This is a genomic window from Corynebacterium glutamicum ATCC 13032, from assembly GCF_000011325.1.
Taxonomy (GTDB): domain Bacteria; phylum Actinomycetota; class Actinomycetes; order Mycobacteriales; family Mycobacteriaceae; genus Corynebacterium; species Corynebacterium glutamicum.
Genome location: NC_003450.3, coordinates 2,131,520 through 2,189,190 on the forward strand (window position 1 = coordinate 2,131,520; position 57,671 = coordinate 2,189,190).

Below are 57,671 nucleotides of genomic sequence, written 5' to 3' on the forward strand. Positions count from 1 at the left end.
ATCACCGCCCTTCTGGTCATCGGCCTGCTGATCCACCTGTTCGAGCCAAAGCTCTCCCAGGTTCGCACCATCACTTCCCGCAACAAGCCTGTCGGCCACGTCGAGCCAGACTGGACCTACGACCAGGCAACCCTCACCGGCACCTGGGGTAACCTCACTGACTCCCAGCTTCGCTCCGTCAACATCGAGCCAAGCCGTGTCGCTCACCTGCGTGCTGCAGATTCTGCGAAAGAACTAGACAACTAGTTTTTTAAAAAGAAAATGCGGGTGCTTCGAGATTTTCTCGAAGCACCCGCATTTTTCTATTTCACGTGAGTTTTCACCTTGTCGAAGATCTCCGGAAGATCCTTCTCCACCTTGCGAATACACACCTTAGCAACGCCGATGTACACAGCTACTGGGAGAATAATGGCCAGCACCTCCGCGAGGATGATCATCCACATCTGATCGGTAACCAGACCAAAGATACCCAATGCGATAGTAGGAATCGTCGGGATCCATCCCAGTAACAGTGCGGCAAATGCTCCCACGAACGCAGCACCGGAATAGCCACTTCGATCGCCCCAAGGACTCGTGCCTGGCTTAGAAGTCGGATACGGATTAAATGTGGTGACCAACAACGCTACAGCCGCACTGGAGATAAAGATCCCCAGGCCAATAAAACAGATCAGCACAGCGGTGGTCTTATTCTCCGCGAGCACAATGGTGATGATCATAAACACCACAATTGACACACTTCCCGGCAGCATTGATGCCCAGTGCCTGGGCATCAACAACGTTCGGGCTTTGACACCAGCAACGATATTTAGCCACAACGAAGGGCCGTCATAGCCAAAATCATTGGTAGCAACGGATCCTGCGAACACTGCCATCATGATCAACCCAACATAGATCATGAAAAACTCAACGGTGAAGCTCTGGAAAATAAACAGCACGCCAAGAAGCGGGAACACAATCATTGATCCCAACAACCTGGAGTCCCTGAACATATAACGCAGCGACCTCGAGAAAATGGCACCTCCAACTGACCAAGGAATACCTGGCAGAAAGAGAACCTTCTTGCCTTCACCGGCGCTGTCTTTAGCGCTTTGCCCTTGCCCACCTTGGTCCAGCGGCGCAGTGAGCGCGCGATTAATCAGCTGTGACCATAACCAGAAACCAGCAGCAACATAAACAAAAGCCAGCAATGTTAACAGGCCTGCCTCACCCCACAAACCAACAGCAAAAGCCTCAATAGCACCTGCACCCGCCCCAAATGGTGTCCACTTTGTATAAGCCCCAATGGCATCGATTCGACTCATTCCATCCGCGCCAATCAGCATGTTATAGCCAACAACAAACACCATGAAGACAACGGAAGTAAGAACTGTACGGCGATCATTACTCACCCTAGAAGAAGAACCCGAGGTCAACGCCCCAAGCAACTCACCCAAAAGCAACGTAGTAACCAGCGATACCGCCATCATGAACACGATCATCGGCCACGAACCAACAGGTAAAAACACCGCAGCAATAATGGATGTCGCCACCGTACAAATCACCGCAATAATCCCCCGTGACTGCAGGAGCGTACCGATAGCGAATCCAGGCAATAATTGCTTCGCCGATAGCGGCATGGTGGAAAATGCAGTCGGATCCAGCTGCCCCTCACCTGACGGCCACATAAACGCAGCAATGCAATAAGCCACCATGCCGACCGAGACAACACCAGCAAGGATGCCCATGTGGTCTTGCCCAAGCCCAAGAGCCAAAAAGATGCCGAAACCAAACAAACCCATCAAGGCGTAAAAAGATATCAGCGACATCATCACTATTGCCGCTTTATTTCCTTTAATAGTTCTTCCCCACAACGTCAGCTGTAGTTTCAGAAGTGTTTTAGTCATTTACTCAGCCCGATCCTCGTTCTGATTTTGGCCTTCGCTATGGCCTTCGGACGCACCCAACCAAGATAGTGACCCCTCTTGAAGAGCAGCGCCTCCAACCGCATCAACGAAGACATCCGTCAAAGATCTGCCCCGACGAACCTCATCCACATGTCCGGCAATCTCCACCACTCCCCTGTTGATGATGGCAACGTGATCGCACAACCCCTCAACCAATTCCATGACATGCGAACTCAAAACGACGGTTCCACCCGTTTGCGCAAAGTTCTTCAAAATCTGCTGAATCAAACGACCAGACACCGGATCAACCGCTTCCAAAGGTTCATCAAGGATGAGCACTTTCGGATTGTGAATGAGGGCCTGGGCCAAAAGAATCTTCTTCGTCATGCCGGCGGAATAGTCGACGACTCTCTTGCCCGCTGCTTCTTTAAGCCCGAGGGCCTCCAGCAATTCCTCACTACGTTGATCAACAATGCCTTCATCCAACTCACGCAATGCCCCGACATATGTGAGCAGTTCTTTGCCAGTCAAGCGATCAAAGATGGGCAAGCCATCTGCCAACAATCCCATGCTTCGTTTTGCATCGTTTGGCTCTTCCCACACATTGAAACCCGAAATCCACGCGGTGCCTTTATTCGGCCTCAGTAAACCCGTTGCCATGGACAGCATGGTGGTTTTACCTGCACCATTAGGTCCAACGATGCCGTAAATGGCTCCTTTGGGGATGTCCAGATTGATATTGTTCACTACTGTTGCATCACCATAGGACTTGGTTAAGCCCCGAACTGCTAATGCTTGCGTAGTCGGATCAGTCGGACAAATCTGTGGGGTTCCTTGCGAGTTTTCAGGATCAGTCATCGGAGATGAACTTCTTTCGATTCACGTGTCGGCGGCTATGTGCGTTAGTGCATTGCTATTAGTGAAAAGCACCAATAATACATGCGACGCTACCAGCTGAAGCACAGATGTTCAGGAGCACCTCACCAACGACAAAAGCCCGTTGTTTTCGCATTTTTGCAAAAACAACGGGCTTTTGAGCTTTGAGGGCTTAAGCAGATTCCTCCGCAGCAAGCTGTCCACAAGCCGCAGCGATTTCTTGTCCCTTGGTATCACGCACAGTGCATGGAACACCCTTGGCGATCACACGACGCACAAACTCATCCTGACGAGCCTTTGGTGCAGCATCCCACTTAGAACCAGGAGTTGGGTTCAATGGAATCAAGTTGACGTGCACACGGGAGCCCAAAGCCTTATGCAGCTTCTCGCCCAGCATATCTGCGCGCCAATCCTGGTCATTCACATCGCGAATGAGCGCATACTCGATGGAGACGCGACGGCCAGACTTATCTGCGTAGTAACGAGCAGCGTCCAGTACCTCAGCGACAGGCCAACGATTGTTGACTGGCACGAGAGTGTCACGCAACTCATCGTCTGGAGTGTGCAAGGAAACTGCCAAAGTTACGGACATCTCTTCGTCGGCAAGCTTCCTGATAGCTGGAGCGAGGCCCACGGTGGAGACAGTCACACTGCGCTGGGAAATGCCGAAGCCCGCAGGGCTTGGCTGCGTGATCTGACGAACAGCCGACACCACGCGCTTGTAGTTAGCGAGAGGCTCGCCCATTCCCATGAACACAATGTTGGACAGACGACCGCCCTCTGACTGCATCGTTGCAGCAGCATTACGAACCTGATCCACGATCTCACCGATTGAAAGGTTACGGTCCAAACCGCCCTGACCAGTTGCACAGAATGGGCACGCCATGCCGCAACCAGCCTGCGAAGAAATACACAGCGTGGAGCGATCTGAATAGCGCATGAGAACAGACTCAAGCAAAGTGCCATCATGGAGCTTCCATAACGTCTTCTGAGTTGTATCGTCATCGGTTTCGACGACGCGCAGAGGAGACATCAACGTTGGAAAAAGAGCATCCTTGACTTCTTGACGAGCACCTTCAGGCAGGTCCGTCATAGTGAGTGGGTCAGCCTCGAGGCGACCATAGTAGTGTCGAGCGATCTGATTGAGTCGGAATTTGGGCAAGCCGAGCTCTTTAAGAGCCTCAATGCGAGCCTCATCATTAAGATCCGCAAAGTGGGTTGGGGGCATGCCACGCTTAGGTGCGTTAAAAACCAGTGGTACAGGTGTAGCCATAATGTCCCTATTCTTTCAGATGTTATGTAATTGTTGAACTTATTGGGCTGATTTGGGTGGCGGAACGGTGATTCTACGAGTTCAATGGCTGTATGAGCAACAGACCTGTGGATCCATTTGAGACCAACCCAAACGACCTTCCCACCGGTTTAGACCCAGCATACGAAGGTAACAGTGAGTTAAACCCGCTTGGAGGAAAAAATATTCCCGACGAGCCTGAGGTGACTGCAAACACACCTGCAGTTCAAGAAGAACCTGCTTACTCGGAGCCAGAAACTGCCGTTGAGTCGAAGCGTCAGGCGAAGCAGAACACAAAGAAGTCCGAACCTGTTGTGGCTCCAAAACAAACACTTGCCGGTGGCACGTGGGTAGCTCTCATCGTAGGCGCACTTTTGCTAATCCTACTGTTGGTCTTCATCATGCAGAACCAAACCACCGTAGAGCTTAACCTTTTTGCGTGGACCTTCCAATTCCCAGCCGGAATCGGTTTCCTACTAGCAGCCATTACCGGTGCATTGATTATGGCGCTTGTTGGTGGCGTGCGCATGTTTGAGTACCGTCGCCAGTTAAGAAAAATCCGTAAAGCCCTTTAAACTTTGACAGCCAAAAAGGCGCTGAGGTGCACACGTTATGCACCTCAGCGCCTTTCAAGTTTTTTGAACTTAAAGCTGGCCCAAGCTTTACGACGGATACGAGCTGCTGATCACACTCAGGATCAACCACGTCACCATCGCGGCCGGGAGCATGCCATCCAAACGGTCCATCAATCCGCCGTGGCCTGGAAGAAGGTTCGACATATCCTTGATGCCCAAATCGCGTTTGAACTGCGACTCAACCAAGTCACCCAACGTGGCGCACACAACTAGGGCACAACCCAAGATCACACCCATCCACCAGTGGTGATCGAGCAGGAAGTGAACACTGAGTGCACCAGTGACCGATCCTAAGACAATGGAGCCGGCAAAGCCTTCCCAAGACTTCTTCGGACTCACCAACGGCGCCATTGGGTGCGATCCAAAGAACACACCCGCGATATACCCGCCCACATCCGATGCGATCACACACAGCATGAACGTCAAAATGAAATATGTACCCGGGATGGAATTGTTTTGCATCAGCGACAGCATCGCAGCGAAGCTTCCGAACAATGGAATCCAGGTGAGCACGAAGATGCCCACAGAGGTGTCCCTCAAATAGTTGCGGGCTTCTTTTTCCGTGCCATTGTAGAAAATTCGGAAATACATCAGCACCAACACAGTGGCCACAAAAGACGCCAAAATGCCCATCGTGCCAAATGGCCATGACAGCCAGATGATTGCCTGACCGCCGATGATCATAATCGGCAGTGGCAAATGATAGCCGCCTTCTTTAAGTCTGCTACCAACTTCCCATGTTGCTGCAGCCATAAAACCTGCAACGAGGATGTACCAACCCCATGGGCTTAGGACAATCCCCAAAAGAACCAGGACCCCCAGTCCGATCCCCACAGCAATGGCAGCTTTGAGATCTCGACCCGCATTATTTTTGGGTTTGGGCATCCTCATGGACCGGTGATGTTGCTCCGGTTCATTCATGGGTTCTCCTTGAAGTTTCTAACAATGTCACTGTTGATGGTGCCAGCATTTTCGAAAAAATTCTTCCAAACACTCTTGCAAGCAAAAGAAAGCGTCGTTTCCCCGCCCAATCGACGTTGAAACGACGTAATTCTTAAGCCATTGCGATAAAGGTCTTCTAGACCTCCATCAGTTCCTTTTCCTTGCGAGCAACGACTTCATCGACCTGCGCAACAAAACCAGCGGTGACTTTATCTAGTTCTTTTTCTGCTGCCTGTACTTCATCTTCGCCAGCGTCGCCATCTTTTTGCAGCTTCTTTAGCTGGTCCATGCCCTTGCGGCGGATGTTACGAATGGCAATCTTGCCGTCTTCGCCCTTACCCTTAGCAAGCTTGACCATGTCCTTACGACGCTCTTCAGTAAGCTGTGGGATGGTCACACGCAGCACCTGGCCATCGTTGGTGGGGTTAACACCAAGGTCAGAGTTACGGATAGCATTCTCAATGACCTGCATGGAAGACATCTCATAAGGCTTGATCAGCAGCATGCGAGGCTCTGGAACAGTGATGCCTGACATCTGAGTAATAGGAGTAGGCACGCCGTAGTATTCAGCCATGACACCGTTGAACATAGCCGGGTTTGCGCGACCGGTACGAATGGTGGTCAAGTCTTCGCGGGTGTGCTCGACCGTTGCGGTCATGCGCTCTTCCGCTTCGAACAGAATTTCATCAATCATTTATTCACTCCTGTGTTTTTCTAACAGCGTGGATTCTGATGGATCCTAGAATCGAACCTAGATAAGCCACGCTGTTTATAAGACTAAATGTATCAGGACTCGACCAGAGTACCGATACGTTCACCGCTGATGGCGCGAGCAATGTTGCCTTCAGTAAGCAGGTTAAACACCAAGATAGGCATCTTGTTGTCCATGCAGAGGCTGAATGCAGTTGCATCGGCAACCTTCAGGCCCTTCTCAATTACTTCCTTTGGAGTAATTTCGGTGAAGAGCTCAGCATCTGGGTTGGTACGAGGATCATCGCTGTACACACCGTCAACAGCCTTAGCCATCAGTAGGACGTCACAGCCGATTTCCAACGCACGCTGTGCAGCAGTGGTGTCCGTGGAAAAGTACGGCATACCCATGCCAGCACCGAAGATGACAACGCGGCCCTTTTCCAGGTGGCGTTCTGCGCGCAGTGGCAGATATGGTTCTGCGACCTGTGCCATGTTGATGGCGGTCTGGACACGGCATTCAACGCCATGCTGACCGAGGAAGTCCTGCAAGGCGAGGCAGTTCATGACTGTGCCGAGCATACCCATGTAATCGGACCGTGCGCGGTCCATGCCACGCTGCTGAAGCTCAGCTCCGCGGAAGAAGTTTCCGCCACCGATAACAACGGCAATCTCTGCTCCAGTTTTAGCAACTTCAGCGATCTGACGTGCAACATTGTCTACTACATCAGGATCGACGCCGACTTTGCCACCACCAAACATTTCACCTCCGAGCTTTAACATCACTCGCTTGTATCCTGTACGGGGTTGTTCACTCGAGGTGGTCACAGTGGTGTTCTCCTTCAGTAGGGGTTGTGCCAACCGCTTTTAACATCGGCCACGGGGTACGCCTTGAAAAAATCACAGCAACCAAGAAGCCACTGAGACCCAAATTCAGGGCACCCCTATTCCTGGGATTCGATCTTACATCGACCCTTGTATTCAATGCGGAAAGACTAGGGGTTTAGGTTAAGAAGTTATAGAAAAATAACTCCACGCAGAATGAAGCCCCACGCACCTGAATCGATGCGCGGGGCAACCTTCTAAAGTGTTTAAGTCTTTTTCAAAACTTAAAAAGGCGAGGTGGGGATCAACAGACACCCACCCACAACCTTCAAGTGGCCTTAAGCCTGGCCGACCTCGAAGCGAGCGAAGGAGGTGACGGTAACGCCAGCCTCGTCCAGAAGAGCCTTAACGGTCTTCTTGCTGTCAGCTACCGAGGACTGCTCAAGAAGTACGTTCTCCTTGTAGAAGCCATTCAAACGACCCTCAACGATCTTAGGGATAGCCTGCTCTGGCTTGCCCTCTTCGCGAGTGATCTGCTCAGCGATGGAGCGCTCCTTCTCGATGATCTCTGCAGGAACGTCCTCACGGGTGAGGTAAGAAGCCTTCAGAGCAGCAATCTGCATTGCAGCCTGACGTGCAGCTGCCTCAGCTGCTTCACCTTCACCGGTGAAAGCAACCAAAACGCCAACTGCTGGTGGCAGGTCAGCGGAACGCTGGTGGAGGTAAACAGCGGTCTTGTCGCCCTCGAGGGTTACTGCGCGACGAAGCTCAAGCTTCTCGCCGATCTTTGCGGAGAACTCCTGCAGAGCTGCGTCTGCGGTCTGTCCGTCCACGTCAACTGCTGCGAGCTCTTCCTGGGAGTTAGCCTTTGCAGCTGCTGCTGCGTCTGCAACCTTTGCAGCGAATTCCTTGAAGTCAGAGTTCTTTGCAACGAAGTCGGTCTCAGAGTTGACCTCGACCATGGTGTTGCCAGAAACTGCAACGAGACCTTCGGTAGCGTTACGCTCTGCACGCTTTCCGACGTCCTTTGCGCCCTTGACGCGCAGGATCTCAACAGCCTTGTCGAAGTCGCCAGCGGACTCCTCCAGAGCCTTCTTGCAATCGAGCATGCCGGAACCGGTGAGTTCGCGGAGCTTCTTAACATCCGCAGCGGTGTAGTTCGCCATTACGGGGCGATCCTCCTTATGTATGGATAATTAATGCTTTACAAGCTTAGGTTAGGGCACAGTAGCCCTACCCGCCCGTCTAAAAAGTGATCGTACAGGTATTCAGTCGATTACGTTGCGACACGGCGGGCTGGCTGCCCAAAAAGCCCCCACGGCGATGAAATTTTAAAAGTCAAAGTTCCATTGTCGTGGGGGCTTTAAATTGGTCAGCTAACTGCAGAAACTGCAGTTAAGGGCAGCTTACTCAGCTGCAGGTGCCTCTTCAGCCTCAGCTGCAGGTGCCTCTTCAGCCTCAGCTGCTGCTGGTGCTTCCTCTGCCTCAGGCTTTGCGTCGCCTGCTGCATCCTTAGCAGCTGCCAGCTGACGCTCCTCGCGTGCCTTCTTACCCTCTTCCACAGCGGTGGAGATAACGCGGGAAAGCAGTGCGGTGGAGCGGATTGCGTCGTCGTTACCAGGAACTGGGAAGTCAACAACGTCTGGGTCACAGTTGGTGTCCAGGATGGCAACAACTGGGATGTTCAGCTTGTGAGCCTCAGCGACAGCGATGTGCTCCTTGTTGGTGTCAATGATCCACAGTGCGGAAGGCACGCGGGTCATCTCTGCGATACCACCGAGGACGCGCTCCAGCTTGGTGCGCTCACGGGTCAGCATGAGAACTTCGCGCTTGGTGCGACCCTCGTAGCCGTTTTCTGCAGCATCCATTGCCTGCAGTTCCTTCATGCGGTTCAGACGCTTGGAAACGGTCTGGAAGTTGGTCAGCATGCCGCCGAGCCAACGGTGGTTCACGTAAGGCATACCAACGCGGTCTGCCTCAACCTGAACAGCTTCCTGAGCCTGCTTCTTGGTACCAACGAAAAGAACGGTGCCACCGTGAGCAACGGTTTCCTTGACGAACTCGAAAGCCTGATCGATGTAGGTCAGGGTCTGCTGAAGGTCAATGATGTAGATGCCGTTACGCTCGGTGAAGATGAAACGACGCATCTTTGGGTTCCAGCGGCGGGTCTGGTGGCCAAAGTGCACACCAGCATCGAGAAGCTCTCGCATGGTTACGACTGCCATGTTAAGCCCCTTTCTAAGTCTTAGGGTTTCGGTTTTGAAAATTTGTGCAGGTTTTTATCCTGCACCCTAGCGGTGGTTTCCCAGGTCAACACCCTAAAACTCGAATGAGCTGTTTGGGACCTCGTTGCTCCGGAGTTGAATGTGCATTCAACGCCACCGCGCGTAGTCAGTAGTTAAAATTACCCCTCACCATGCTTTCAGGCATGATGAAACACAATTCGGACACACTGCTGCCGACAAGTTTACATACTTTGACCTGCAATCCCAAACCCTCCCGCAGGTGCTGTGGATTGTTTCAGGACATGTCTTTTACTACTACCCCAATTGCCCCACTTTCCACAGGGGTCAGATTGTTTGATGGACGGAGCGCTTGAGTCCAGCAATGCTGAATTTCATGCCCTTTCGACTGATGTGGATTCTGGCCCTTACGTTCACCCTCACCCTGCTCACATCCCCAGCGTTGGCCCACCCTTACGTAAATCCTGCGACAGGCAGTGACCGTGCAGGCCCTATTCTTCGGGGCTTTGATAAGCCCGAGAAGAATTGGCTTCCAGGTCACCGCGGCGTGGATCTACCCCTAAACATTGGAGAAACAGTGTTGGCCAGTGGCTCGGGCACTGTCGCTTTTGCCGGCATCGTTGTTGGAACTCCGACCATTTCCATTGATCACGCCGATGGCGTTCGAACCACATACCAACCAGTTCACGCCCACGTGTCAGTTGGCGAACACGTGGAAGAAGGCGATGCCATAGGCATCCTTGGCCATCCAACCACTAAATTCCCTGGACTTCAGTGGGGCGCAAAAATAGGTGAAGAATATATCAATCCCCTATCGCTACTTCCCCGGCCAACCATTCGCCTTAAACCTCTTAACTAGGCACGTGGATGCGCTTTATTAAACGCTTCAAGCAGTCTCTTATTACTGACGTGGGTATAGATCTGCGTCGTTTGCATTGACGAGTGCCCTAATAGTTCTTGAACCTGGCGAAGGTCCGCCCCACCGTCCAGCAAGTGAGTTGCCGCAGTATGCCGCAGCGAGTGTGGTGACAAATGGTCAACGCCAGTGACTTTTGCCGCTCGATCAACAATCCTTCGAACTTGGCGCGCATTAATTCGCTGACCCCGCACCCCAACAAAGAGCGCTTTGGGATCTTCCGTCATCTCATCGCGCACATCTAGCCAATTTCTTAACGCCTTGTGTGCCGATTCCCCGAATGGGACAACGCGCTCTTTATTTCCTTTACCCAGCACTCGTACCATTTTGCGGTCGTAGTCAATGTCTGAAAGATCGATTCCACAGAGTTCAGCAACACGCATTCCCGTGGCATAAAGAAGCTCCAGAATCGCGGAATCACGCAGGAACTCTTCTTCATTTGTGGAAGCTGCGTTTTCCACAAAGTCTCCTGCCTGCTGTTCCCCGAGAATCTTAGGTAGATCCCTCGTGATCTTCGGTGAAATGAGTCGGGCTGCTTCATCAGCTTTGAGGTGGCCGTTTTTCTGAGCCCATGAAGAAAACGCCTTGACAGATGCAGTTCTTCTGGCGAGTGTTGCCCTGGACTTTCCCTCATCTACCGCTATACCAAGCCATTGGCGCAGAGTCGGCAGGGAGAAATTGTCGATATCTTCGATTGTGTCAGCCATGGCATAAAGGTCTGATCGATATCCGCGAATTGTTGCGGCTGAACGACCCACCACAAGGTCTAGATGCTCACAGAAATCGTCGATAAGCGTATGCAGCTTGGACGGCGCGTCGGCGCCGGAAATACCAGAAGGTGGCGCGTTCCGCCCGGAACGCGCCACCTTCTTTTTTGACTCACCCATAGTGCTAACCCTAGCGCGATGTCCCCCCACAGTTGTGGAGCCACATTGCGGAACCGTCTTCAAGGAACCAGCCCGAACCTTGAAGAAGTTTACTTAGGCTTGCCTCACACACACTATCTTTCGGTTGATGCGGATGCAACCTTTTTGTGAAGTTTTTTATATAACCCCCAGGTTTTATGGCATTTCCGCATTTCTCGACCAAGCAGTTCCGTCGCGTTTCACGATTCCGCGCTTGTTCAATGCAATGAGAAGGAAAATTGTTAACTGCAAGGTCAACCCGGCTTCGGTAGCGATACTCGCCGCTTCCCTCCCCTCTCCTCGGTCGTCTAACGCATCAAAAACTCGCAGCTCATTTCTGGTTAAACCCTGTACTGGAGTGGCCGCGAAGTTTAATTCATACTGAGTTTGGCTATCCATTGCACCCACTGCACCCAGAAGTGACCGAACGTCATCCGCACTGGTGACCATTTGTGCGCTGCCGTTTCGAATCCTTTCGTGGCACCCAAGTGATCCAGCAGTATTTACCGGCCCAGGGACCGCCATAGCAATCCTGCCTAAACCAGCACACCAGCTCAAAGTGTTTAGCGCGCCTGACCTCCAGGCTGCCTCCACCACGACAGTTCCTTGAGATAGAGCAGCAACGAGACGATTGCGAGTGAGAAAGCGGTGGCGTTGAGGTGGAGTTCCCGGTGGATATTCACTCACCAACGCCCCCTTTCCGGATTTGGCAATCTGGTTGAACAGATCTCGATTGTGGCTGGGGTACGAGCGATCCAATCCGCATGCTGCGATCGCGATGGTGGAGCCTTGTGCACGTACGGCTTCACTATGGGCGACGCTATCAACTCCCAAGGCACCACCTGAGATGATTGTCCACTGATGAGACACAAGGTTTTGGGTGAATTCCCGAGTTACTTCCGTGCCATATTGGCTTATTGCCCTGGTGCCCACGAGTGTGACGGACTGTGCACTGAGTGTTCTGAGATTTCCTCCCCTAATCCACAACGCATGCGGTGGCAGCGCATCATCTTGATAGGTACGCACATGATCACTCATGCCAGAAGCGGCAAATCCAAAAGCATGGTCTAATTCTTCCATCGGCCATTCGTCGTCTTCAGGTGTGATGAGCCGCCCACCGAGTTTGGCGATAGTTTCCAGATCAGTTTGCGCGGTATCAATCGAGTACCGGGAATCGGTGTTTTTCAGCAGACCTTCGCCAATCCACTCTTCGCGGTGTTTAATACCAAATGCGATCCGCTCTACATCATGACCTTCTTTCAGGAGCTTTTGCAGGTGTGCATTGGGACCCTCCACCACTTTTGAGAGATACGCCCATGCCAGCAAGCGGGAGTCAATCATGCTGCTACCTCACTGTATGTAGTGCCCCGAAGCTCCATGGCTCGCGCAATATGGTCAAGATTGGGCTGCTGTTCCCCATCCAAATCGCACAAGGTCCAACCCAGTTTTATGGCCCGATCGCAGCCACGTTGGGAGATTGTTCCTTCCGCCAGGAACGCGCCGAGGTACACCATGGCGTCTTCTGTTGCGGCAAAATTCCTCCGCAAGAAGTGTGGATCTACGTGTGCATTAACAAGATTTCCCAGTCCAGAACGGCGCCATCGGAAAGCTGCCCTCTCACGAGCTTGTGCCACCCGATCAGCAATGGGAGCAGATGCCTCAACGTCATCACTACGCAGCACTGCACCTTTAGAGTGGGTGGCAACAACCATGTCCAAGCGATCCCTCAACGGACCCGAAAGATTATTAAGGTACGTCGCGCGAGCTGAGCCAGAACAGACACATTCTTGAGGCTGTTCTGCACCGCATCTACACGGATTGGCCGCGAGGATGAGCTGGAACTGTGCGGGGAAGGTGACATCATGGCGGGATCTGATGATGCGGATCGAGCCGTATTCCAATGGAGTCCTCAAAGAATCAAGGATTGACGCTGGAATCTCACTAACCTCATCCAGGAACAACACACCATGATGCGCCAGGCTGATAGCACCCGGAAGAGGAGATCCCGAGCCACCTCCGAGCAGAGCAGCCTTGCTGACATTGTGGTGTGGGGAAATAAACGGAGCCCTCGACACCGGCCCTGAAAAGGTTCGCCCCACAACGGAATGCACTGCCGTCGCCTCGATCATTTGTTGGGGCGACAGTTCGGGAAGCAAGCTGGGAATCCGCTCGGCGATCATGGATTTTCCAGAACCGGGAGGGCCAATCATCAGCATGTGGTGACCACCGGCAGCAGCTACTTCTGCAGCAAACCTAGCTTCTGGTTGTCCCACCACATCACGCATATCAGGCAGTTTGAGGCTATTTTCATCATTGAATAGTCCAGGCTGAGGCAACGCCTCTTCCCCATCAAGCCATCGCAAGACCTGGTCGATGGAATGTGCCAAAAAGACTGAAGGATCCTCAACCAGTCCTGCTTCTTGGGCATTTCCCTCCGGGATCACAATCTTGCCAATACCTTCCTCCTTCGCGGCCAACAGCGCTGGAAGAACTCCAGTAACAGGGAGCAAGGTTCCATCAAGCGCCACCTCACCCAGAAATAACGTGTTCTGCGCATGAAACTTCGCTTTGGGGTTAGAGCCATGGGCAACGAGAACTGCAACGGTCATCGCGAGATCACACTGCGAACCTTGTTTACGCATGGAAGCCGGCGAGAGGTTAATGATCACTTTGGTCTTTGGCCACATCAAGCCACTGTTTTGCACCGCAGTTTTAATACGATCCCGAGATTCTGAAATGGCAGTATCTGCTAATCCAACAATGTAGGTACCAGGCAATCCTGGGCCAACATTAGCCTCCACACGAACGATTTTTGCCTGCACACCTAATTGCGCAGTGGATATAGTTCTACCGAGCGCCATGTTCCACATCCTCATAAACAGTGATCTCTGGGCGCCCCGTGTGCGGATCCAAAACGATTGCCACCACATCAAAACGAATCGGAGTATAAGGTTTACCCTCCAGCCACAGTGCAGCTGCACGCCTCATCCGCAACATTTTCTGATTGTTCACAGCCGCTGCTGAATCAAAAGCCGACCCCCGCCGAGTCTTCACTTCTACAAAAACAACAACTCCGCTTGCCGAGCGAACAATGAGGTCAAGTTCGCCACATGAATAGCGAACATTTCGATCTAGCAGCGTTGCTTGATCATCTAAATATTGTTGTAGCGCAACATCTTCCCCGAACGCGCCCAGATATTGTTTTTGTGTTTTCATCTGTCCCCCACGATTGTTTAAAAGTCTGATTAAGCTGTGCTTTCAGATTCAACGTGGTTTTATCGCGGGCTTCAAACATCTCCAGTCCTCACCTGTGGATAACCAGTCCCCATCCAGGGTTGTCCACAGGCTGAGCCCACTAAGGGTTGACAAAAGACGCATTCGATCAATCTCGAATACGTCTTTTCAATAAGCAATCCCGCCCAATCAAAGCAAGATCAAAGCAAGATTGAGACGGGATTAATGTGGGATTCCCTAGTGCATAAGCTCGAGCCAAACAATTGAATATCCCATTGTCCAGCGATTTTAAACCTAAGAACTACTCAGGCATGATGATGTCAGGCTTATCTAATTCTTCGATGTTGACGTCCTTGTAGGTGATCACTCGGACGTAGCGAACGAAGCGTGCTGAGCGGTACATGTCCCATACCCAGGCGTCAGACATGCGGACTTCGTAGTAGACATCGTTTCCGCTGTTGTGTGGAATAAGCTGCACTGCATTTGCTAAGTAGAAGCGACGTTCAGTTTCTACAACATAGGAAAACTGGCTGACTACGTCGCGGTATTCGCGGTAAAGAGAGAGTTCAACCTCTGCTTCGTAGTTGTCGAGTTCTTCAGCGCTCATGCTCCACCTTCCGTCGTGTCATTATCTGCAGCGTGTAGCCATTCTTGGTGTGCCTTGGCCACATTTGCATAACTATATCTGTGCTCGGGACTTGCGCCGTGGTGGCGCACCGCATCCATGTGGATCTTCGTACTGTAGCCTTTGTGAATTTCGAGACCGTAGTGCGGGTAGTCGTTGGCCATGTCGGTCATGATGTCGTCGCGGGTTTGTTTGGCTAATACACTTGCGGCGGCGATGCATCGGGCGGAGGCGTCTCCGCCGATGATGGGTAGGTATGGGACTGTGAAGCCGGGGACTTTCATGGCGTCGGTAAGTACGTAGCCGGGTTGGGTGCCTAGGGCGGCTACGGCTCGTCGCATGCCGGAGATGTTTGCGTGTTGGATGCCAAATCGGTCGATGTCTTGGGCGGAGATCACGATGACTGACCAAGCGAGTGCGTGTTTTTTGATCAGTGGCATGAGTTTTTCGCGGGTGCTGGCACTGAGCTTTTTGGAGTCTGTCAGTGCGGCTAGCTCCTGGATGGGTTTGTCCGGGAGTATGCATGCGGCAATTGAAATGGGTCCGCAGCAGGCACCGCGTCCAGCTTCGTCTACTCCTGCAACGGGCCCTAGCCCGTTGCGTGACAAGGTGACCTCAAAGGTCCGTAGATGCTTTAAGCGTCGCATTGAGGGGGGCGTCGAAAAGCGAATTACTAGCCTTTGATGGCAGGGTCGTCGACGCCACCGATTCGGCTAAATGGCAGGATAATTGCTTGAACTTTGCCCTTGATGTTTTCCTCAGGGATGGTTCCTTGGTACTGATCGCCCAGGTGGTAGCGGGAATCCATGGAGTTGGTGCGGTTGTCACCCATCATGAAGTAGTTGCCGCCAGGCACGGTGATGGGGCCGAAATAGTTGCCGCCGCATTCGGTGGAACCGGAGGTCTCATCGATGGGGAATTGCGCAGGTTGCAGCGTGTAGCTGTCATCGACTTCCTTGCCGTCAACCATGATTCCAGGATCACCGGCTTGGCACGAAACAGTCTGACCGCCGGTGGCGATAATGCGCTTGACCAGGTCATTTTCATCAGGTGCGACAAGACCCACGTAAGAACCCAGGTTCTGCAGGCCGCGGATCACCGAATTATCGGAACGCTGCGTAGTGAATCCAACGTTCCAGGAATCAGTACCCTTGAACACCACAACATCGCCCGGCTCTGGATCCGTGAAGTAGTAAGAAACCTTCTCCACCAGGATGCGGTCACCCGTGCAGCCCTCACATCCGTGCAAAGTAGGTTCCATCGAACCACTCGGAATCATGTACATGCGTCCGACAAACGTCTGGAGCACGAAAATCAGCGCGAGGGTCAAAACCACAACCACTGGAATTTCGATGTACCACGGAGTTGGCTTCGATTCCTTCTTAGACTTTCCAGCACGTCGACCAGGACGACCGTCCTGCGTGGAATCGTCAGCATTTGAAGCACTAGAAAAATCAGTCACGGGAGTTCACTCTAGCAGCATTACATTAAGGCTGACCTGAATCACACGTGTGCCGAAAAATACTTCTTCGCCCAAAGCTGCACCTCGGCGCCATGCGCCTTCCAAAAAGGCATTGCTTTTCGACGTCCCCCTACGCTTCGATTTTGCAAAATTATTTAGGCAAGGCTACCTTTTGCCTATGCATATGAAGATTAGCCGGCGCGCATTCCTCGGCACACTGCTCGGCGCCACCACCCTTGCTGTAACTGCCTGCGCGCAATCCTCTCAAAACCAAAACTCCTCCGCTTCCTCATCTTCTTCATCCTCAGCGGAATCAAGCACCTCTTCATCCTCCTCCGATGAACAGCGCATCGTCGCCCTCAACACCGGTCAGTTGGACAACCTCCTCCTTCTCGGCATCACCCCAGTGGGCGTCGCCGCTGCAAAAAACTCTGACCTGATCCCACAGTTCCTCAAGGATCGCTTCGGTGCAGACATGGACTTGGACAGCATCGCCGACTGCGGTCTCCGCCAATCTCCAGACATCGAAGCCATCGCGAACCTCAACCCCACCCTGATCTGCGCAAACTCCCGCGCCGACGAAGAGGTCCTCAACAAACTCCGCACGATCGCCCCCGTGGTCACCGGCGAAGGTGGCGGTGAAAACTGGAAGCAAGACCTCCTCACCATCGCAGAGGCAGCAGGCCAGAAGGAAAAGGCTGAAACCCTCCTGAAATCATACGAGGACTCAGCAGCCGAAATCGCCGCAAACCAGCCTGCGAACCCACCAACCGTTTCCTTCCTGCGCACCAAAGATCAGGAATTCCAGATGTACGGCGCACAATCCATGGCCGGAACGGTTGCTGCCGATTGCGGTTACGCCCGCCCAGAAAACCAGCAGTTCACCGACACGGCAGGTCAAGACCTCTCCGCTGAGCTCATTGCCCAAGCTGATGCCGACTGGCTTTTCTACGGCATCAAAGAAGGCAACATCAACCCTGAAGACACCCCATTGTGGACTTCACTCAAAGCGGTTCAGTCCAACCAAGCAATCCCAGTTGACGGCGATTCCTGGTACCTCAACGCATCCCTCGTGTCGGCTGAAATCATCCTCCAAGGCCTCAAAGACAACGTCACCGTCTAAGCCGATTTAAGGGCCTCAAATTTCCGAATGGGCGTTCCCCTCATCATGACACCGAAGGGCCCTTAGAATCGATTCTATGAGGTCACTTTTTGTGGGCCCAAACTCAAATTTTAGTTTGCTCCAGAGGAAACCAGACAGGCGTGCCCATAGTTGTCGAAATCGACAAGTTTTGGCACGTGTATCCGGTTATCGGAGCCTCAAACCAAACAGGCGTGCCCAAATCCCCCAAATCACGGAAGTTTTGGCACCCCTGTTTGGTTTTTCCTTTTGGTCGCCCCGAAATGACCCCACCCAAGTCTTATCCGAGTTTCCTGCGGGATGAACGCGGGATAAATGCGGGATAAACCCCACAAAACCCCACAAAACCCACCCCAAGAAACAAAGAAACCCCCAACCAATCACTTAAAGTGACTGGTCAGGGGTCTGTTAAGTACTAGAAGCACCTAACAAACGCTAAATAATTAGCGCTTCTCCTTAATACGTGCAGCCTTGCCGCGCAGTTCGCGCAGGTAGTACAGCTTCGCACGACGAACGTCACCACGACGAATGACCTCGATCTTCTCGATGTTTGGGGAGTGTACTGGGAAGGTACGCTCAACACCGATGCCGAAGGAAACCTTACGTACGGTGAAGGTCTCGCGGATTCCGCCGCCCTGACGGCGAATGACAACACCCTTGAACAGCTGGGTACGGGTGGTGGTGCCTTCGATGACCTTGACGTGTACGTCGAGGGTGTCGCCGGCGCGGAATGCAGGAACGTCGTCGCGCAGGGATGCTGCGTCGATCTTATCCAGAATGTTCATATAAACAATCCTTTTACTAGTAGGGAAAGAGGACCCTGGCGGCACTTCCCCAGGTTTGGGGTGCTCGGCCGGTTCGTTTCCGTTTCAATTTTCGAGGCTGTCACGTTTGCCCAACGTGAGTTGGGGTTTGCACAGTCAACTGAAATATTCTTTCACATGTGCGCCTTGGTTTTCAAACTGGGGTCTGCTCCCCTCACTTGGGTGCACTAACCGTTGACAAATCTTGGTTGTCGGGCTTGACTGGTGGCGACTTACCCCACGGGTGCCCAATGCATTGGGCTGAGATTGCGCGCTGTTGCTGCGCGGGACCGTTCGAACCTGTCTGGTTAACACCAGCGAAGGAAGCGAGGATTGATTGTCCCGTGTTTGAAAATCGTTTTGACCTGCGTTGTTATGTTGTGACTGGTGCGGGCTCGGTGGATGAGGTTGTGCACACTGCGTCTGCTGCGGCTCGTGGTGGCGCGGGTGTGGTGCAGGTGCGTTCAAAGCCTATTTCGCCAGAAGCGATGAGGGAGTTGGCATCAAAGGTTGCGCTTGAGGTTGCGCGGTGCAGCCCAACAACGAGGGTGCTTATCGACGACCACCTCCACGTTGCTTCTTCCTTAATGCGCGAAGGACTCCCGATTCACGGTGTGCATCTTGGGCAGGATGATATGTCGGTGCTTGAGGCTCGTGAGTTGTTGGGGCCTGAGGCGATCATTGGGTTGACTACTGGAACCCTAGAACTTGTGGCGGCGGCGAATGAGCTGTCCGATGTGTTGGATTACATCGGTGCTGGGCCGTTTCGGAAGACTCCCACCAAGGATTCAGGTCGGCCACCGATTGGCCTTGCGGGTTATCCCCCTTTGGTGGAATTGTCCAAGGTGCCGATCGTTGCGATTGGTGATGTCACCCCTGCCGATGTGCGCGCTCTCAGCGCAACCGGTGTGGCTGGCGTTGCCATGGTGCGGGCTTTTTCTGAATCTGATGATCCACAGCAGGTCGCTGAAAATGTGGTGGCTAACTTTGAATTAGGAAGGCTCTCATGAAGAAGCATGCGATTATTATCGGCGGCGGAATCATTGGGTTGACCACCTGCTTTGAATTCCAGGAGGCTGGTTACCAAGTCACGTTGATTGATCCTGACCCAATTTCCGGTGCGACTCATCATGCCGGCGGAATGTTGGCCCCCACCGCGGAGGTGCAGTATCAGCAACATGATCTGATTTTGTTGATGAAGGAATCCGCTCGCCTATACCCAGACCTCCTCCAAAGAGTGTCTAAATACACTGACTTGCCCACTGGGTATCGCACTGATGGAACCCTTCTTATCGGTGCGGACCGCGCGGATGGCATGCATGTTGCGGAGTTGATTAAGTACATGCATTTGAAGGATTTGCCTGTCGATGTGTTGACTACTCGTCAGGCAAGGGCTGCGGAGCCAGCGTTGTCGCCGAGGATTTCTAAGGTGGTCAGCATTGATGGGGATCATCAGCTGTCGCCGCGTCTGTATGCCCGGGCGTTATTGGATGCCATTTTGCAACGCGGTGCGGAGCATATTGCCGACGCTGTGATCTCTATTGATGGCCACGATCCGTGTTTGACCGTGACGATGAATTCGGGGGTGAGGGTTGCGTCGAAAAGCGTTGTTGTTTTGGCGGCGGGCCTGGGCGCCGCAAGCATTCCCGGCTGGTTTGAGGGCGCGAACCCATTGCAGTTGAGGCCGGTGTACGGCGATATTGTGCGCGTGCGCGTGCCGGAGCGACTGCAGCCGATGGTCACCAAGGTGGTGCGCGGGTTTGTGGAAGATCGTCAGATTTATATCATTCCGCGTACCGATGGCACCCTCGCGATCGGCGCGACAAGCCGTGAGGATCACCCGCAACCTCGAACGGGCGCAGTGCATGATTTGCTACGCGATGCTATCCGTTTGATTCCGGGCATTGAAGAAACCGAATTTATCGAAGTCACCTGCGGCGCCCGCCCCGGCACCCCGGATGACCTGCCGTACCTGGGATGGGTTGGATCCAATGTGATTGCGTCCACAGGATATTTCCGCCATGGAATTTTGCTGTCAGCCCTTGGTGCACGCGCTGCCGTTGATATGGCAACCAACCAGCCACTGTTCCCCACTCTTGATGTGTGCGATCCGTTTCGCCACCAAATTTAAGGATTTTTCACAAGTGATTACCTACACCTTCAATGGCACATCTATGCGCTCTTCCGAATTGACCGTGGAGCAATTGGTCCACCAAGAAATCGGCCACGACACTGGAGTCGCCGTGGCAATCAACGCCGCGGTCGTACCCAGATCCCAGTGGTCACGCGCCATTTGTGACAACGATTCCGTAGAAGTTCTCACCGCAATTCAGGGAGGTTAAAATGCTGCATATTGCTGATAAAACTTTCGATTCCCACCTCATCATGGGCACCGGCGGAGCCACCTCTCAGGCGTTGCTGGAGGAATCCCTTGTCGCCAGTGGAACTCAATTGACCACCGTGGCGATGCGTCGACACCAAGCAACCACCTCTAGCGGAGAATCCATCTTTGCCATGCTGCGCCGCCTCGAGATCGCCCTTCTCCCCAATACTGCAGGCTGCCGCACTGCCCGCGACGCCGTCCTCACTGCACAATTGGCTCGGGAAGCCCTCGATACCAACTGGGTGAAAGTGGAGGTCATCGCCGATGAACACACATTGCTGCCCGACACCGTTGAGCTTCTTGATGCCTGCGAACTCCTCGTCCACGACGGCTTCACCGTTCTGGCTTACACCTCTGACGATCCCATCACTGCCAGCCGACTAGAAGACTGTGGCGTTGCAGCTGTCATGCCATTGGGCTCCCCGATCGGAACCGGCCTGGGCATTCTCAACCCGCACAACATTGAACTGATTTGCAGCCGCGCGAGCGTACCCGTGATCCTCGACGCCGGTGTAGGCACTGCCTCTGATGCCACACTCGCAATGGAACTCGGCTGCGACGGCGTCCTTCTGGCCTCCGCTATCAACCGCGCCCAAAATCCCGTCGCGATGGCCGAATCCATGTTCCACGCCGTTGAAGCCGGAAGATTAGCCGCCCAAGCAGGCCGGATCCCGCAACGCCAACATGCGGTGGCCTCATCAAGTTTTGAAGGTTTGGCATCCTGGGCGGAGCAGGTGCTTTAACATGGCGCAGCTTCCCACATCTGAGCTTCACCGCACGGCCCGCCAACTCGCGCTCCCCGGATATGGTATTGAGCAGCAGGAACGACTTTTCAACGCCCACGTTCTAGTCATCGGCGCAGGCGGTCTCGGCTGCCCAGTCATGCAGTCGCTGGCTTCCGCAGGCGTTGGAACCATCACGGTCATCGATGACGACACCGTCGACATTTCCAACATTCACCGCCAAATCCTCTTCGGCGCAAGCGATGTCGGTCGACCCAAGGTCGAGGTTGCCGCCGAGCGCCTCAAAGAACTCCAACCAGACATCACCGTCAACGCGTTGCACGAACGGATCACTCCAGAAAACGCCTGCGAGCTGCTCAATTCCGTGGACCTCGTCTTAGACGGCTCCGATTCTTTCTCCACAAAATACTTAGTGTCTGATGCCGCCGAAATCACCGGAACTCCCCTCATCTGGGCAACGGTACTGCGCTTTCACGGCGAACTGGCACTCTTCAACTCTGGCCCCGACCACCGCGGAGTCGGCCTGCGCGACGTCTTCCCCGAACAACCCTCCGCCGATTTCGTCCCTGACTGCGCCACCGCTGGTGTTCTTGGCGCCACCACAGCCACCATCGGCGCACTCATGGCCACTCACGCCATCGGATTTCTCACAGAAATCGGCGACGTCCAACCAGGCACAATCCTCTCCTACGACGCATTCCCCGCCGCCACGCGCAGCTTCCGCGTCTCCGCCGACCCGGCGCGCCCACTGGTCACCCGCCTCCGCGCCTCCTACGAGGCAGCGCGCACCGATACAACTTCGCTTATCGACGCCACCCTCAACGGCTCCCTCACCGCCCTCGATATCCGAGAGCCACATGAAGTTCTGCTCAAAGACCTCCCCGAGGGCGCAACGTCACTGAAGCTCCCCTTAAGCCAGATCACCTCGGACAGCGACATTTTAGAGGCACTGTCTGGAATCGACGGCGACATTTTGGTCTACTGCGCTTCGGGAATCCGCAGTTCCGACTTCATCGACAACTACTCCCACCTCGGCCACAAATTTGTGAATCTTCCCGGTGGGGTCAACGCGCTGTAGCTGTCAATTTAAGAGGCCAGAATTCTGGGACGAGTCAAAGCATGGCCTGCGCACTTTGAGGCGCTCAGAGGCGATTCTGTGAGGTCACTTTCTCGTGCCCCCAACTCATTTTTTGCGGTACTTCACGGCAGGCTGCCTGATTAGACCAAGACGCCCCCTGGCGAATCAGTCCTTGGCCTAATACTGCACTAATCCGCTCTCGAAATGTGAGATTCAGACCAAGGGGAGCTTGAGAACACTCCCGCTTGGTTTGAAAGTTGCCTTAGCCACCGAGGCCGGCGCGTCGTAAAGCATCTGCCATGGAACCTGTGGCGGGCTTAGCGGACTGTTTTTGCGGAGCTCGCTGCTGTTTGGCTGGTCGGTTTCCGCGCTTTTGCGGAGCTGGGGCACCGGGTTCATCGGTCAAGCGGAGGGAAAGGCCGATGCGTTTGCGGTCGACGTCAACTTCCATGACCTTTACCTTCACGACCTCACCAGAGCGAACAACTTCGTGGGGGTTGGAGATGAATTTGTCGCTCATCGCGGAAACGTGAACGAGGCCATCTTGGTGCACTCCCACGTCAACGAATGCGCCGAACGCCGCAACGTTGGTGACAGTTCCTTCCAGGATCATGCCGGGTGTGAGGTCGGAGATTTTCTCCACGCCTTCTTTGAAGCTGGCGGTTTTGAATTCTGGGCGGGGGTCACGTCCGGGTTTATCCAGCTCGGCGATGATGTCGGTGACGGTGGGGATGCCGAATCGTTCATCAGCGAAATCAGCGGGCTTCAATTTGGTGAGCACCGCAGAGTTTCCGATCAGTCCCGAGACATCCAATCCTGTGGCTTTCGCAATGTTGCGAACAACTGGGTACGCCTCGGGGTGAACAGCGGAGGCGTCGAGAGGGTCGGTGGATCCAGAAATGCGGAGGAAGCCAGCACACTGTTCAAAGGCTTTGGGTCCCAGGCGAGGAACTTTGTTCAGTTCTTTTCGGGAGGAGAATCCACCGTTTTCGTTGCGGTAGGCCACGATATTGTTTGCCAAGGTGGAGGTCACTCCGGCAACTCGGGTAAGAAGTGGTGCGGATGCGGTGTTGAGGTTAACTCCGACTGCGTTTACTGCGTCTTCGACGACACCATCAAGGGTTTTGGCAAGTGCAACCTGGTTGACATCGTGTTGGTACTGGCCGACTCCGATGGCTTTGGGCTCAATCTTGACGAGCTCCGCCAGTGGATCCTGGAGTCGCCTCGCGATAGAAACTGCACCGCGGAGGGAGACGTCCATGTCGGGGAATTCTTCGGCTGCGATCGGTGATGCCGAGTACACGGATGCGCCCGATTCGGAGACCACCACGGGGGTTGGTCGCGTGCCACCTGCGGCTTTGATCATGTCAGCTACTTCGCCGGCGAGTTTTTCCGTTTCCCTCGAGGCGGTTCCGTTGCCGATCGCCATGAGTTCCACACCGTGGGTCGCGCACAGGTTAGCCAGTTCGGATACGGCTTCCTTCCAGCGGTTTTGGGGCTGGTGTGGGTAGACGATCGTGGTGGCAACATCCTTACCGGTGGAATCCACGACAGCTACTTTCACACCGTTGCGGAATCCCGGGTCAAGGCCAATTGTGGAGCGCTGACCAGCGGGAGCTGCAAGGAGAACGTCGCGGAGGTTGGTGGCAAACACATCGAGTGCGCCTTCCTCTGCTTTTTCTTTCAGACGCATGCGCACATCCAATCCGGAGGACACATACAGTTTGGTGCGCCAACCCCAGCGCACAGCCTCAGCCAGCCAGCTAGAAGTGTGGGTGTCCAGGGAGAATCGGTCGGCGATCAAACCTTCGTAGATTATGTCGTCGCCCGCATCGAGGTTGAGGCTCAGCACACCTTCGTTTTCACCGCGCAGCAGCGCCAAAATTCGGTGAGATGGAAGCTTGTCAAAAGGTTCGGAAAACTCAAAGTAGTCCTTGAACTTTGCGCCTTCCTGCTCCTTGCCCGCCACCACCGATGCCGCCATGGAACCCGCGCGATACATTTGCTCACGCACCTCGCCCACCAAATCGGCATCGAGCGCGAAGCGGTCAATCAAAATGGCGCGAGCGCCATCCAAAACTTTTTTGGAATCCTCAAAGCCCTCAGTCGTAAATGCAGCTGCCTGCGCTGCGGCGTCGAGGGACGGGGCGTCGATAAGCTTATCGACGAGCCCCTCCAGGCCCGCCTCCCTAGCGATATCGGCCTTCGTCTTGCGCCGTTTTTTGAACGGCAGGTACAGATCCTCCAGGCGAGCCTTGGTGTCGCATCCCAAAATCAGCGAGCGTAAATCGTCGGTGAGTTTGCCTTGTTCCTCAATCGCGGCGAGGATGCTTTGTTTACGATCCTCCAGCTCACGGAGGTAACTGAGGCGTTCTTCCAGGTCACGCAGTTGGGTATCATCGAGTCCCCCAGTGATTTCCTTGCGGTACCTGGCGATGAACGGAACGGTGTTTCCTTCATCCAAGAGCTTGATGGCGGCCTCGACTTGTTCATCTTTGACGCCGAGTTCGAGAGCAATCGTTCGAGAAATTGATGACATTTGGGCAATTCTACCCGGAATGTGTGCTCGACCCCCGAAGGATCACCTGCCCCTGCAAAACCACATCGCCGGTGGGAAGTTCGGGATTTTCAATCAGATCTACCAACAAGCGCACGGCCTCTTTCCCCATCTCCTCATGCGGTGGAACAAACGTGGTAATCCCCGCGCCGACAAAGCTGTACCACTCAGGATCGTCATAACCACCAATCACCACATCGTGGGGAACGCGGACATTCAGGCGAGTAAAAGCACGCATCACCCCAGCCATCAGCCGAGGAGACGCCACAATCAATGCATCGGGAAGGCCGTTGTTAAACACCACCTGAGCCATCTCTTCGCCAGATTCGACAGAATAGTGGCCAAAATGGAACGTCACCTCAGCCCCATATATCGACGCCGCATGACTAATACCGCGCATTCGTTCCTGCGTGGTGGAAAGTGATTCTTCACCAACCAAAGCAGCAATGTTCATTCCGCTGCCGCCCAGCACCGACTCGGTCAGCTGAAAAAACCCAGCCTCATCATCACACAACACCCGAGGGAAACCAGGACCCAATTCACCACGAGTCAACTGCACCATGGGGATTCCTTCAGGAGCAATTGAGCCGACCACTGGAACGTGGATAATTCCTGCAGCTTGAATCGAGATCAACGATTCCATCACCACGTCCTGCGCCTGCACACTGTTGGCCTCCGCAACCAGCATTTGATAGCCAGCAGCTTTCAGATCCTGCTGAATAGTCTGCAGCGATTCCGAATAATACTCATTGGACAAATCCGGAACAATGACCCCCACCAAGGCACTGCGATGTTCCCGCAACGCCTTGGCCAGCTGATTTGGTACATAGTTCAGCTCTTTAGCCGCCGCCTGAACTTTCTCCCGCGTCTGCGGGGACACATACCCCTTGCCAGATAGTGCCCTCGAGGCTGTGGCATAACCGACTCCAGCTAACTCAGCAACTTCCTTGAGGCTCGATTTTGCTGACATCTCCACACCCCCTTACCTTTAATTTTCAATTACCAGAGTCCGATGACATTCATCCACAAACCACCGATAACCAACCAGATTGTAATCGATACCGCGCCAGCAATTGCCGAGGTCCGCCACCACTCACCCACCGTGATGTAGTTCAAACCAAACAATGTTGGCGAAGGACCACCAGAATACTGAGTGAGTGAAGAGAACAAATTGGAGGTGTACGCCAACACCAGGGCCGCCATCAACGGGGGTGCACCAATCGCAATCGCAGCACCCAGGAAGGCCAAGTACATCGCAGAAATATGCGCTGTTGCCGAGGCAAAGAAATAGTGACTGAAGAAGTAAATCAGCACCAACACAACCAAAGCAACGACCCAGTTCATGCCACCCAAACTGGAAGCAATTACCTCAGAGATCCATGCGATGAATCCGTACTGCGATAACGCTGTTGCCATCATGTATAGCACCGCGAACCACACCATGGTGTCCCACGCAGTCTTTTCTTGAATGATGTCCTCCCACGTCAGCACGTGAGCCACTAGCAAGATGATGACGCCAACGAAAGCGGTGGTAGTTGCCGAGATTCCCAAGACCAAATCGCCACCTGTCCAGAGCAGCAGCAACACAACAAAGGTTCCCGCCAGCACCTTCTCACCATAAGTAAACCCACCCAATTGCTTGAGCTCATCAGAAGCCATTTTCTTGACCTCAGGGGTGTCCTTCAACTCAGGTGGATAGATCTTGTATACCACCCACGGCACCACAATAAGCGCCACCAGACCAGGCACAATCGCACCCACAGCCCAGTTTGTCCACGTGATATTGACATCCATCTGCGAAGCCAAAGAGGCGATCAAGGGGTTTCCTGCCATTGCAGTTAGAAACATCGCGCACGTAATCGCATTTACCTGTCCCACATTCAGCGCCAAGAACGCGCCAGCCCTGCGACGAGTTGGGCCAGGAGTGGAATCATAAGTCAATGCCACCGACTTCATAATCGGAGCCATAATGCCACCACCTCGGGCAGTTGCTGATGGAATCGCAGGAGCCAACACCAAATCAGCGAGCGCCAAACCATAGGTCACACCCAGCATTTTTCCGCCGACTTTAGACACAAAGAACAACGCTATTCGACGTCCAAGCCCCGTCTTGATGAATCCACGCGAAATCAGGAACGCCATCACAATCAGCCAAATGGTGCCGTTACTGAAACCAATAAGGCCATACACCGCGCCGGGATCATCAGAAGACGCCGTCAACGGCACCAAACCAGTCAACACCGCGGCGATCATGCCGATAATTGTCACGGCACCCATTGGCATTGGCTTGAGAATAATCGCCACAATCGTCGCGATGAACAGGCCAAACATCCGCCACGCTTGATCCGTGAGTGCTTCAGGGTGCGGGCAAACCACATGGCAACCACAATCAACGCTGGAATTCCCAACTTGATTAAAAGATTGCTCCAATGGGACCTGGCAGGTGCATTAACACCTTGGGATTGGTTCTTGATCGGTGTACTCATCGTGCGTAAACTCCTGAACGATTCGAGTTGTTAAAGTTTTGGGTTGTTAAAGTTGGGCATTCCAGGCGGCGACAGCTGCATTCACCATGGATTGTGCTTCGCCGACGTAGTCTGCAGGCTGCGCAAAATTCTTAGGCAACAGGTCTTCGACCCCATGTTGAACTGCAATTATCGGCAGTTCTTCTGCCAGCGTGGTGTGCTCTTCACGAGTCTTTGTGGATGCTTCATAAACCAAGTCATGAGCTTTCTCACGCCCCAGAGCTGGAGCTAGTTGAATCATCTGAGCTTCCGCCATGATCAATCCACCAGCAAAAGCCAAGTTCGAGGACATACGATCTGTATCCACTCGCATTCCTTCAGCCACCACAATGGCTTCATCGAGTGCAGCGCCAGCTAGATTGGCCAACGTTGGAATGACAAGCCATTCTCCCTGCCACTCTCCTGCTGCTCGTTCATGTCCCGATTCCTGAAGCCGTGGCAAAGTCGAGGTCAAGGCACCCGCCACCACTGAAATACCAATCATGAGCTCGGAAGAAATCGGGTTGACTTTCTGAGGCATCATGGAAGATGCACCCCGATGGGAGTTGTAAGGCTCAAAAACTTCTCCGATTTCAGTTCGGGAAAGATCCACGATGTTTCGGCCAAATTTTGCCATCGATCCACACAGCGTTGAGCACACCCATCCGAAGTCCCCAAGCACATCGCGTTCCACATGCCATGACACCACCGGGTCCTTCAGATCCAACAGGCGGGCCATCTCTGCACGAACCGTTGCCGCTTGTTCGCCTTGTGCTGCGTTGTTTCCACCAGCACCAAACAGCGAAATGACTCGCACGCGCTCGAGTGCTTCCTCAAGTCGTTCCCTCTGCCTGCGGATTTGATCCAAAAAGGTAGCGAGGGTTGCTCCAAATGTAGTGGGAATTGCCTGCTGAGCATGGGTGCGTCCCGGCATCACGGTGTCTTTGTGCTCTTCAGCCCGTGCTGCCAGTGCATTCCCCAGACGCACGATCTGTTTATCAAGGGCGTTCAAAGAGGCAGTCATTTGCAACACCAGTCCAGTGTCCATGATGACTTGGGTCGTGGCGCCGTAGTGGACTCGCCCGTTGGGGCCTTCTGGAAGGTGACTGGCGATTTGTCTTACCAAGCCAAGGATGGGGTAGCCGACATTTTTGGCATCTTCCCACAGCTTCTCGCGGTCAATGTTGGAAAGGACTGCCGCCTGGTTGATCTGTGCAGCATCGTCTTCAGTGATCACACCATGGCGGGCTTGAGCAGTTGAGAGTGCTCTCTCCGCAGCCAACCAGCTTTCGATTGTGGCATCTGAAGAAAAGATTTCTAGTTGAGTGTCATTTCCTGCGTACTGCCAAAGTTAGGAGAATGGGGCTTTGTCAGTGGGATACATTGTGCGCGCTCCTAGCACCTATGGGCTTGTGTGGAATCGTATCCACAAAGGTATGATGATCGTTATTCCTGGAGCCGAAAAGTAGGAAAACTCACACCTGCCCCACGCGGCGTTTTAAGCGCTCAGATTTGAGAAACGCACCCGAGGGTCAATCTGGTCGAGTTACCTCCTTAAACGGTCATATAAAACATCATCATTTCCGCATGTAATGGGCGATTTTGACACCTGTGAGATCCCTGATCAAGAATCCGACCAGCTAGCATACCTGAAGCTCTAAATCGAACGAATTTTTGCATGGAACCTCGGCTTTCGTGCAAATTTTCGACTGATTTCGGGTCCCCACCACCCAAATCGGTCGGATTTTTGCATCTCACCATCCACCGCGGTGCGGATCCAGCATTTTCGACAGTGCCCCTCCCGAAAAGCATTTCCGCCAGAACGGCGGGCTAACTGACTAAACGCGGAAAACTAGCCCCGATGCTGCCACGCGCATGATGCGTTAACGCCAGGTTCGGTCGCACCTTCAAGGGAAGTTCCATACCAGTAGGTCCCCTGAGGCAACGCCCCCACCACCTTTTTGGTGAGGTCTTTAAGCTCCAGGTCGGAGGAGCCGTTAATTACTAGGCGGTGGAGCACTTCCACAATTGGTGGGTGGCCCTCTAGCTGGGAGAACTGGGTGACAAGCATGTTGTCGGGTTCGCAGGTGAGGTCGACGATCTGGGAGTGGATTTCAGAGGCTACGAATCCGGACTCACTCAATGTCGCTGGTAGGTTTTCTAGTACTTTTTCCCATTCGCTGGGGACGATGAGGATGTTGAGGTCGGTTGAAACTTCTCGCATGGTGGTCATATTCCTTTCAACCATTTACTTGGCAAATTGCTTCCGTGCGCGGAAAAACATCAGCGCCAGCAATCCTAAGGTTATCCAAAGCATGTAGCGGTTGACCACGTTGACGATGTCGAGGACTTGTTCGCCGAAGGTGTATCCCAGCCAGATGAATAGTCCGTTGACCGATAGTACGCAGATCGCATTCCAGGCCATGATGATCCAGAAGCGGATTTTCACCAGGCCAGCCACTGCGTTGAGGATGGTTCCCGGCACTGGTCCTGGGAGGTATGCGAGTGGAATGAGGCCGATGATCCAGGCGTAGAGGCGGGTGGATTCGGAGTCGACGGATTTTTTGAACATGCGGTGGAAGCGGGGCATGTATTGGAGGGACATGTCGATAAATTCCATGCCCCAGCGCTTACCCATCAGCCAATAGACGGGCATGAACTTCAGCGCGCCGATCAGGGTGCAGAGCCAGTAGACCCACCAGATGCCGTTTTCTACCGAAGCGTTCGCGCCGCCCACGACTGCACTGGTGTAACCACCGACGATGAGGGTGTAGGCCAGAGGTTGGGTGAGCATCCAGGCGCGCAGTGGGATCATGCAGAGGGAGAAAATGCCCATCACAATGAGTGCGATGAACAAAATGATGTCGGCGCGTTCTGGGTTGCTGAGAAATTTCGGGAGCTCGGGCTCTGGCTTTGGGGGTTGAGGTGTGGTCTCTGTCATTTGTCCAGTCCCAATACTTTGAGGTCGGTGGAATCGAGGAGGGATGCGTCGATAAGCTCAGGCCTAATTGCCTGGGTGCGTAGGAGCGCCTGATCGCGTCGCCAGCGATCGACCTTGGCGTGGTTGCCCGAGAATAGTACTTCGGGGACGTCAAGTCCGCGCCAGGTGCGCGGCTTTGTGTACGACGGGCCTTCGAGCAGGCCATCGGAGAAGCTGTCTTCTTCGTGGCTACGACGGTTTCCGAGCACGCCAGGGATCAGGCGCACGACGGCTTCCGCGATGACCAGGACTGCCACTTCCCCGCCGATCAGCACATAATCGCCGATCGATACCTCGCGCACGCGGTAGCGGTTGGCGGCATCATCAATAACGCGCTGGTCAATGCCCTCGTAGCGCCCGCACGCGAACACAATGTGCTCCTCGTTGGACCACGCCTGCGCATCCGCCTGCGTGAACGGCTTGCCAGCCGGGGTGGGCACCAGCAACAGCGGCAGGTCGCGGTCTTCTTCCACGACATAAGCACGCTTTTCGACGCCACCCAGCTCATCATGGCGCACATTTTTCAGGTGCAGCGAGGCCGAATCGAGTTCCGCACCGCTCACCCGGCCTGCGGCGACATCATCAAGCGCTGGCCCCCAGACCTCTGGCTTCATCACCATGCCCGGGCCACCGCCATACGGGGTATCGTCGACGGCCTTGTGTCCGCCGGTCGCCCAATTCCGAAGATCATGAACACCGACTTCCAAAATGCCATCCTCAATCGCCTTACCCAGCAGGGCATGGCGCAGAGGATCCAGGTATTCGGGGAAAATGGTCACGACATCAAGCCGCAGACGGTGGGAATCAAGATTTTCGGAGCTAGTCACGGACTTCAATCTACCAAGAGGTCTACGCTGGAGGCATGAAGCCTCACACACTTTTGCGACAAGCTTTAGCAATCGGCAGCGTGGGTGGGCTCTTGGTGCTCAGTGCCTGTGGCAATTCTGATTCAACTTCTCCTACTGTTTCGGAAACTGTCACAGAAATTGTCACTGAAACTTCGGCCCCTGATTCCACGGCAGCCCCGATAGAATCCTCGCCTGCTACCTCTTCAGATGCTGTGCCTTCAGAAGTTGTGCCTTCAGAAGGCGTGCCCAAGCAATGCACAACCTCGGAACTCAACATCTCAACCGGTACGCAACAAGGCGCTGCAGGAAGCGTGCTGATTGACCTGAACTTCACCAATGCTGGCTCCACAGACTGCACACTCCATGGCTTTCCGGGCGTGAGCTTTGTGGGAATGGATAACGGCACGCAGATTGGCGCGCCAGCGGTTCGGGAAGGAGACGCCTTCCCTGCGGTCACGCTTGGACCCGGTGAGAACACAATCGCCGCTCTGAAAATTTCCAGGGCAGAAAACTACGACTCGGACGCATGCTCACTGCAACCAGTTGATGGGCTACGCGTCTACCCGCCAGGTGAAACCGCATCCGAATATCTTCCGCTGGAAGGATTCAATGGATGCGACAATGATGGTCTTAAGCTGCTGACTATTAAATCTGTCGGAGCCTAAAGATCTAACAAGCCCTCTGGAGGGGTGATCGTTGCGGTTCCTTCTTCCAGATCCACCTCAGGAACAATGGCGTGCACAAAAGGAATCAGTGTTTCCTTGCCTGAGGTCAGGCGGACTTCCAGGATCTCACCGGCTGGGCCATGCATCACGCCGGTGACTTCACCGATATCCTCGCCCTCGTGAATGACGCGCAGACCTTCCAACTCATGGTCGTAGAAGCCATCCTCATCGTCTTCATCCTCAAGAGGTGCCGCAAAGAATCGAGTTCCACGCAAAGAATCAGCAGCGGTACGATCTGGGACCTCTGCGAACTTCACCAAGAGTCGACCTTGGTGCATGCGCGCTGCATCGATGGTCAGTGAATGCTCCTTGCCTGCCTGCTTGCCGTTGAGAACTTCCCCAATGGCGAAGCGAATGTCTGGATCATCGGTGCTCAATTCCACCACGACTTCACCCCGAATGCCGTGGGATTTTACAACTTTTCCGATTTGCAGTTCCTGCTCTGTACTCATGTATAGAAAGTTTATGTCACGAGCCCACATCCGCCCTATTTCAGCAATGTTTAATACCGGTGGAATCGTTTTTATTAGGATGGGTGGATACCTATCTTTAGTGAGCCGTACTAGCGAGAAAGCTGCCCCATGACTGTTTTCAATGTTCTCCATGACGCACCCGCACCACAGCCGGATAAAAACCGCCCCGGTGTCAAACGTCTCCTCCAAGGTGATGGCGCAAACCTCATCGCCTTCACTTTCAGCCCTGGACAGTCACTTCCCGACCACCGCGCCGCACATCCCATCACCGTGACCGCATTTTCTGGCCAGCTCACCTTCAGCTATGGCGAGGAAACCTTTGAGCTCTCCCCCGGTGTGACAGTGCACTTGGAAGCAGGAGTTACCCACCGCGTGGACTGCCCGCCAGAAGCACCAGGCGATGCAGTAATGCTGTTAACTATGCTCACTGGTGAAAAACACTCAGTCAACCAGGCCTAACAACTAAAAAACCACCCGCCCACGATCACTCGTGTGCGGGTGGTTTTTAAAGAAGTACAAACAAAAGTGGCTTATGCCTCTTCTGCAGCAGCTTCCTCAGCTGGAGCCTCTTCGGACTCTGCAGCGGCAGCCTTTTCAGCAGCAGCCTTCTCAGCTGCTTCCTTAGCTTCCTTGTCCTCGCGAGCCTTCTTCTTCTTTTCAGTGATGGCTTCAGCGGTTGGGCCGTTGTTAGCCTCAGAAAGAGCCTGGTTGAACAGCTCAAGCTTGGATGGCTTAGGCTCTGCAACACGGAGGGTGCCTTCTGCGCCCTCGATGCCCTTGAACTTCTGCCAGTCGCCGGTCACCTTGAGCAGCGCTGCAACAGCCTCGGTTGGCTGAGCGCCAACGGAGAGCCAGTGCTGCGCACGCTCGGAGTTGATCTTGATTACGGAAGGCTCAGCCTTTGGCTCGTAGATACCGATGTTCTCGATAACCTTGCCGTCGCGCTTGGTGCGTGCATCAGCGATGACAACGCGGTAGTGCGGGGTACGGATCTTGCCGAGGCGCTGGAGCTTAATCTTTACAGCCATGTGAATTTTCCTCACTAGGTCACTGGGCAGTACAGTCACTCACCGTGTGCTGGTGAGCCGGTTCAGCCCTTCTTGTTTAACCTGCGCGTGACTCCTCCGGACGACCGGGGTCGTTGGCGGCAATACGCAGGAAAGTCTGTTAGACGTTGCCACGCCCATTCGAGCGCAGACAACCTGAACAATCTTAGCGGTAACTGACCAAGAAATAAAATTGTGGTGTCTTCTTGTCAAATAACCACTGTTTATAGGGCAATTCTTTGGCAATGTACCCAACTCATTACCCACCTGCTGATTCAAAGAGTAGATTTAAATAGTGTGCTTCCGATTGCCTCCGGTAACGATGACCGGAATTTAATCCGTTATGTCGACGGTGGTCGATTTGATGAAATCATGCTCACCGGAGACCTCACTGGCCTGAGCAGTTTTCTTACCAACGCTGGCCCGAACGCCCGGGATGATTTTGATCTCACGGTGCTCATGCGCGCTGCCGAGGCAGGCAACCTCATGGTTGTTGCCCGCTTGTTAGATTTAGGTGCCAATCCCCGACTCACCAATCCTCGTGGTGTCACGGCCCTACATATCGCAGCGATCGCCGGGGACGATGGCATTGTGGAATGCCTCATTGATGCAGGCGCTGAAGTCGATGCTGTAGATGATCAAGGTCGCACTCCCCTATGGAACGCAGCGGCTCATCATCTGCCTGATTCTGCGGTGGTGGATGTGCTGCTTCGCGCAGGTGCGAATGTGAATCTGCGCGATTGCAATGGAGTCAGCCCAGAAGACATGCTGTAGAAGCATTCTTTAGCAGGATTTATCGCACCACGCTTTTCATTTTGAACGCGGCAATGAGTCCAAACACCACTCCCCATGAGGCAACAATTCCTACTGCCACCCATGTAGAAACGGGTTCCCCAAACATTTCCAGTTTGAGTCCGTATCCGAATTGGAAGATATCGAAGGCTTCGGGTGGAAGTGAAATCGCGTCCAATGCTGGGGCAACCACAATTTGTCTGATCAACATTCCAGCTGGGGTAAACGGGAGGAAGTTCAACACGTTTGTCACTGCTTCAGGCAATGCGATGGGTGGAATATAAGCAGCAGATAAAAAGCCCGCCAGGGTGCCTACCAGGCTTGAAAGCGCAGACATTCCGCCTTGAGATTTCACCAAGGTGATCAGAAATGCTGCAATTGCGGAAAACACCAGGGTGAGCAGAAGCAAGGCGACTACCAATTCGAGCACGCGAGCAATGCTCATGCTGAAGTGCCCCAAAATAGCTAAACCAATACTTCCCACCACGATTTCAAAGATCAAAATCGTCATGGCGACAATGACTGCTGCGAAGATATAGGACACCGTCAGCGTCGTTCTGGATACGGGTGCCACGAGGAAATCTTTGATGCCTCCGCGGGTGCGATCTTCAACCAGCACTCCAAGTGCTGCTTGCGGAACAGTGATTGCGGACGTGATGAGAATTCCGGAAAACACCCAATTGAAGACGAATCCTTCAACATCGTCTCGGGCTGAGTCAGGTAGATCCACCATGAGACCGTCAATTTGCAGTTTTCCTAAAAACAGCACGTACAGGACCAAAAGGATGAGCGCACCCATGATGGAAAACAGCACTGCCATGCGGTCGCGGAAAAAGCAGCGCAAGTGTCTGCGTGTCAGAACTGTAATCATGATCGTTTCCGTTCAGCTGTAACTGCTAGAAATACATCGTCCATGGAACCGTGGCGGATCTCTACGTCGAGAACCCCATCTAGTTCTGTTGCCAGGCGCGCAGCTTCGAGCCCATTTTCCAACTTGATCCGCAGTCGGTCACCGTCGATTTCTGGGCTCAAGTGGGCCAACTCTTTACCCGAATGAGTAGGGTCGTTTGTTCTAAGAGTCAATTCTGTTGTGGTGTAACGGGCGCGCAGTTCCATCGGGGTTCCTGATGCGACCTCTTTGCCACGGTCAATGATTAGAACTGAATCAGCCAGTTCTGTTTCTTCCATGTAGTGAGTGGTCAAAAAGACAGTGAGGCCCACATCGTTACGCAGGGAATTGATGGTGTCCCAAACTTGGCGTCGTGATCTGGGGTCGAGGCCTGCTGTGGGTTCATCAAGAAAAAGAATGTCTGGGCTGTGCAGTAAAGCTCGTGCGATGTCGGTGCGACGTTTTTCACCGCCCGACAACACTCCGTATCGGCGGTCCGCAAACCCTTCCATCCCGATTTGCTCAATGAGCTGTGCAACCCGCTGCTTCCCCACCCCTGGGTACAGCTGTCCGCGTGTTTCCAAGTTTTCTTTGGCACTCAGCAAAGGGTCTAAGACGGATTGTTGAAACACCACTCCAAGTTTTTCAGAATCTACTTGGCCACCCTGCAGTTCGATCTCCCCAGAGGTGGCTTGATCAATGCCAATCAGGCATGAAATCGTGGTTGTTTTTCCTGCGCCGTTCTCCCCTAGAAAGGCAAAAATTTCCCCTTGTGAAACATCAAAATTTAAACCGTCAACCGCAACGGTGTCGCCATAGCGTTTGACGAGGTCCCGCACTTTTAGGATGGGTGACATAGTTAAATTTGTAGCAAAAACAAGTAATCGGCGCATCGCTTAGGGAAAGTGATGCGCCGACCAACTAAAGCAAAGTTACTTCTTACCGAAGTCTAGGTTGTTGAGATCTATGTTCTCCATGCCTTTAGGCGGCTTTGGCATGCCCGGGAGTCCGCCACCAAGGCCTCCCATACCGCCACCTGCTCCACCAAGCTGCTTCTGTAGTTCAGCAAGGTCAGGCATTCCGGCTCCACCCATACCCGGCATCCCAGGCATTCCTGGCATACCGCCCATTGGCATCTTTGGCTGGGTTGGGCCCTTCTTGGCTGGTTTACGCTTGCCGTTCTTACCCTTGCGGCCCTTGGCTTGCTTCTTGGTTGCACTGCGGGATCCAGGACCCATGCCAAACTGGCCAGCCATTTGACCCATCATCTTGCGAGCCTCGAAGAAGCGTTCAACAAGTTTGTTTACTTCGGACACGGTCACACCGGAACCGTTGGCGATGCGCTTGCGCCTGGAAGCGTTGAGGATCTTTGGATTATCGCGCTCGGCCGGGGTCATACCGCGGATAATCGCCTGGATGCGGTCGAGTTGCTTCTCATCAACCATGTCCGCCATTTGGGACATCTGCTTGCCACCAGGCAGCATCTTGAGGATGTTGCCGATTGGTCCCATGCGGCGGATCATCAGCATTTGGTCAAGGAAGTCTTCCAGGGTGAGCTCGCCGGAGCCCAACTTCTGGGCAGCGACCTCTGCCTTTTCCTGATCCATGACTGCTTCGGCCTGCTCGATGAGTGACAGTACGTCACCCATGCCCAGGATTCGGCTGGCCATGCGCTCTGGGTGGAAGACGTCGAAGTCGTCGAGTTTTTCACCAGTGGAGGCAAACATGATGGGCTTGCCGGTGACTTCACGGATGGATAGTGCAGCACCACCGCGGGCGTCGCCATCAAGCTTGGTCAGGACAACACCGGTGAAGTCGACGCCGTCGCGGAATGCTTCGGCGGTGTCTACGGCGTCTTGACCAATCATGGAGTCAATGACAAAGAGCACTTCATCAGGGTTGATGGCTTCGCGGATGTTGCGTGCCTGAGTCATCAGGGTTTCATCGATACCGAGGCGACCTGCGGTATCCACGATCACGATGTCGTGCTGGGTGCGCTTGGCTTCTTCGATACCTGCGCGCGCTACCTCGACTGGATCACCGTGGGAGGTGCCCATTTCGTGCTCGAGGGAGTCGATGCTGGTGCCTGGATCCGGTGCGAAAGTGGTAACGCCTGCGCGTTCACCCACAATTTGCAGCTGCTGAACTGCGCCTGGACGCTGAAGGTCACAGGCAACAAGCATAGGAGTGTGACCCTGCTTGACCAGGTGCTTGGACAGTTTACCTGCGAGGGTGGTCTTACCTGCACCCTGCAGACCTGCCAGCATGATGACGGTCGGTGGGTTTTTGGCCAGTGACAGTCGGCGGGTTTCGCCACCGAGGATCTGAACCAGTTCCTCGTTGACGATCTTGATGACTTGCTGCGCGGGGTTGAGTGCCTGAGAAACTTCTGCACCAACGGCGCGTTCCTTGATTCGGTTAATGAAGGCACGAACAACCGTTAATGAAACGTCAGCTTCCAGCAGCGCGAGACGGATCTCGCGTGTGGTTGCATTGATGTCTGCCTCGGTGAGCTTTCCTTTGCCGCGCAGGCCGGAAAGCGCGCTATTCAACCGATCGGACAGTGACTCAAACACGAATGAACTCCCAGTAGGTTCTAGAGTGCGGGGTTGCTAATCCCTACATGTTAGCCGGTTGCCCCCGCTCAGGTCACGTCAGCTACCTGCCAACGACCTGACTACGGAGCGTTCCACCGTTGCTCGATCGAAGCCGGGCTTCAGTGCTGCCTGGATAATCAGGGTCGCACCGCGGGTCACAGCGTTGATCCAGAGGGCATCGGGCAATGTTCTGAGCAGGGCAAAAATAGCTCCTGTGCGAAGCTCAGTGCGCACTTCTAAAGTGTTCCCGTGCCAAAATGTGGCTGTTATCCCAAGTGCTGGAATGGGAACCTCGGAAAACACACCGGATTGATATGCCTGCAGGAAATGCTGCGGATCAAAATCTTGGGGGCCGTTTGCGCGGACATCAAATTCCGCACTCCATTGACCATTGGCCAGCATGCGCGCCGCGGTGATTGTCCATCCTTTGGCATAAATTACGCCAAGAATCCGATGTAAGTCTTCGCCGTGCCATTGCACTGTGAACACGCCATCGCGTTCCACCAAACCAATTTCACTACGTGGCGCAATCATCGGCGCAACCGGGCGAATATCGGTGAGGCGATCACGCGCACGCTTGCACACAATCCGCAGCGCATGCTCCAAACGCGCCGTCCACACGCCAGGCCCCGTGGCTTTCGCATCAGCTTCTGTTAGCACCTCAAGCAGATTCAATGTCACCAGGTCATACCTAACAGCATCAAGCAGCTTATCGACGGCGCCCTCCGAGGAGGGATCAAGGCGCGCGGCGATTTTGGCCACCGCGGTGTGCTCGGCGACCAGCGTTTGCACGCTGGCACGATCGCGAAGGTTCAATCCCATGCGGCTTGCAGCCCTCGCCACCATCTCTGCACCTACTTGTTCGTGTGGACGCGGGAAGCCCTTGCCAATGTCGTGGTACAAGGCTCCCAAAACTAAAAGATCGGGGCGCGCGACGGTCACAGTTTCTAGCGCACATCCTGCAACAGTGTTCAGACTATGTTCATCGATGGTGGAAATATGGCTGGGTTCACGGGGCATAAGCCCTTTGATGCGGTCCCATTCTGGAACAAAACGCGACCACAATCCGTGGCGATCCATATTTTTCACCACTCGGCGTGAGTTTTTCGGACTGGAGAGAATCCGAAAGAAGTCCCCTGCTGCATTGGCAGGCCATGGCTCAGGAAGTGGCGGGCATTCATTAAGTCGAACCCAGGTTGATTCTGCCACCGGAAGTCCGGTGGTTGCTGCGGCTGCGGCCACTCGAAGTGGAAGTGCGGGATCATTAAGATCTGGTTTTTTGGACAATTCGATGGTGCCGTTGGCGTCGACGACATCAAGATCAAGTGGGCGTCGAGAAGCATTCCTGAATGCAAAACCTGTGCGACGTGGCAAAATGCCACGGGCGGTGGCCAGCGCGGTGGTCAGGCCATCATCAATGGCGCGGGCTGCATCGGCGATCTCCCGGCCCAGGTGATAGCGGTCAACAAAGCCCAAATCCATGGCCACATCCACCGCAAATTCGGGGTCAAGGACGTCGCGGGAGCGTCGCGCGTGGACGTGCAGCAAGGTGCGGGCGTCGAGAAGCAGCTGGTGTTGCGCATCAAGCTGTGGAAGGTTGCATAGGTGGCCGAGCGCGAGGGCCTTGATCAGTTCGAAATCGCGCAGCCCTCCCCTGCCGTGTTTAAGATCTGGCCGCGTCATTGCCACGACGGGTCCGGAGCGGCGCCAACGGGCAATCGCGGTGTCCACAACGGCATCGAAGTTTTTGTTGAGTTCCTGGCGCCACTTCTCCACGATGCGCCGGCGCGTTTTGGCACACAGATCCTCATCGCCAGCGACAAACCGCAGGTCAAGCATGGCAAGGGCTGCAGTGGAATCCGCAGAAATCATAGCCACACACTCATCTGGGGTGCGCACGGAGTAGTCGAGACGCTTTTTTGCGTCCCAAATCGGGTACCACAAATCCTCCACGCCATCCGGGGTGGCTCCTGGTGGATGGATCAAAATGAGGTCCAAATCGGAATACGGCGTGAGTTCGGACCTGGCCAAAGATCCGGTGGCGGCAAGCGCGGTGCCGGCGGGTAAAACCAAAGAGCCCAGCAACGCCAGGACTTCCTTTTCAGTATCTTGGCGCAGCTGGGCTGGATTATTCATAAGTTTTTAAAGGGCTGCTTCGCCGCGCTCACCGGTACGAACACGAACCAGCTCTTCGATGTTAGTCATCCACACTTTGCCGTCGCCGACTTTGCCGGTGCGTGCGGTCTCGACGATAATGTTGATGACTTCCTCAGCCTGAGCATCGGAGATAATAACTTCAATCTTGACCTTAGGCACAAAATCGACAGCGTATTCAGCACCACGGTACACCTCGGTGTGGCCTTTCTGCTGGCCAAAGCCTTGGGTTTCGGTGACAGTCATGCCCTGCACACCTGCCTGCTCGAGAGCATCTTTAATGTCGGTGAGGGTAAACGGCTTGACAATTGCGGTGATGAGTTTCATGATCGTCTCCTTCAAAAAGACATTCGGAATAATGTCAGAGTGGTTTAGGTATTTTTAAACAAACTTAACGAATTTCCGGACCCGTGGTGTCATAAGCGGATTCTGCGTGTTCGTGAGTATCAATGCCTTGCTGCTCCACATCATCATCAACGCGCCATCCTACTGTGGCCTTCAGGGCGAATGCGATGAGCGCAGTAATCACACCTGCGAAAACTACAGCGACTAGCGCGATGACGATCTGGACAATAAAGAGTTTAAGTCCATCCATGCCACCACCACTAAACCATCCGATGTCAGTGGCAAGAAGTCCTACACCCACGGTGCCCCACAGGCCAGCGACCAGGTGCACACCAACTACGTCGAGGGAGTCATCGAAACCGAAGCGGTACTTCAGCCCCACGCCCAAGCACGCCAAGATGCCGCCGATTGCACCGAGGATCAGGGAGGTCACTGGGGTCAGTGCGCCAGCTGCTGGAGTAATTGCGACCAGACCGGCGACGACACCAGAAGCAGCACCCAAGGAGGTTGCGTGTCCATCGCGGAATTTTTCAGTAGCCAACCAGCCAAGCATCGCAGCTGCGGTTGCCGCCGTGGTGTTCACCCAGGCCAGGCCCGCAAGGCCGTCGGCTGCGAACGCCGAGCCACCGTTGAACCCGAACCAACCAAACCACAACAGCGCAGCGCCGAGCATGACCATGGGCAGGTTGTGCGGCCTGGCAATTGCCTTGCCAAACGTCTTTCGCTTGCCGACGATAAAAGCCAGCACAAGGGCCGCTGTGCCCGCCGAAATGTGAACAACGGTACCACCAGCAAAGTCGATCGGAGCGATATTGGCTTCACCATCGGTAGAACCAAACAACCACGAAGCAAAACCAGTGACATTATGGCCCAACAATCCGCCACCCCACACCATGTGTGCCAGTGGGAAGTACACCAAAGTCACCCACGCGCCGCTGAAAATAAGCCAGGTGGAAAACTTCACACGCTCTGCCAACGCACCGGAGATCAGTGCAGTGGAGATAACGGCGAAGGTAAGCTGGAATCCGATATCAATAATGTTTGGGTAGCCAGCTGCGCCCTCAATGTAGTTGCCGTCTGCATCAACGATGGAATCTTTAAGACCGAAGAACTCAAAAGGGTTAGCAAAGATTCCCGCGATTGATTGGGTTCCATAAGACATCGACCATCCCCACAAGAGGTAAATAACAGTAACGACGCCCAATGCTCCAAAGGACATCATCATCATGTTGAGCACGGACTTTTGACGAGACATGCCGCCATAGAAAAGTGCCAGTGCTGGTGTCATTAGCAGCACGAGCGACGCGGACATCAGCATCCAAGCTGAATTGCCGGAGACTGCTGCAATTTGATCTGCACCCATAGCGTGGATGACCTCCTTTGACGTTGAAGTTTTGTCAAGCTTTTTCATGAGTTCAAGGAGTGCCTTTTGGGATTGACACCCCTTGAACCAGCTCTAACTATAGACCTACAGAAACTAATTTCAATAGATCTATAGAATAGGTTTTGGAGGGTTTTGGATATTTTCTATAGTTTAACAGGTAATTTAATGAATTGTTAAGTGCATCACAGCTGCTTTTTGGTGGTACCCAGGCAAAAGAAAACCACCTGCCAGACAACATCCGACAGGTGGTTCTCGCTTATCGGGTTTCTAGCCCAGCAAAGCGTCCACGAAGCCCTCAACCTCAAACGGTGCCAAATCATCCGCACCTTCACCAAGACCAACAAGCTTCACAGGAACACCCAACTCTTCCTGCACCTGGAACACGATTCCGCCCTTCGCAGTACCATCCAGCTTGGTCAACACCACACCCGTAATATCCACAACTTCACGGAAAATACGAGCCTGCTGCATACCGTTCTGACCAACCGTGGCATCCAAAACCAGCAGCACTTCATCCACCACTGCCTTCTTCTCCACCACGCGCTTAACCTTGCCCAACTGATCCATCAAACCAGTCGACGTGTGCAAACGACCCGCAGTGTCAACCAAAACGACATCCGCCTGACGCTCAACACCCTTAGCCACAGCATCAAACGCAATAGATGCAGGATCCGCGCCCTCAGCGCCACGAACAGTCTCCGCACCCACACGGCGACCCCACGTCTCCAACTGATCCGCAGCCGCCGCACGGAACGTATCCGCAGCACCAAGAATCACCTTATGACCCATGGACACCAACACACGAGCAAGCTTGCCAGTAGTCGTCGTCTTACCGGTACCGTTCACACCAACAACCAACACCACCGCTGGCTTACCCTCATACGGCATAGCCTTAATGGAGCGATCAAGGTCAGGACGGCAAGCATCAATCAGCGAAGCACGCAGCATCGCACGCGCCTCTGCCTCACTACCAACACCATGCTCTGCGATCTTGTCACGCAGCTCATCCACCACACGCGCAGTGATCTTGGCGCCCAAATCCGCCTTGATCAACATCGCTTCGATGTCTTCCCATGCGTCTTCATCCAAGTCACCCGCAGACAAAATGCCCAACACTGACTTACCGAAAACACTCTGTGACCGAGAAAGACGACCACGCAGCTTACCGATACGACCCGCCGCCGGCACGATCTCATCAATAGGCTCCGCAGCTGGCTCCGGCTCCACATCTGGAACTGGAGTTTCCTCCAGCGCAGCTTCCGCAGATTCCACAGCAACCTGAGCAGCCTCTGCAGCCTCGGTGACCTCAGCAACTGCCGCAAGTTCTTCAACTGCAGGTTCTTCGATTGTTTCGGGAACTTCCGCTACTGCAGGTTCCTCAACAACTGCAGGTTCCTCTGCTACTGCAGGTTCCTCAACAATTGCTGGTTCCTCTGCTACTGCAGGTTCCTCTGCTACTGCAGGTTCCTCTGCTACTGCAGGTTCCTCAACAATTGCTGGTTCCTCTGCTACTGCAGGTTCTTCAACAACTGCTGGCTCTTCAGTTTCGACCTCTGGCTCAACAGCGACAACTTCTTTAACCTCAGGCTCCTTAACTTCTGGTTCCTCGACAACATCATCAGAGGTTTCTGGTTCAGGAGTTGCAGGTGCTTCTTCAGCAGGCTTTTGAGCTGCGAAAGTTTCAGTCGATTGCTCCGGCGCCTTTTCCTCTTCAGGAGCTGCCGGCGGAATAACTACTGGTGGAACAATCGGTGTTGTTTCAGCCTTTGGTGCGCCAAGATCTTGGCCTTCACGCAGCACTGGCTCTTCTGTTTGTTTAGCTGGGGCGAAGTTGAATCCACCTTGGGCTTGGTAATTTCCAGACTTCTCTTGCTGGGTTAGTTCTTTTTTATTCTCTTCAGGTTTTTCAAAACTAACGGTCTTTGATTTACCTCGCTGATTTCCTACGATCAATACAATGATGATCGCGAGAACCACGAGGACTACTAGTCCAATGATCCAAAAAGTCGCATCCATACCCTCTATAGTGGCAGGTTTGACCCCGATGCACACAGGTACCCCACGTTAAATGTGGTGAAACTCTTGCTTTCATGGAGTCGAGGTCGCCGAAATGGGGTCTCGTTTTCGCTTTTGGAGCGAAACGATTCCAGTTTGAGCAGGTCAGAAGGCCTGACTCCCCCAGCGCCGTTTTAAGCCACTCATTTTATAGAACGAGTGTTTGTATCGGCAAAGTCGTTCTATGCCGTTAGAAGCGAATCTGTTGAGTCGACTTTTTGGGTCCAGGTGCCAGAAATTGGGGTAGACCAAACCTGAATGCCCAAGAATCCTAAATGTGAAGTTCGTGGGCATCTGTGTCCGATTTGAAGCCCTGAAAACCACACTAGAATGCCCAAGATCTAGAAATCAGCGTTTGGTGGGCACTGTGGTTTGGTCTCGGCTTGCCAATACCCAATCAGACCAGACAAGCATGCCAACGAATCTGAAATTCCACTGTTTTTGTCACGTGTGTCCGGTTTATCAAACAAAAAACCGGACAGGCGTGCCAAAACTTCCGACAAATCGAAAATCTTGTCACGCCTGTCTGGTGCCCGCTAGGTGCCCTCCGATGAAATCAGGGACTAATCGACGAGTCCTGGGTTTCGAGCTCCCAAAACCATTGCCTCCGCGGAGATCAAGTCACCGGTGACAAGGTCTGGCACCAGATCAGCGATTCGACCCCAACCGGCAGATGCACGATCGAGAGTTCGGGTCTTGCCGATCAATTCGTGTGCATGCAAACGGGATGACAACGCGAACACCAGTGACACAACTGGGGTGAGTGCCCACATGTTTTCTGGGTTGTCAGTGTTGACACCATCGAGCTTGTCGAATCGAATACGTGCGGAGGAATACAGCTGACGCTGGGTTCCACGCATGGCACGAAGAAGTTCTACAGCGGTCTTAATCAAGCCTTCAGTCTGGAGAACCTCACGGAGTGCATCGCGCTTCTTGAAGGTTTCGAACACTGCCATGAGGCGGGTGTTGTCTTCCATTAGTGGTCCAGGAACGATGTCGGCGTTGCTGAAGAACATGTCCAGCAGGGCTTTTTGCTGGGTTTCGTTCATGCCGGCAATCGCAACGGTGGATTGGTCGATGCATGCGGTGTCCAAAGTGGAGTCACGGCCAGTTGCAAGGGTGGACAGGATGTTCTTGCCGGCGACTTCCTCAAGTTGTCCGAGGATTGGCAGCAGTGGTGTGCGGTTGCCAAGCTCTTCGGCTTCCTTGAATGCGCTTGGCAGTGCACCCAGGAGTTGCAGGGTTCCGATCCATGCGGTGCGGTGCACTTCTGTTGCTGGTGATTCCGTGGTGAACGGTGAGGCTGCCAGTCCGGAGGAAATGACTTTTCCAGGTAGTGCCTGTGCGGGAACCAGCGAAGCGGACAGACCCTTCAGTGCTGCGGCTGGTGAGGAGCGCAGGGCGGCATGGACTACTGGAAGATGCTCGGTGTTTCCCTGTTCGGTCCAGATATGGGAAACATCCCAAAGTGCGGGGACCACAGCGTCACTGATTGGTGGTTCTTCTACTTCCCCACCGAAGAATGCTGAAAGCTGTGCATATTCTTCGGTTTGTGCTGAGTAGTAGCCTTCTTGCTCAACGGTGACCGCAGCTTTTCCTGGTGACAGTGGGGTCACGGAGGTAGTGAATGGGTCAGCGGTGTGGAGTTGAACAATCAGGTTGCCTGCGCCGACGAGAACTTCAGGGAGTTCCAGCTCTGGTCCGGTGACAGCAAGTTCCACTGCGCTTACCCACGGTGCGGTTTGTGGCCACACCCATGCAGCGAGTTGGCGACCGGCTGCGAGTTCTTCGAATACGAGCTTTCCATCTTCGATGGTGATGCCAGTAAAGTTCTCAGTTTTGTCAATGACAGCAATCGTCACGGAAACGCGACGGTCAACCTTGCGGTCAGTCCACTCAAATTCGATGGATCCGCGTGGCATCACAAAGGTACTGGCTGCGATTTCCTTCATGCTGGCAATCCAGGTACGGCCGTTGTCAGGGGTGACCATTTTCACGGTTCGCAGTGGTGAACCGTGGTGGTTGCGCACACTGACCTTTGGATCGCCGACATCGACACCGGTGCGGATGCGGAGTTCGCCTGCACCGTCGAGGTCGCGTGGTCCACAGACAGTACGGGTGACGCGCCAGGTTGGTGGCTCGGTGGTCAGTGGAAGTTCGATGGCGATTTGTGGTGGCACAAATCGCAATGGCATTTGATCGCCTTCATCGGTGGTGACCACGAATGATGCGTTGGGGTCGGTTGCTTCAACGGTGACCAGGCGTGGCTCTGCGGTGAAGTGCTTTTCACCGGAACGCACGCGTAGGCTGGCTTCGCTGAGACCAGTGGTGGTTGGGATTCGAAATGATGCACCTGAGGCGACTTCGAATTCGGTGGTCATGTCTTCGACGATGGCGAATTCGTGTCGGAAGGATTCATTGCGTGGGCCGCGGAGTCGGACCAGGTATTCACCCACCCATGGGGCGTCGTATATTTCTGGGTCGAAGATGGCGAAAAGGCCACCGTCGGCAGGGACTTCCAAAGGCTCTGGCTCGGCGATTTCTTCACCAGCAGCGCCTACACCTGCGAAAGCCGAGATGGAGAGCATCCAGGTTTCGTCTTGTCCGCTCAGGGTTGGTGGGAACTCGGCGATCAGGGACTGCGCGTGTACGGGGAGTCCGGAAATGGATCGTACGTGAGGGACCAATTCGGCTGGGTGGTGGAAGGCAACGCGTCGACGTGGGTCAATGCATCGGACTTCTTTGTTGACCTTCAGAGAGGACAGGCCACGGGCGTCCACGCGGGAGCACACCCATGAGTTCCAGCCCTCTACGAGGAATTGCTCAATAACTGGTACTGGCTGGCCAGTGACCATGTCTTCGAGTTTTGCTTCCGCTGGCGCGAGAACGTAAATCTCTTGATGGTGCAGGGAGACCTTGTCGGTGAGGTTTTCACCGCGCGCGGAAAACACCAGCACTGGGTCGTTGAAGTCCACGACTGGGACAACCCAGGTGATTTGGTTTGAGGTGTCGGTGACGGTGGTTTCGCGGATTTGACGCTCGACAGTGATGTCGAGGGCTTCGGAGTATCCAGAAGTATCGCCCCATGCTCGGCGGGTGGAGAAAATCCGGGTGGTGCCTTCTAGGCTGACTCGCCAGTTGATTTCATCGTCGCTGACGCGCTGTTCAGGTAGACGCAGGCAGACTTTGCGGCGTTCTGCATCCAGGATGAGGCGTGGGCGAAGCTCACGAAGTGCCACACCAACGGAGTTTTCACGGTCGGCAGTACCAACTGGGCGTTCCCGAAGTTCCGCCACAACGATCTCATCGATCATGGCTGGCAGTGAGGATTCGCGCTGGCGGTCTGACCAAGAAGTTCGGTGGGTGGTGGCAAATTCAATGAGTTCTTGAACTCCGCCGATAAGGGTCTGTGCCCACTCAGGGGTTAGGCGCAGGACAGCGTCGAACATGAATGGATATTCGGTGGTGCCGTTTTCCACTTCGGTCAGCACTGCGGCCACTTCGTGGTTACTAATGCCTGCGTGGATGGATAACAACTCCAATGGAGATGCAATTCCCTCAGGAACGAGCAGGCCAGCCTGTGCGAAGAGCTTTTCGGTCAACCCTTCAACAACTGCTGCGTGTTCTGCGCTAAGTCCCAGTCCTCCGATGTATTCACCGAAGAAATCTGCTGGATCGCTGATCCGTGACGCCCGAGACACCAAGGTGGTGACTGTCAGGCATGGGGTCATTTCAAAAAGATCCCCAAGGCTTGCGCCCGCGCCTACCTGGCGGGACAAAAAGGTGCCGTAAAACCGATGAATGCGCTCGAGCTCATCGTGTCGCAGCTGAATTTGTGGAAAGTACTCTACCCCTGCAAGACGCTGGTTCAGATCCAGCTCAGTTTGTGATGCCCATCCGAGCAATGAATCTGTCATGTCTGCGATGCCAGCCGGCATGTATACACTCTCCCCGCGCAAAAAATGCGTTTTCCTCTAGAACTAATTGTGATGTTTAAACACACTACCCCACTGCAAGCGCTGAAACATCTGTAGCCAACCTGCGCTGTGAGCTGGAACATCATCCGTGCTCAGCGCAGGTTTTACCCCGCCACAGTTTCCATTGCAGAAGCAGGTTCCATGCGTTGGGAGATCACGCGGGTAACGCCATCGCCACGCATGGTGACGCCGTAGAGTACGTTAGCCACATCCATGGTGGGTTTTTGGTGGGTGATCACAATGAGCTGGGAGTCGCGGCGCAACTCTTCAAACAGTGCGATAAGTCGGCGAAGGTTGACATCATCGAGTGCTGCTTCCACCTCATCCATCACGTAGAAAGGGCTGGGTCGGGCGCGGAAAATCGCGACGAGCATGGCTAGTGCGGTGAGGGATTTTTCGCCACCGGATAGCAGCGATAGGCGCTTGACGCGTTTTCCTGGTGGGCGGGCTTCCACTTCGATGCCGGTTGCCAGCAAATCATCGGGCTCGGTGAGGATCAGTTTGCCTTCGCCACCTGGGAACAAGGTGTTGAACACGCGTGGGAATTCTGCTTCCACGTCGTTCCAGGCATCGGTGAAAAGCTGCAGAATTTTCGCATCGACTTCTTCAATCACGCCGCTCAGATCGGCGCGGGCTTGTTCCACATCGGCCAATTGGGTGGAGAGGAACTCGTAGCGCTCTTCCAAGGCTTTGAATTCTTCCAAGGCCAGGGGGTTGACTTTGCCTAGTGCGGCGAGGTCTTTTTCGGCTTGTTTGAGGCGTGCCCGTTGGAACTTTTCATCAAAGTTTTCATCTGGGGTGTAATCGCGCAGCAATTCTGCGACCGGAATGCCAAGTTGCTCGGTGATTTTGGCAACGGCTTCCTCCATGCGCACTTGAGCTTGGCTGCGCGCAAGTTCCATGGAGTGGGCGTTGTCGCTGAGTCGATTGAGGTGCTGGCGTGCAGCACTCACAGCATCTTTGGCGCGCGCTAAGTGTGAGGTCAGCAGCGCTTTGTCGCGGTTGTGCTGATCTCTTTCGATGGCTGCTTGGGCAAGGGCAGCTGAGACACGCTCGGCCACATCGCGTGCGCCATTTTGCACGGCTGCAGCCAATTGGGTGCGCCTGCGACGGGCTTCCATGGCTTGTTCATGCCGGATTTTGGCTTGGCGCTCATGCTCGGCCTGGCGTCGCAGACTATCGCCCTTGCCCCGCTGCTGCCCGGCGCGCTCTTCGGCGGTGCGTTGGGCAAGGCGTGCTTCCATTTCCATGGCGCGGATTTGTTGCAGCTCGGCATTTGCTTGGTCGCGGGCGGTGGTTGAGGGTTCGTCAGCGTCTTCTTCGTCTTCCACGCGGGAGAGTCGATCGACGATGTCTTCTAACTGTTCGCGCAGCTCTTCACGGCGTGTTTCCGCAGCATGCAGGCGTCCAACATGGCGGACGCGCTCGGATTCGGCGGCCTCATGTTGTTTGTCCAAGCGCGCGAGATCGCGGGTGATGGAATCCCTGGTCATGTCGAGTTCGCGCAGGGCTGCGGTGCGGGCAGCCACCTCGACGCGAGTGTTGTCGGCAGCGTGGAGGGCGCCATCAAAAGTGCCGGCAATGTCGTCCAAGGCGGCAGAGGCCGCAGCAAGTTGAGCTTCTGCTTCCTCAATTTGAGCTGTGATTTCCACAGTCGAGGTTTCGGTGCCGACCTGAATCCACCCAGCGCCGATGAGCACACCATTGCGGTCAACGGCACGCAGACGGGGATCATCCTCGATTGCTTGGCGGCCGAGGGAGGGGTCGTCGACAAGCACAACGTCGGCAAGCAGCCGGTTTACCGGGCCGGCAATCGCCGGATCCAGATCAACATGGTCGAGCAGCCAGCTCGCCCCGGCCGGAATGTTCGCGTCCAGGCGCCATGCGCCGCCAGCCTGCGTGCCATCAACGATGATGGTGCGTGCAACGCCGGCGTCGATAAGCTTCTCGACGAGCCCTTCCGCAGCCTCGCCAGCCAGCGCCTCGGCATGCGCACCCAGGGCGGCAGCGAGAGCCTTATCGACGTTTCGTTGCGGTCGAATCAACGTGGCCAGCTGCGGGTAATCCACCACATCAGCAGCATCGGAACGTGGCCTATTTTGGTTAAGCGTCTCAATGCGCGACTGCAACCTGGATACTTCTTTTTCCAGATCGCTGCGCTTAGTACGAAGCTCCTCAAGACGAGTCTCTGCTGCTTCGGCTTCATGTTTTGCCTGTTTGAGGGCTTCTTCCAAGGGCGCACGATCCGTGTCAACGCCCTGTTTACGCTCATCGGTGAGGCGACGTTCACGTTCCACATCCAAAATGCGGCCGATGAACTCCTCAAGCTGCTCACTGAGTCGCTCAGCTTCCTCCTCTGCTGACGTGTGCTGGGTGCGCAAAGATTCCTCAGATGCAAGCAGGCGCACAACACCTTCACGACGATCAGAAATCGCCCTGACCTGCGCCAAGTGTTCACGCTCAGCCTCACGAGCCTGCGCGGCCTTATCCTCGGCTTCCTCTTGAATGGAGGTCAAACGCTCGGTGGTCATTTCCACGGCCATCTCGAGTTCTTCTAATTCTTTGTCAGCAGTTTCGGCCCGACCAAGCAACTCATCAGGATCCTGGCCCGCATACGGCACATCCGCGGCACCTGAACTCGCACGGTCTGCAGCAATACGCATCGTTGCCGACACCCGCTCAGCCAGCGAAGACAAATCAAACCACAACTGTTGCGCAGCTTCAGCCTGCGGAGTGATCTCCGCCAACTCCATCTCCACTTCCATCTGAGTTGTGGTGGCTTCTTCCAGCTGCTCTTGTGCTGCTTCCGCCTGCTCACGAATCATTTTCTCGCGCTCAGTAGAGGTTTCCAGCTTTTCCGAGAGCTTCACGATCTCAAAGCCAGCAATCTGGAAACGCGCATCACGCAAATCAGCCTGCACCGTCGCCGCACGCTGCGCTGCTTCCGCCTGCCTAGCCAACGGCTTGAGCTGCTTGGCCAACTCATGGGTCAGATCCTGCAAACGATCAAGATTGACCTGCATGCCCTGAAGTTTGCGCTGCGCCTTTTCTTTCCTGCGCCGGTGCTTGAGCACACCCGCAGCTTCTTCGATATACGCTCGGCGCTCTTCGGGGCGGGACTCCAAAATCTCTGCGAGCTTTCCCTGCCCCACCATGATGTGCATTTCACGGCCAATACCGGTATCCGACAACAGCTCCTGGATATCCATCAATCGAGCTTTCGCCCCATTGATCTCATATTCACTTGCACCATCACGGAACATCCGTCTGGTCACCGACACTTCGGTGTACTCAATGGGCAGTGCGCCATCAGAGTTATCAATGGTCAGCGTGACTTCTGCGCGACCCAACGGTTTACGATCGCCCGCGCCAGCAAAAATGACATCTTCCATTTTGCCGCCACGCAAGGTCTTCGCAGAACCTTCACCCATCACCCAGGCCAGCGCATCAACCACATTGGATTTGCCTGAACCATTCGGACCCACCACGGCACAAATGCCTGGCTCAAATTTCAGGGTCGTCGCAGACGCGAAAGACTTAAACCCCTTGAGCGTCAACGATTTCAAATACATAACGGGGTTAAAGTCTAGCGCTCCACAAAGCCTTCAACGTCACGCGGCTCGCCCCATTGCTCAATAACTGTGTCCACATGACCTGGTCTGCGATACGAGCTGGGGTTTTCCTTCAACCTTCTCAGCAGTTCTTCGCACTGTGTTTGTGGCCCTTCAGCAACCACGCACACCCGGCCGTCACTTAAATTACTGGCAGAACCTGCAAGTTTTAATTCTCGTGCCTGCGAGGTAGTCCACCATCGAAAACCCACGCCCTGGACATGACCATGAACAAAAGCAGTCAGACGAACTTTCTCCATTGTGTTTCTCCTAATCAGTTTTCTTAGCCCGCAGTTTTAGAAACGGTGTTGGGGCTGGTGGTTCGAGTTCTTCAAACCAGCCAGGTTCCATCCCATGATCGCTCAAATACTTCAACGCCCGCTCAATAGTCGAACGCTGCTGCTCGAAAGCTTTCAAAATGGGCGAAGAACTATCCGACACGTTTTTCACACGCGTGTGCTCCCGCACAATCAGACGTTCTGCCTCCGCGAATTCTTCCCACACCTCATGAGTTCTATCTATCTCATGGCGCTGCCACAAAATAGCCAAACTTAGCTTCTGTACAACGAGCGCTTCGATCTCTTCCGTGGTGTTCACCGAGCTCAACACCCCAGCGGTTAAACTGCCGCCACCAACTGTGAGCAGTGTTCCTGCAGTGACCAAACCGCCCATCATCCCACCTGGACCAAATGCTGCGAGTGTCGAGGCAACAGTGGCTACTCCAGCAACAGTCGGCACAGCCGCCAAAGCCAAACCACCCGTTGCAGCGGTCAAAGCTGCAGCCCCCACACCAAACGCTCCCCATTTGCGCCAATTGCTCTTCGCGCTTCCCGACACCACCCCAACAGCCATTTGCAATGCATCAAAAATATCAGCGCCCACGGTGGAACCCAATTGAGTTTCCGCCGTGAAATCCCTCAGTGCTTCCCGCTGAATTTTCTCCGGCACCTCGATCTCAAAAGGCAGCAGCAGGTTCTGTCCAATGATCTCTAAAAGCCGCTCAATTGCCTGCTCTTTGGGCATAAATGGGCTCAAACCTGGAACAGGAGCTGCTGCGTTTGGATCACCGTTATCAAAATCCAGGCGTGCGATTTCCTTCGGAATCGGCCGGCCCTCTTCGGCGTTTCTGGATTTAATCTCCTCAATCAGGCGATCCTGAGTCTCCCGAAGTGCGTACTCATACCTTAAGGCTTCATCGCCTTTGAGCCGTTGCAAAATGAGGTAACAATAACGCAGCGCCTGCAGCACAAAAATCTCCGCGTCATTGAGCGGAATCTGCAGATTTTTCTCCGCAAGGACGATTTCTTTGCTGCGCGATCCGAACAGCCCAAACCCAATTGCTTCCGCCACTGCATCATTGGCACAGTATTCCCGCGAAGAATGCCCAGGGCCTGGGACCAGTGAGGTTTTCACACGAAAATCCAATACCCACGGAACAGCCACCGACACTCCGCGTTTTGCTGCAACAGGATCAGATCCACTCCAAAAATTCACCCACCACGACACATTGCTCAACGGCGTGCGCAGCAACTTAAACAAATCATCCACATTGAATTGACCATTTGCCAACGGACTACCGATGGTGACAAATCCCTTCACCGTAAGCTCTGGCGGCAATCGCCTCAAAAGGTCTGCAGCAATTACCGACCCCAAACTGTGCCCCAACAGCACAATCTCTCCCTCGGTTGGAAGCTGCTCCAAAATACGGCGATGCACTTGAGCTCTGATCTGCTGATTGTTGAGGAAATTCCGGGCCTGTACAAAAAGTGGCAACTCCACGCTTCGAGACACCACCGCCTCAGGAAATGCGCCACCCGCTCCCCGATTATGCCGACCAAGCCTGGTTTCCATCGCAGCTGTTCGACGCTCGAACTCTAAAAGCTCCAAGCCACTTAACGTCATATGTTTTTGTACCGGTGGCACCGCAAAATTATGTTGAGCTTCCGGATCTTCCCACAAATCATCTGCGTATACCGGATTTAAGACAGTGACATCATCCAGGCTCGGAAACCCAATCCTGGCCAACCCCTGCGAAAGCTGGTCTTTCCACTCTTGTTTGAGATCTCCCCGACCCACCCCATGCAAATAGACAAGAGTTGGTGTTGTCACAATTGCCCCACTTTCCACCGTTTTCCGCCGTTGGAGTTAATGATTAATCAACGCTCGACCGGTCCAATTAGTTCCACTGATGTTGGTTTATGCCTTTAGGGTTCTACTTAGGATTCCTCGTCCCGAAAGCTCAACAGGGCGTCTATAAAAGATTTTTCTACGTCAGCTAATGTGCGTCCTTCCTTCACCAACATCCATGCATCGCGTTGTGCCCAAGGTTCCTCGATGGGAAGTACATTCTTTGTCCGGATCCCTAATCTTCTCGTAGTTCCAAGCGGAAGAATTGCCGATCCTGCTCCAGTACTAGCAACCGCATAAACCGCACTTAACGTGGGCAAACGGACTCGGTAGTTGGGAGTGATTCCATCTCTTCTAAGGTGCGCATCAATATAGGTTTGAAGTGGGATCCCAGCAGATAAACCAATCATTGGACCCTTTAGTGCTTCCACTGATGTCTTAGCTGACGTGCTGACAATCATCAAAGGATCTTCCCATAATAAGTGTGCTTCTAAACCTGTTCGAGACTCCAGCACTGACACCACCCCTAAATCAGCAGTGCCTTCTCGAACCCGTCGTGCAACCTCACTGCTTGACTCTTCTTCCAAATCAACGTTGAGCTCTGGATACTTATTAAGCGTTGCTGCCAGAAACTCTGTCAGTGAATCCACCGCGGAGGTATTACTCACCAATTTGATGTGCGTTTTTTGGTGCTGTTGGAAAGCACTAGTGAGCAGGTCGGCTTGCTCAAGAAGTCTCCGGCTTTGAATTAGGACTACTTCGCCAGCTTCAGTGGGAACCACTCCGCTACGTAGTCTCTGCAATAGGGACACACCATGTTTCTTCTCCAGAGCCGTGATCCTGGAGCTAGCTGCCGACAGTGAAAGCCCCACTGCCTGGGCACCTCCTGTAATCGACCTACAATCCACGGCAGCTACCAAAAGCTTAATGTCTCGCAGATCGATGCTCACCTAATGTTGCCTTTCGTAAATTCGAAGCGAGCTTCTAATTCTAGCAAGCTTGGTGATGGAGTATCCTGCCAAAATTTGTCCTGTTGCTTATTGTGCAGGAATTCGGAGGCGGACATGTCAATCGAGTGGTTACAAATTGTTGAATTAGGAGCGATCTTTGGTGCAGGTTTCCTCGCAGGAAGCATCAATGTAATTGTCGGAGCAGGAACATTAGTGTCGTTTCCTATTCTCGTGTTCCTGGGCCTTCCACCGTTGACTGCCACCATCGCCAACACCATCGGCATCGTTCCTGGAAGTATTTCGGGTGTGGTTGCTTATAGACGTGAACTACACGCCCATGTAAAAACCATCAGATTTCTGCTGCCAGCATCAATCCTCGGAGGGATCACCGGCGCCTCGCTCTTGCTGCATTTCTCCGCAGATGTTTTTACAGCAGTAATTCCCTGGCTGATTGGATTCGGCACGCTGTTGGTTATCGCAGGTCCATCAATTAAGAAGCATGTTGGCGCTCATACTTCAGGTGGCATCTCTGCTGGGTTTAGGCAATTGCCTTTCCCGAGCCGAACCACCTTCATCGTCTCAGTATGTGGTGCCCTGTTGCTGGGCATGTATGGAGGGTACTTCAGCGCAGCTCAAGGCATTCTTCTCATCGCATTGCTTGGCATCACATCAACGCTGCAGATGCAGGAACTCAACGCCATCAAAAACCTCACAGTGGCGGCAGTTAATCTCATCGCAGCCAGTGTTTTTATAATCATCTCCCCTGAGTTGATCTCCTGGCCGACCGTTGCCTTAATCGCGCTTGGCTCAGCTTTAGGTGGATACATCGGCGGACGGTACGCCCGCCGACTTCGCCCCAGTGTTTTTAGAGCATTTGTGGTCATCGTCGGAATCACCACGGTCATCGTTATGACGATCGGTTAATGCAGCAGACTAGTAACCCCTCTAGTTGTGAAGGGAACTACCTCGATGCTGGCGGTTCCAACAAGCGTGATCAACGCAAGAACAACATCTAGAGCAATTACTGCAGCAGCTCAAAAGAGGGCGTCTGAATCGCTTGAGTTTTCTTCGCCTGAGCATTCAAATTGCCACTCCAACTTGGATATACCCGAAATCCCCGTTTACCGGGACGCTTAGTGGAACGAGTAATTCCCTGCTGTTCAAGCTGCTCTCGCGTGAATCGAAATACTCCGAAATTACTCTCATCTTGGACAAAAATCAGAAGGCCTGCGCAGGCCTCAGAGGAATCAAACGGGCAAATTTCGCCTTGTTCATTGCGCATCCAAAATGCAACGAAGGCACCAGGTTTTGTCGGGGTGACTCGAGCGGTTCTGATATGCCAGGTCTCCGATCCTAAGAGAACAGTCCCCGCTTCATAATCGCTGTGCTGTTCTTCGCTGTGCGGTGTACCTGGCTTGCCATAGCGATTTGCAACGAGCCCAATAAACTGCTCAAATCCAGAAAAGCTCATACTGCTCCCCTAATCGATGGCTTCCCCAGCAAGGGCTTTGGAGGCGAGGCGTTCTTCCTCACTGACTTCCCACACCTCGTGAGCGGCGTGCAGTGCGAGCAGAATGATGAAACAACCTAGGATCAAATCTGGCCATCCAGACGTCGTCCATGCGGTAATTAAGGCCATCATGATGATGGCAATGTTGATCAGGACGTCATTTCGGGCGGATAGGAAGGCAGCTTGGCCAAGCGAGCCACCATGTTGTCGCACTCGAGAAATAATGATGGCACTCGCGCCGTTGATCACGACGGCGCCCAGAGAAGCGACGATGATCGGAAACACTTCGGGCGCTTGCGGTGCGGAAAACCGTTGAATCGCTGCCCACGCAGCAAAAGCAGCAGGTGCAAGAATCACAATCGCCATAAGTTTGCCCATCACTGCGCGCCTCGCCAACGGCCATCCTAGGGCAATGAAAATGAGCAGGTTGATGGAGGTGTCTTCAAGAAAATCGACACTGTCAGCCAGTAGAGAAACGGAGCCTGCGCTTAATGCAATAAAGAATTCTACAAAGAAATAAGCGAAGTTAAGCAGCGCGACGGTGAGCACAGCTTTGCGCACTTTGGTTGCATCAAAAGCTTCGCTCATCAGCTAGCGCCGCTTCTGGCAGTTTGGGCAGTAGTGGGAGCCGCGGTTCATGAAACTCTCCCGGATGATTAATGTTCCGCAGCGTCCGCACGGCTCCCCGGTTTGCGCATAAGCATTCAATGACAGCGCAAAGTAGCCGGAGTTGCCATTGACGTTGACATAGAGCGCGTCGAAAGAGGTGCCACCTTGAGCAAGTGCTTTGGTCATCACGTCTTTGCCAGCTTGAAGAAGTTCTTCCAAGCGAGCTAGGGACAGTCGATCGGCACGTTGCAATGGGTGAATTTTTGCTTGCCAGAGCATTTCATCGGCATAGATATTTCCGATGCCGGAGACGATCTCTTGGTTAAGCAGGAGGCGTTTGATCTCCGATTTCCGAGATTTCAAATTCCGCGCAATCGCAGAGAAATCAGCAGACTCATCCAATACATCTGTGGCAATGTGAGAGACGCGTTCGGGTACTCCATCAACTAGGTCGCCGAGCCACCAATAACCGAAGGTGCGTTGATCGACAAACCACACTTCATCGCCATTATCTAGCTCGACTTTGGCTCGAAGGTGTGGACTAATTGGTGCATCTGGTTCTTTGATGAGCATTTGTCCACTCATCCCAAGGTGAACCAGTAGCCCTAAATCGGGACGGGTTTCGCCGGAGGGTGCGTCGATAAGCTCAAGCCAGAGGAATTTGCCGCGTCGCTTGGCAGCGCTGACCCTAAGCCCTGCGATGTTGGCCTCGATTTCGGGGCCACCGCCGAGTTGATTGCGGGCTGCGCGCGGGTGAAGCACTGTGGCGGACACGATGGTGTGGCCGACCATATGATCTTCTAAACCGCGGCGCACCACCTCAACTTCAGGCAGTTCAGGCACGGGACTCCCGAAGCTTTCGG

General features: G+C 54.0%; 54 protein-coding genes and 1 riboswitch (2 of these 55 running past the window's edge). Of the genes, 13 read left to right on the forward strand and 41 right to left on the reverse strand.

Annotation, left to right across the window (positions count from 1 at the left end):
- Positions 1 to 246: the 3' portion of a DUF2631 domain-containing protein gene (locus CGL_RS10030; protein ID WP_003857542.1), read on the forward strand. 198 nt of this gene lie to the left of the window's left edge; only the last 246 of its 444 coding nucleotides appear in the window; the start codon falls outside the window, past its left edge; the stop codon is at positions 244 to 246.
- Positions 247 to 302: 56 nt separating this feature from the next.
- Here CGL_RS10030 and CGL_RS10035 read toward each other — a convergent pair whose 3' ends face one another.
- From CGL_RS10035 to rlmN, 3 genes are all read right to left on the reverse strand, one after another.
- Positions 303 to 1,883, reverse strand: a complete 1,581-nt coding sequence (locus CGL_RS10035) for a hypothetical protein (RefSeq protein ID WP_011014826.1) — start codon at positions 1,881 to 1,883, stop codon at positions 303 to 305.
- Entirely contained in the window at positions 1,884 to 2,741 is an 858-nt protein-coding gene (locus tag CGL_RS10040) for an ABC transporter ATP-binding protein (RefSeq protein WP_003861735.1), read from the reverse strand.
- Between the two features lie 190 nt (positions 2,742 to 2,931).
- A complete protein-coding gene (gene rlmN, locus CGL_RS10045) occupies positions 2,932 to 4,032 on the reverse strand; it encodes a 23S rRNA (adenine(2503)-C(2))-methyltransferase RlmN (RefSeq protein WP_003861738.1) in 1,101 nt (366 codons plus the stop codon).
- A gap of 92 nt (positions 4,033 to 4,124) precedes the next feature.
- Between rlmN and CGL_RS10050 the strand changes: the two genes are divergently transcribed.
- Positions 4,125 to 4,625 carry a LapA family protein gene (locus tag CGL_RS10050; RefSeq protein ID WP_011897422.1) on the forward strand — a complete coding sequence of 167 codons (501 nt, stop codon included), beginning with the start codon at positions 4,125 to 4,127 and terminating at the stop codon, positions 4,623 to 4,625.
- A gap of 87 nt (positions 4,626 to 4,712) precedes the next feature.
- Here the strand turns inward: CGL_RS10050 and CGL_RS10055 are convergent, their stop codons facing one another.
- The 5 genes from CGL_RS10055 to rpsB all read right to left on the reverse strand — a co-directional run bounded on the left by CGL_RS10055 (position 4,713) and on the right by rpsB (position 9,367).
- The gene (locus CGL_RS10055) at positions 4,713 to 5,606 is read right to left on the reverse strand and encodes a phosphatidate cytidylyltransferase (protein WP_003857552.1); all 894 of its coding nucleotides are present in this window, start codon (positions 5,604 to 5,606) and stop codon (positions 4,713 to 4,715) included.
- A 157-nt stretch (positions 5,607 to 5,763) separates the two neighbouring features.
- Complete coding sequence (gene frr, locus CGL_RS10060) at positions 5,764 to 6,321, reverse strand: ribosome recycling factor (RefSeq protein ID WP_011014829.1); 558 nt, start codon at positions 6,319 to 6,321, stop codon at positions 5,764 to 5,766.
- Between the two features lie 92 nt (positions 6,322 to 6,413).
- Positions 6,414 to 7,145 (reverse strand): UMP kinase, encoded by a 732-nt coding sequence (gene pyrH, locus CGL_RS10065; RefSeq protein ID WP_006284182.1) that lies wholly within the window; start codon positions 7,143 to 7,145, stop codon positions 6,414 to 6,416.
- A gap of 335 nt (positions 7,146 to 7,480) precedes the next feature.
- Positions 7,481 to 8,308 (reverse strand): translation elongation factor Ts, encoded by an 828-nt coding sequence (gene tsf / locus CGL_RS10070; protein WP_011014830.1) that lies wholly within the window; start codon positions 8,306 to 8,308, stop codon positions 7,481 to 7,483.
- Positions 8,309 to 8,548: 240 nt separating this feature from the next.
- A complete protein-coding gene (gene rpsB / locus CGL_RS10075) occupies positions 8,549 to 9,367 on the reverse strand; it encodes a 30S ribosomal protein S2 (RefSeq protein WP_011014831.1) in 819 nt (272 codons plus the stop codon).
- 382 nt (positions 9,368 to 9,749) lie between these two features.
- Here rpsB and CGL_RS10080 point away from each other — a divergent pair, with 382 nt between their 5' ends.
- On the forward strand, positions 9,750 to 10,244 hold the full coding sequence (locus CGL_RS10080; RefSeq protein WP_011014832.1) for a M23 family metallopeptidase: 495 nt from the start codon (positions 9,750 to 9,752) through the stop codon (positions 10,242 to 10,244).
- Here CGL_RS10080 and CGL_RS10085 read toward each other — a convergent pair.
- The 7 genes from CGL_RS10085 to lepB all read right to left on the reverse strand — a co-directional run bounded on the left by CGL_RS10085 (position 10,241) and on the right by lepB (position 16,527).
- On the reverse strand, positions 10,241 to 11,188 hold the full coding sequence (locus tag CGL_RS10085; RefSeq protein WP_011014833.1) for a tyrosine recombinase XerC: 948 nt from the start codon (positions 11,186 to 11,188) through the stop codon (positions 10,241 to 10,243). The genes CGL_RS10080 and CGL_RS10085 overlap by 4 nt on opposite strands.
- Before the next feature lie 174 nt (positions 11,189 to 11,362).
- The gene (gene dprA, locus CGL_RS10090) at positions 11,363 to 12,547 is read right to left on the reverse strand and encodes a DNA-processing protein DprA (RefSeq protein WP_003861752.1); all 1,185 of its coding nucleotides are present in this window, start codon (positions 12,545 to 12,547) and stop codon (positions 11,363 to 11,365) included.
- A complete protein-coding gene (locus CGL_RS10095; protein WP_011014834.1) occupies positions 12,544 to 14,067 on the reverse strand; it encodes a YifB family Mg chelatase-like AAA ATPase in 1,524 nt (507 codons plus the stop codon). Before CGL_RS10095 ends, dprA begins: the two co-directional genes overlap by 4 nt.
- Positions 14,054 to 14,422 (reverse strand): YraN family protein, encoded by a 369-nt coding sequence (locus CGL_RS10100; protein WP_011014835.1) that lies wholly within the window; start codon positions 14,420 to 14,422, stop codon positions 14,054 to 14,056. Before CGL_RS10100 ends, CGL_RS10095 begins: the two co-directional genes overlap by 14 nt.
- A gap of 319 nt (positions 14,423 to 14,741) precedes the next feature.
- The gene (locus CGL_RS10105) at positions 14,742 to 15,047 is read right to left on the reverse strand and encodes a DUF2469 domain-containing protein (RefSeq protein ID WP_003857573.1); all 306 of its coding nucleotides are present in this window, start codon (positions 15,045 to 15,047) and stop codon (positions 14,742 to 14,744) included.
- Positions 15,044 to 15,712 carry a ribonuclease HII gene (locus CGL_RS10110; RefSeq protein WP_003861890.1) on the reverse strand — a complete coding sequence of 223 codons (669 nt, stop codon included), beginning with the start codon at positions 15,710 to 15,712 and terminating at the stop codon, positions 15,044 to 15,046. Before CGL_RS10110 ends, CGL_RS10105 begins: the two co-directional genes overlap by 4 nt.
- Before the next feature lie 26 nt (positions 15,713 to 15,738).
- Positions 15,739 to 16,527, reverse strand: coding sequence for a signal peptidase I (gene lepB, locus CGL_RS10115; RefSeq protein WP_011014836.1), 789 nt, complete (start codon positions 16,525 to 16,527; stop codon positions 15,739 to 15,741).
- A 178-nt stretch (positions 16,528 to 16,705) separates the two neighbouring features.
- Between lepB and CGL_RS10120 the strand changes: the two genes are divergently transcribed.
- Positions 16,706 to 17,650, forward strand: a complete 945-nt coding sequence (locus CGL_RS10120) for an iron-siderophore ABC transporter substrate-binding protein (RefSeq protein WP_011265861.1) — start codon at positions 16,706 to 16,708, stop codon at positions 17,648 to 17,650.
- Positions 17,651 to 18,111: 461 nt separating this feature from the next.
- Here the strand turns inward: CGL_RS10120 and rplS are convergent, their stop codons facing one another.
- Positions 18,112 to 18,453, reverse strand: coding sequence for a 50S ribosomal protein L19 (gene rplS, locus CGL_RS10125; RefSeq protein WP_011014838.1), 342 nt, complete (start codon positions 18,451 to 18,453; stop codon positions 18,112 to 18,114).
- Between the two features lie 248 nt (positions 18,454 to 18,701).
- Positions 18,702 to 18,815: riboswitch (TPP riboswitch) on the forward strand.
- Between rplS and CGL_RS10130 the strand changes: the two genes are divergently transcribed.
- Genes CGL_RS10130 through CGL_RS10150 form a run of 5 tightly spaced genes read left to right on the forward strand, consistent with a single transcriptional unit; the run spans position 18,816 to position 22,675 of the window.
- Positions 18,816 to 19,481, forward strand: coding sequence for a thiamine phosphate synthase (locus tag CGL_RS10130; protein WP_011014839.1), 666 nt, complete (start codon positions 18,816 to 18,818; stop codon positions 19,479 to 19,481).
- Positions 19,478 to 20,602 carry a glycine oxidase ThiO gene (gene thiO, locus CGL_RS10135; RefSeq protein WP_003861894.1) on the forward strand — a complete coding sequence of 375 codons (1,125 nt, stop codon included), beginning with the start codon at positions 19,478 to 19,480 and terminating at the stop codon, positions 20,600 to 20,602. The genes CGL_RS10130 and thiO overlap by 4 nt, the downstream gene beginning before the upstream one ends.
- 13 nt (positions 20,603 to 20,615) lie before the next feature.
- Positions 20,616 to 20,813: a sulfur carrier protein ThiS gene (gene thiS, locus CGL_RS10140; protein WP_003857586.1), complete on the forward strand. Its 198-nt coding sequence runs from the start codon at positions 20,616 to 20,618 to the stop codon at positions 20,811 to 20,813.
- A gap of 1 nt (position 20,814) precedes the next feature.
- Positions 20,815 to 21,597, forward strand: coding sequence for a thiazole synthase (locus CGL_RS10145; RefSeq protein WP_003857587.1), 783 nt, complete (start codon positions 20,815 to 20,817; stop codon positions 21,595 to 21,597).
- A 1-nt stretch (position 21,598) separates the two neighbouring features.
- Entirely contained in the window at positions 21,599 to 22,675 is a 1,077-nt protein-coding gene (locus CGL_RS10150; protein WP_011014840.1) for a ThiF family adenylyltransferase, read from the forward strand.
- Between the two features lie 262 nt (positions 22,676 to 22,937).
- Here the strand turns inward: CGL_RS10150 and CGL_RS10155 are convergent, their stop codons facing one another.
- The 7 genes from CGL_RS10155 to trmD all read right to left on the reverse strand — a co-directional run bounded on the left by CGL_RS10155 (position 22,938) and on the right by trmD (position 31,552).
- Positions 22,938 to 25,214, reverse strand: coding sequence for a Tex family protein (locus CGL_RS10155; protein ID WP_011014841.1), 2,277 nt, complete (start codon positions 25,212 to 25,214; stop codon positions 22,938 to 22,940).
- A gap of 10 nt (positions 25,215 to 25,224) precedes the next feature.
- Positions 25,225 to 26,202, reverse strand: a complete 978-nt coding sequence (locus tag CGL_RS10160; RefSeq protein WP_003857593.1) for a LacI family DNA-binding transcriptional regulator — start codon at positions 26,200 to 26,202, stop codon at positions 25,225 to 25,227.
- A gap of 29 nt (positions 26,203 to 26,231) precedes the next feature.
- Complete coding sequence (locus CGL_RS10165; protein ID WP_011265863.1) at positions 26,232 to 27,563, reverse strand: DASS family sodium-coupled anion symporter; 1,332 nt, start codon at positions 27,561 to 27,563, stop codon at positions 26,232 to 26,234.
- Between the two features lie 201 nt (positions 27,564 to 27,764).
- Positions 27,765 to 29,018, reverse strand: a complete 1,254-nt coding sequence (locus CGL_RS10170; protein ID WP_011014843.1) for an adenylosuccinate lyase — start codon at positions 29,016 to 29,018, stop codon at positions 27,765 to 27,767.
- A 570-nt stretch (positions 29,019 to 29,588) separates the two neighbouring features.
- Positions 29,589 to 29,969, reverse strand: a complete 381-nt coding sequence (locus CGL_RS10175) for a hypothetical protein (RefSeq protein ID WP_011014844.1) — start codon at positions 29,967 to 29,969, stop codon at positions 29,589 to 29,591.
- Between the two features lie 15 nt (positions 29,970 to 29,984).
- Entirely contained in the window at positions 29,985 to 30,677 is a 693-nt protein-coding gene (locus CGL_RS10180; RefSeq protein WP_003856330.1) for a membrane protein, read from the reverse strand.
- Positions 30,674 to 31,552, reverse strand: coding sequence for a tRNA (guanosine(37)-N1)-methyltransferase TrmD (trmD, locus tag CGL_RS10185; protein ID WP_011014845.1), 879 nt, complete (start codon positions 31,550 to 31,552; stop codon positions 30,674 to 30,676). The genes CGL_RS10180 and trmD overlap by 4 nt, the downstream gene beginning before the upstream one ends.
- A 26-nt stretch (positions 31,553 to 31,578) precedes the next feature.
- On the opposite strand from trmD, the gene CGL_RS10190 reads away from it, so the two are divergent.
- The gene (locus CGL_RS10190) at positions 31,579 to 32,229 is read left to right on the forward strand and encodes a DUF4232 domain-containing protein (RefSeq protein ID WP_011014846.1); all 651 of its coding nucleotides are present in this window, start codon (positions 31,579 to 31,581) and stop codon (positions 32,227 to 32,229) included.
- On the opposite strand, the gene rimM is transcribed toward CGL_RS10190, so the two are convergent.
- On the reverse strand, positions 32,226 to 32,741 hold the full coding sequence (gene rimM, locus CGL_RS10195) for a ribosome maturation factor RimM (RefSeq protein WP_011014847.1): 516 nt from the start codon (positions 32,739 to 32,741) through the stop codon (positions 32,226 to 32,228). The genes CGL_RS10190 and rimM overlap by 4 nt on opposite strands.
- A 129-nt stretch (positions 32,742 to 32,870) precedes the next feature.
- Between rimM and CGL_RS10200 the strand changes: the two genes are divergently transcribed.
- On the forward strand, positions 32,871 to 33,221 hold the full coding sequence (locus CGL_RS10200) for a cupin domain-containing protein (RefSeq protein ID WP_003861911.1): 351 nt from the start codon (positions 32,871 to 32,873) through the stop codon (positions 33,219 to 33,221).
- A 71-nt stretch (positions 33,222 to 33,292) separates the two neighbouring features.
- Here the strand turns inward: CGL_RS10200 and rpsP are convergent, their stop codons facing one another.
- Positions 33,293 to 33,790, reverse strand: a complete 498-nt coding sequence (rpsP, locus tag CGL_RS10205; RefSeq protein ID WP_011014848.1) for a 30S ribosomal protein S16 — start codon at positions 33,788 to 33,790, stop codon at positions 33,293 to 33,295.
- 315 nt (positions 33,791 to 34,105) lie between these two features.
- Between rpsP and CGL_RS10210 the strand changes: the two genes are divergently transcribed.
- Positions 34,106 to 34,582: an ankyrin repeat domain-containing protein gene (locus tag CGL_RS10210; protein ID WP_003856346.1), complete on the forward strand. Its 477-nt coding sequence runs from the start codon at positions 34,106 to 34,108 to the stop codon at positions 34,580 to 34,582.
- A gap of 19 nt (positions 34,583 to 34,601) precedes the next feature.
- Here the strand turns inward: CGL_RS10210 and CGL_RS10215 are convergent, their stop codons facing one another.
- The 12 genes from CGL_RS10215 to CGL_RS10270 all read right to left on the reverse strand — a co-directional run bounded on the left by CGL_RS10215 (position 34,602) and on the right by CGL_RS10270 (position 54,689).
- Positions 34,602 to 35,471, reverse strand: a complete 870-nt coding sequence (locus CGL_RS10215; protein ID WP_011014849.1) for an ABC transporter permease — start codon at positions 35,469 to 35,471, stop codon at positions 34,602 to 34,604.
- Entirely contained in the window at positions 35,468 to 36,346 is an 879-nt protein-coding gene (locus CGL_RS10220) for an ABC transporter ATP-binding protein (protein ID WP_011014850.1), read from the reverse strand. The genes CGL_RS10215 and CGL_RS10220 overlap by 4 nt, the downstream gene beginning before the upstream one ends.
- Positions 36,347 to 36,421: 75 nt before the next feature.
- Positions 36,422 to 38,065, reverse strand: a complete 1,644-nt coding sequence (gene ffh, locus CGL_RS10225; protein WP_011014851.1) for a signal recognition particle protein — start codon at positions 38,063 to 38,065, stop codon at positions 36,422 to 36,424.
- Between the two features lie 78 nt (positions 38,066 to 38,143).
- Positions 38,144 to 40,222, reverse strand: a complete 2,079-nt coding sequence (locus CGL_RS10230) for a [protein-PII] uridylyltransferase (RefSeq protein WP_011014852.1) — start codon at positions 40,220 to 40,222, stop codon at positions 38,144 to 38,146.
- Between the two features lie 6 nt (positions 40,223 to 40,228).
- Complete coding sequence (glnK, locus tag CGL_RS10235; RefSeq protein ID WP_011014853.1) at positions 40,229 to 40,567, reverse strand: P-II family nitrogen regulator GlnK; 339 nt, start codon at positions 40,565 to 40,567, stop codon at positions 40,229 to 40,231.
- Between the two features lie 64 nt (positions 40,568 to 40,631).
- Positions 40,632 to 41,948, reverse strand: a complete 1,317-nt coding sequence (locus tag CGL_RS10240) for an ammonium transporter (RefSeq protein ID WP_011014854.1) — start codon at positions 41,946 to 41,948, stop codon at positions 40,632 to 40,634.
- A gap of 288 nt (positions 41,949 to 42,236) precedes the next feature.
- A complete protein-coding gene (gene ftsY / locus CGL_RS10245; RefSeq protein WP_011014855.1) occupies positions 42,237 to 43,985 on the reverse strand; it encodes a signal recognition particle-docking protein FtsY in 1,749 nt (582 codons plus the stop codon).
- A gap of 602 nt (positions 43,986 to 44,587) precedes the next feature.
- The gene (locus tag CGL_RS10250) at positions 44,588 to 47,962 is read right to left on the reverse strand and encodes a hypothetical protein (RefSeq protein WP_011014856.1); all 3,375 of its coding nucleotides are present in this window, start codon (positions 47,960 to 47,962) and stop codon (positions 44,588 to 44,590) included.
- Between the two features lie 143 nt (positions 47,963 to 48,105).
- A complete protein-coding gene (gene smc / locus CGL_RS10255; RefSeq protein WP_011014857.1) occupies positions 48,106 to 51,573 on the reverse strand; it encodes a chromosome segregation protein SMC in 3,468 nt (1,155 codons plus the stop codon).
- 14 nt (positions 51,574 to 51,587) lie between these two features.
- A complete protein-coding gene (locus CGL_RS10260) occupies positions 51,588 to 51,872 on the reverse strand; it encodes an acylphosphatase (RefSeq protein WP_003856367.1) in 285 nt (94 codons plus the stop codon).
- A gap of 10 nt (positions 51,873 to 51,882) precedes the next feature.
- Positions 51,883 to 53,739, reverse strand: coding sequence for a hypothetical protein (locus CGL_RS10265; RefSeq protein ID WP_011265868.1), 1,857 nt, complete (start codon positions 53,737 to 53,739; stop codon positions 51,883 to 51,885).
- An 89-nt stretch (positions 53,740 to 53,828) separates the two neighbouring features.
- Positions 53,829 to 54,689 (reverse strand): LysR family transcriptional regulator, encoded by an 861-nt coding sequence (locus tag CGL_RS10270; RefSeq protein WP_011014859.1) that lies wholly within the window; start codon positions 54,687 to 54,689, stop codon positions 53,829 to 53,831.
- A gap of 114 nt (positions 54,690 to 54,803) precedes the next feature.
- Between CGL_RS10270 and CGL_RS10275 the strand changes: the two genes are divergently transcribed.
- Complete coding sequence (locus tag CGL_RS10275) at positions 54,804 to 55,613, forward strand: sulfite exporter TauE/SafE family protein (RefSeq protein WP_011014860.1); 810 nt, start codon at positions 54,804 to 54,806, stop codon at positions 55,611 to 55,613.
- Between the two features lie 97 nt (positions 55,614 to 55,710).
- Here CGL_RS10275 and CGL_RS10280 read toward each other — a convergent pair whose 3' ends face one another.
- The 4 genes in view from CGL_RS10280 to rnc are tightly spaced (at most 9 nt apart) and all read right to left on the reverse strand, a layout consistent with a single transcriptional unit that may run on beyond the window.
- A complete protein-coding gene (locus CGL_RS10280; protein WP_011014861.1) occupies positions 55,711 to 56,160 on the reverse strand; it encodes a MepB family protein in 450 nt (149 codons plus the stop codon).
- A gap of 9 nt (positions 56,161 to 56,169) precedes the next feature.
- Positions 56,170 to 56,787 carry a cation transporter gene (locus tag CGL_RS10285; RefSeq protein ID WP_011014862.1) on the reverse strand — a complete coding sequence of 206 codons (618 nt, stop codon included), beginning with the start codon at positions 56,785 to 56,787 and terminating at the stop codon, positions 56,170 to 56,172.
- 3 nt (positions 56,788 to 56,790) lie between these two features.
- Positions 56,791 to 57,651, reverse strand: coding sequence for a bifunctional DNA-formamidopyrimidine glycosylase/DNA-(apurinic or apyrimidinic site) lyase (gene mutM, locus CGL_RS10290; RefSeq protein WP_011014863.1), 861 nt, complete (start codon positions 57,649 to 57,651; stop codon positions 56,791 to 56,793).
- Positions 57,644 to 57,671, reverse strand: partial view of a ribonuclease III gene (gene rnc / locus CGL_RS10295; RefSeq protein ID WP_003861938.1) — the 3' portion only. Its footprint extends 716 nt past the window's final position; 28 of the gene's 744 nt are visible here — the last part of the coding sequence; the start codon falls outside the window, past its right edge; its stop codon occupies positions 57,644 to 57,646. The genes mutM and rnc overlap by 8 nt, the downstream gene beginning before the upstream one ends.

Excerpts from the sequence above, each read along its gene's own strand:
- CGL_RS10035 (WP_011014826.1), bottom strand. The coding sequence starts at position 1,883 with ATGACTAAAACACTTCTGAAACTACAGCTGACGTTGTGGGGAAGAACT.
- CGL_RS10040 (WP_003861735.1), bottom strand. The coding sequence starts at position 2,741 with ATGACTGATCCTGAAAACTCGCAAGGAACCCCACAGATTTGTCCGACT.
- rlmN (WP_003861738.1), bottom strand. The coding sequence starts at position 4,032 with ATGGCTACACCTGTACCACTGGTTTTTAACGCACCTAAGCGTGGCATG.
- CGL_RS10050 (WP_011897422.1), top strand. The coding sequence starts at position 4,125 with ATGAGCAACAGACCTGTGGATCCATTTGAGACCAACCCAAACGACCTT.
- CGL_RS10055 (WP_003857552.1), bottom strand. The coding sequence starts at position 5,606 with ATGAATGAACCGGAGCAACATCACCGGTCCATGAGGATGCCCAAACCC.
- frr (WP_011014829.1), bottom strand. The coding sequence starts at position 6,321 with ATGATTGATGAAATTCTGTTCGAAGCGGAAGAGCGCATGACCGCAACG.
- tsf (WP_011014830.1), bottom strand. The coding sequence starts at position 8,308 with ATGGCGAACTACACCGCTGCGGATGTTAAGAAGCTCCGCGAACTCACC.
- rpsB (WP_011014831.1), bottom strand. The coding sequence starts at position 9,367 with ATGGCAGTCGTAACCATGCGAGAGCTTCTCGATGCTGGTGTGCACTTT.
- CGL_RS10080 (WP_011014832.1), top strand. The coding sequence starts at position 9,750 with ATGCTGAATTTCATGCCCTTTCGACTGATGTGGATTCTGGCCCTTACG.
- CGL_RS10085 (WP_011014833.1), bottom strand. The coding sequence starts at position 11,188 with ATGGGTGAGTCAAAAAAGAAGGTGGCGCGTTCCGGGCGGAACGCGCCA.
- dprA (WP_003861752.1), bottom strand. The coding sequence starts at position 12,547 with ATGATTGACTCCCGCTTGCTGGCATGGGCGTATCTCTCAAAAGTGGTG.
- CGL_RS10095 (WP_011014834.1), bottom strand. The coding sequence starts at position 14,067 with ATGGCGCTCGGTAGAACTATATCCACTGCGCAATTAGGTGTGCAGGCA.
- CGL_RS10100 (WP_011014835.1), bottom strand. The coding sequence starts at position 14,422 with ATGAAAACACAAAAACAATATCTGGGCGCGTTCGGGGAAGATGTTGCG.
- CGL_RS10105 (WP_003857573.1), bottom strand. The coding sequence starts at position 15,047 with ATGAGCGCTGAAGAACTCGACAACTACGAAGCAGAGGTTGAACTCTCT.
- CGL_RS10110 (WP_003861890.1), bottom strand. The coding sequence starts at position 15,712 with ATGCGACGCTTAAAGCATCTACGGACCTTTGAGGTCACCTTGTCACGC.
- CGL_RS10120 (WP_011265861.1), top strand. The coding sequence starts at position 16,706 with ATGCATATGAAGATTAGCCGGCGCGCATTCCTCGGCACACTGCTCGGC.
- rplS (WP_011014838.1), bottom strand. The coding sequence starts at position 18,453 with ATGAACATTCTGGATAAGATCGACGCAGCATCCCTGCGCGACGACGTT.
- thiO (WP_003861894.1), top strand. The coding sequence starts at position 19,478 with ATGAAGAAGCATGCGATTATTATCGGCGGCGGAATCATTGGGTTGACC.
- CGL_RS10145 (WP_003857587.1), top strand. The coding sequence starts at position 20,815 with ATGCTGCATATTGCTGATAAAACTTTCGATTCCCACCTCATCATGGGC.
- CGL_RS10150 (WP_011014840.1), top strand. The coding sequence starts at position 21,599 with ATGGCGCAGCTTCCCACATCTGAGCTTCACCGCACGGCCCGCCAACTC.
- CGL_RS10155 (WP_011014841.1), bottom strand. The coding sequence starts at position 25,214 with ATGTCATCAATTTCTCGAACGATTGCTCTCGAACTCGGCGTCAAAGAT.
- CGL_RS10160 (WP_003857593.1), bottom strand. The coding sequence starts at position 26,202 with ATGTCAGCAAAATCGAGCCTCAAGGAAGTTGCTGAGTTAGCTGGAGTC.
- CGL_RS10165 (WP_011265863.1), bottom strand. The coding sequence starts at position 27,563 with ATGTTTGGCCTGTTCATCGCGACGATTGTGGCGATTATTCTCAAGCCA.
- CGL_RS10175 (WP_011014844.1), bottom strand. The coding sequence starts at position 29,969 with ATGACCACCATGCGAGAAGTTTCAACCGACCTCAACATCCTCATCGTC.
- CGL_RS10180 (WP_003856330.1), bottom strand. The coding sequence starts at position 30,677 with ATGACAGAGACCACACCTCAACCCCCAAAGCCAGAGCCCGAGCTCCCG.
- CGL_RS10190 (WP_011014846.1), top strand. The coding sequence starts at position 31,579 with ATGAAGCCTCACACACTTTTGCGACAAGCTTTAGCAATCGGCAGCGTG.
- rimM (WP_011014847.1), bottom strand. The coding sequence starts at position 32,741 with ATGAGTACAGAGCAGGAACTGCAAATCGGAAAAGTTGTAAAATCCCAC.
- CGL_RS10200 (WP_003861911.1), top strand. The coding sequence starts at position 32,871 with ATGACTGTTTTCAATGTTCTCCATGACGCACCCGCACCACAGCCGGAT.
- rpsP (WP_011014848.1), bottom strand. The coding sequence starts at position 33,790 with ATGGCTGTAAAGATTAAGCTCCAGCGCCTCGGCAAGATCCGTACCCCG.
- CGL_RS10215 (WP_011014849.1), bottom strand. The coding sequence starts at position 35,471 with ATGATTACAGTTCTGACACGCAGACACTTGCGCTGCTTTTTCCGCGAC.
- CGL_RS10220 (WP_011014850.1), bottom strand. The coding sequence starts at position 36,346 with ATGTCACCCATCCTAAAAGTGCGGGACCTCGTCAAACGCTATGGCGAC.
- CGL_RS10230 (WP_011014852.1), bottom strand. The coding sequence starts at position 40,222 with ATGAATAATCCAGCCCAGCTGCGCCAAGATACTGAAAAGGAAGTCCTG.
- glnK (WP_011014853.1), bottom strand. The coding sequence starts at position 40,567 with ATGAAACTCATCACCGCAATTGTCAAGCCGTTTACCCTCACCGACATT.
- CGL_RS10240 (WP_011014854.1), bottom strand. The coding sequence starts at position 41,948 with ATGGGTGCAGATCAAATTGCAGCAGTCTCCGGCAATTCAGCTTGGATG.
- ftsY (WP_011014855.1), bottom strand. The coding sequence starts at position 43,985 with ATGGATGCGACTTTTTGGATCATTGGACTAGTAGTCCTCGTGGTTCTC.
- CGL_RS10250 (WP_011014856.1), bottom strand. The coding sequence starts at position 47,962 with ATGCCGGCTGGCATCGCAGACATGACAGATTCATTGCTCGGATGGGCA.
- smc (WP_011014857.1), bottom strand. The coding sequence starts at position 51,573 with ATGTATTTGAAATCGTTGACGCTCAAGGGGTTTAAGTCTTTCGCGTCT.
- CGL_RS10260 (WP_003856367.1), bottom strand. The coding sequence starts at position 51,872 with ATGGAGAAAGTTCGTCTGACTGCTTTTGTTCATGGTCATGTCCAGGGC.
- CGL_RS10275 (WP_011014860.1), top strand. The coding sequence starts at position 54,804 with ATGTCAATCGAGTGGTTACAAATTGTTGAATTAGGAGCGATCTTTGGT.
- CGL_RS10280 (WP_011014861.1), bottom strand. The coding sequence starts at position 56,160 with ATGAGCTTTTCTGGATTTGAGCAGTTTATTGGGCTCGTTGCAAATCGC.
- CGL_RS10285 (WP_011014862.1), bottom strand. The coding sequence starts at position 56,787 with ATGAGCGAAGCTTTTGATGCAACCAAAGTGCGCAAAGCTGTGCTCACC.